Consider the following 57,671-nt stretch of genomic DNA (forward strand, 5'->3'; position numbering starts at 1 on the left):
TCTCCAGGCACTACCGCGCCTCCTGCTTTGAGCTTGGTGCGCCAAGCATACAGCGTCGCTTCGGGGACACCTTCTTGGCGAGCGAGCTCAGCTACGGAGTGGTTGAGTGGCGGGAGTAACTTGTTCAGCAGGGCAGCTTTACGCTCAGGTGAATAGCTCGACATTACAGCTCTCTTTGACGCCCCCGATCTATCGTTTTGATAAATCAGCTCAGGCGACAACTAGCCTGACACCGGGGGGTGCCAACAAAGAGCCGTTTGGCAGGTTTTTAAAAACCTTGGATTGCTCATCGAGTGCTTTTGCAAAGGAAGGGCTGATGTAGTGTTTGCCTTTGCTTACGACGCGCACGGCCTGTACTAACTCGGACAAATCATTGTGTTTGTCAAAAAGGCCTGCGACGCCCAGCTTCGACAGCGCTTTCAAAGCAGAGGGATTATTGAGCATGGTCATAACGATAATCTTCACCGATTCGAAATGCCGACGGATGTAGCTGATGAGTGCCAGCCCGTCCGGTTGGTCTCCACGGGGCATAGAGTAATCGGTGATGAGAAGTTGACATGAATGCTGCCCAAGCTTCTCGATCAGCTCATCTGTGCCGAACGCATAGCCTGTGATGGTGTAGGTGGAGTCTAGGTGTTCGGATAACGTCATCATTGCCCCTCGCACAACCACTGGGTGGTCATCCGCCACAATGATGCTCAACATTGCCGGGCTCCAGAATGGCTCAACGTCATTAAAAAAAACTGACCAGCCCCAGTTGCACAGCCTTGAGAGCTGCACTGTGACGCGACGATACCCCGAATTTTTTTCGCAGGTTGGAAAAGTGAAAATTCACACCCGCCTCTGTGCAGCCTACGATGCGGGATATATCCCATGAAGATTTTCCAAGCAAACACCACAGTAAAACCTCCTTTTCCCTTGGGGTTAATCTGACATCCTCCGCAGCCTTTTTATTGTCGTAAGAATGAACAGGCAGAATGCGTTGCTCTGAATCGAGCGGACGTTGACGGATCATGTGGTTCTCTCCCTCGTACCTGGATGCGGAATCGTCATCCCCGCGCTGCCGGGCTGTATTTGGCAGGAGTGGAGAGTGTCGATGTGAGGGATTTATAACGCGCTCATTTGAACCTTGTAACCTGTCAGAAATTACAGTTCGCCAAGGTTACTCGGCTTTGCGGGACGTTTCCTTCTGACTTCTGGATAGATGTTGTAGGAGATATCAATAAGATAGAAGGGAATTTAAAAGTGTTACTGAGGTAATGTTTTTTGAAGCTTCGTAAGCTGCTTCAGCGAATAGTCATTGAGTCTCAAAATCCGCATGCAAAAGTCCCGTCTTAATCCAATTCGTAGCGGATAAGACATACCGAAATGCAACAGCGGTCGGGTGCCGCATCAGGCTGATCCATAGGGCTATAGCCGGACTGAACAGCCTGCACCACACGGTGGCGCAGGCCTGACTCACCGATACCTGAGGGCTTACGGCTGTGAGGGAAGGTGCCGCCTAAAAACCACTCAGCACGGCCATCATTGCAGGAAGTCACGTGTTCAGGGCATATGTTTCACTGAAGAGCGCATGCCACACCCGGCCATGCTCCCCTGTTGCCACATCAGTCACAGGCCGTTCACTGAACGTGGTTCAAATCCCTGAGCGCGTCATAGGACTGATCAAGCGGCTGCCCAGGCTCAATGCCTCTGTCACCAGGCCGCGCAGGCGTTCGGTATTTTCTTCTTTGATGCTCTGCATCATCTTCTCGCCCAGGGTGCAGCTTTCATCGGCCGACAGCGGCGCTGCTCGCAAGATCAGTAAGCCGTGGTTGGTCAGGATGACTTCGAAAAATGACACCCCGGTCATACCGTCGAAGTGGATGTAACCGACGTCGGCCAACCACTTGATGGTGGCAAGGAAAAGGCTTTCTTCCTTCTCAAGTGCCTCACGGGTGCCGGCGCGCAACGTTGTGTAGTCGATGAAGTCTTCTGCGCTGATACTCACGGGCAAAGGAAAGCTGCGGTACAACTTGCCAAGAACCATTCCGGTGTACCAATCGAACAGTTCAATGTTGTTTGATGGCAGGGCATTGAATGAATGGACGTTTTTATCTTTCAAGTGACTGGCGAGTACGTTGAACATGCGAACCTCTGTCAGTGAAGTCGTTGACTGCTGCAAATGCGTACTCATGGGTATAGCACAGGGTTGCGTACGGCGTTTTTTAACGTTGAATCAGGGGCGGGTTCTGTTCTTTGCGTGGCATGAATGGATGACTGGATGTTTAAAAATACCCACACAATCAGGCGCCTGGCTGGCTATTTAAAGCAGTGCTGCTTAACTAGTCGCGTTAGCCCCGCGGCCACTTATTTTTGGAGGACGAATGTCCAAACCTGCATGGATGCGCGCAACATGGATCACCGTTGCCATGCTGGGTGTACTGGCTACGCCTGTGTACTCAGCGACTGAACGGACGTTGAAACTGGCCATCGGTGATGAGCCCACTGAAGGGTTTGATCCCATGCTGGGGTGGAGTCATGGCAGTTATTTGCTATTGCATAGCCCCTTGCTGAAACAGAATGAAGACCTGTCCTGGAGCAGCTTCCTGCTCAGCGGTTATCAAACTGACGAGGACGGTAAAACCTGGACCCTGACGCTCAAACCGGGATTGAATTTTTCCGACGGCTCAGCGCTGGAGGCCAAAGACGTTGCCTACACGTACAACAATGCGGCTGCCAGCGGCGGCAAAGTCGATATGGGCAACTTTCTGAAGGCAGAAGCGGTTGATCCATTGACGGTGCGGATGACTCTCAAGGCCCCGCAAAGCACCTTCATCAATGTGCTGGGTTCCTTGGGCATCGTGTCTGCAGACCAGTACGACGCTAAAACCTATGCACAAAAACCGATTGGTGCCGGGCCTTATCGTTTGGTCAGCTATCAACCGGGTCAGCAACTGATTGTTGAAGCTAACCCTTATTACGCTGGGCACAAGAATGATTTCGCAAGGCTGGTGTTTGTGTTTCTCGATGAAGACAGCGCCTTTGCAGCAGCACAAAGCAAACAACTGGGCATTGTGCGGATTGCCCCCGCACTGGCGGTCACACCTGCACAAGGCATGAAGCTCTGGATACGCCCCAGTGTCGAAAACCGCGGCATTGTTTTGCCAACGGTGCCTTCTGGTAAAAAAGACGCGCAAGGCTACCCCATCGGCAACGATGTAACTGCCGATGTGGCCATTCGTAAAGCGATCAACTACGCGATCAACCGCCAGTTGCTGGCCGATCAGGTGCTGGAGGGGCATGCGACCCCGGCCTTTACAGGGGTTGAAGGGCTGCCATGGAATCACCCGGAGGCTGCCTTCAAAGATGGCGACAGCGCCAAAGCCCGGCAGATCCTCGAAGACGCCGGGTGGGTAGAAACCCCCAGTGGTGTGCGCGAAAAAAACGGTCTGCCCGCCAAAGTGACCCTCTGGTACGCCAGCGGTGATGCCACGCGGCGTGACCTGGCTCAGGCCGTACGCGCCATGCTCAAGCCGGTCGGCATTGATGTGGACTTGCAGTCCGGCAGTTGGGAAACCGTCGAACGCAATATGCACGCCAATCCGACACTCTTCGGCTGGGGCAGCCTTGACCCGATGGAGCTTTACCACCACTACAGCAGCAAGGCGGCGGGCGTGGAGTATTACAATCCCGGCTATTACCGCAATCCGGTGGTGGATCAACACTTGCAGCAAGCTTTGGATGCGCCGAACTGGCAACAGGCTGTACCGTTCTGGCAGCAGGTGGAGTGGGACGGCAAGACCGGCGTCGGGGTCAAAGGGGATGCCGCGTGGGCGTGGTTGCTTAACGTGCAACATACGTACCTGACCGATGAATGCATCGACTTGGGTAAGGGCGCGCCCGAAATTCACGGTTCATGGTCATTGCTCAATAGCCTTGATGGCTGGAAATGGACTTGCCAGTGATCCGGGAGGTCGTGTTTTTCGTGGTGCGCTTACTGGGGGTGTTGCTGGTGACGGCCGCAGGCACGTTCACATTGCTCAGCTTTTCTCCGGTTGACCCCATACGCGCTTATATCGGTAACGATTTGTTGCATGTCCCGCCCGAACAATACCCGTTGATTGCAGCGAGATGGGGCTTGGACCTGCCGTTGTGGGAGCGTTTCTGGCATTGGTTCACGCAAATGCTGCACGGCGATTTCGGCTATTCCATGCTGTACAACGCTCCGGTCTCACAGGTGATTGGCGAACGCTTTTCGACCTCGTTCGCGCTGCTGTTTTCGGCGTGGCTGTTCTCGGGAATCGTCGGGTTGGCGATGGGCCTCACGGCTGGCCGTTATTTGAATCGCTGGCCAGATCGGCTGCTCTCGACCGTGTCCTACGTCTTGTCATCTTTGCCGACGTTTTGGATCGGTTTGTTACTGCTGTCGCTGTTTGCCGTGACCCTCAACTGGGCGCCGATTTGTTGTGCATGGACGCCCGGCAGCGACGCCGAAACTGCGACCTGGCGCGACAAGCTGCATCACCTGATCCTGCCCATGCTGGCGCTGGGATTATTGGGGGTTGGCAACATTGCGCTGCACACTCGCTCGCGAGTGGCTGAAGTCATGGGCAGTGAGTTCATTCGTTATGCCCATGCTCAAGGGGACAAAGGTTGGCCTCTGGTCACGTTCCATGTGCTGCGTCACGCGTTGACGCCTGCCGTGTGCCTGCAATTTGCGTCGGTGGGCGAATTGATTGGCGGATCGTTGCTGGCCGAAAAAGTCTTTGCGTATCCGGGCTTGGGTCAGGCCACGATTGATGCGGGTTTGCGCGGTGATATCCCGCTGCTGATGGGCATCGTGATGTTTTGCGCGGTGCTGGTCTTTACCGGCAACAGCATTGCCAACGCGCTATTGCTGCGCCTCAATCGCGGGGCGGCGCGCCAGTCATGACTTTTAACCCTCAACGCGCCCTGTTACGCCTCAGTGCCTCGCTGTTACTGCTGATCCTGCTGATTGCCTACGGTATTTCGGTGTCGGGCGAGGATGTCTCCATGGACTTGCTGGCGCGACGCCAAGCGCCCTCGATGCAGTTCTGGTTCGGGACCGACAGGCTTGGCCGTGATCTGTGGTTGCGTTGCTTTCAGGGCATGACCACCAGCCTGCACATCGGCCTCATTGCTGCGTTCAGCAGCGGCTTGCTGGCCATGCTTGCCGCGAGCCTGTGTGCAGTGAATAAAACCCTGGATTTCCTGATTCGTGGGCTGATCGACAGCGTCCTGTCCTTGCCTCATTTGTTGTTGCTGGTATTGATCTGCTTCACGCTCGGTGGCGGCAAACAAGGCGTGATCCTGGCAGTGGCACTTACCCACTGGCCACGTCTGGCGCTCATTCTGCGCGGGGAGCTGTTGCGAATCCGCGAGAGTGACTTCGTCATGTTGTCGCACAGGCTGGGCAACAGCAGTTTTTATCGCTGGCGCCACCATTTGCTACCGTTATTGCTGCCGCAATGGATCGTAGGCACCTTGCTGATGTTTCCCCATGCGGTTTTGCACTCGGCGGCCCTGAGTTTTCTGGGTTTTGGGCTGGCGCCCCATGACCCGTCGTTGGGTTTATTACTGGCCGACGCCCTGCGTTACCTGAGCAGTGGCGCGTGGTGGTTGGCGTTTTTTCCGGGTTTGATTCTGGTGAGTCTGGTGCTGGTGTTCGACCAGTTTGCGCGGGCTTTGCAGCAGTTATGGATAAGGGTCACCTGATGCTGACATTCAACCGGTTCGCCATCGATATTGCCCACTACCATTGGTTTGGCCGTCCATCCTGGCATCCGCTGCTTAACAATATTTCCCTTGAGGTTCACCCCGGTGAATTGGTGGCGCTGGTGGGTTCAAGTGGTGAAGGCAAAAGCCTGCTGCTGCAAAGCACACTGGGCTTGCTGCCCGACAACATGCGTTGCAGGGGTGAGATCTGGCTGGACGGGCAATGCCTGAGTGACGCAGACAAAATCGATCAGCGGGGCAAAGACCTGTGCTATGTCCCTCAAGGCGTAAGTGCCCTCAATCCCTTGATCAAAGTAGGGCCGCAGTTACAAAGGGCTGGGCAATTAAGTGGCAGCGCCCTGGGCCTTGAGGATGTCGCCCGACAGCTGCAGCATTACAACTTGCAACCTGAACTGGTGGACGCGTATCCGCGCAGGTTGTCCGGCGGAATGGCCAAGCGGGTGCTGGCCAGTGGTGCTGCGTTGTCCCATGCCCGTTACATTCTTGCCGATGAAATCACCTCGTGGCTTGATGATGAACACGCCTGCCAACTGTTGGATCACTTTAAAAGCCTTTGCCTGCAAGGACGTGGAGTTTTATGGGTGACCCATGATCTGGCGCTGGCCGCACGGTTTGCCGACACCATTGCGGTGTTGCACCACGGTGAGCTGCACGAAACCGTGAGTGCGCAGGCGCTGCGCGACAACCGTGGCAGCCCCTGGTTGCAGTCGCTGTGGGCGGCACTGCCCGAGCAGCAATTCATTCACCGGCAAGTGCCGCAGCCGGAGTGCTCGCCCCATGCTTGATGTTCAGCAACTGACCATCGTGCAAAACGGCCAGCGGTTGTGGGACTCGGTATCGTTTCAAGTCAGCGCCGGGCAACGCCAAGGTATTTCGGCCCCCAGCGGCTATGGCAAAACCACCTTGGGCCGGGTGCTGGCGCAATGGCAAGGCGCGACGTCGGGGCGCATTACCGTGGACGCGAAACCGCTGGCGAAAAAGGGTTATTGCCCGATCCAGTTGGTGCCCCAACACCCCGAGCTGACCTTCAATCCGTATCGCAGCACGGGCGATAGCGTACGCGATGCGTGGTCTCCAACGGCCGCATGGCTAGAGAAGCTGGCGATCAGTCCGGCCTGGCTGAGTCGACGTCCTGACGAATTATCCGGTGGCGAACTGGCGCGTATTGCGTTGCTCAGGGCGCTGGACCCGCGCACGCGTTTTCTCATCGCCGATGAAGTGACCGCTCAGTTGGATGCGCATGTTCAGGCGCAGGTGTGGCAGGTGTTGCTTGAAGAAGTCGAGCGCCGTGAATTGGGGTTGATTGTGTTTAGCCACAACCAGGCGCTGCTGGACAAAGTCTGTTCAAACATCTGGTACCCGCAGGCTGAGGCCAATCAGTCCGGGTTGGCAACGATGCCATACAGCTCACAATAATCGGCCCACGCCATGCCTGCCATCTGCGCCACTTCACGGTGCACTTCCAGCCGTTGAGCGTCGAAGGCCTGATCGCTGTCAGAGGTCAGCTTCAGGGTCAATTCCCAGGCAAAAAATCCCAGCCGCTCAGCCTCGGCTTCAAACGCTTCGTTCAGGCGCTCCTGACGGTATTCTTGCTGCGACTGCCCAATGGCGCGGGCCTCAAGCGGGTTGAGCCGATCGAGTTGCTCCTTAAGCTCGGGGTGTGCTGCAAGAAAACGATCCAGGGCTTGTTGATGGATAGGGCCGGGTTCGGTCACGGGTGTCTCCTGGGGGTAAACGAATAGGGATTAACGGCGTTCATGTTGTTTGCGATAGGCGCCCGGTTGCACGCCAATGGCCTTGGTGAACGCACGGGTGAACGCTGCAATGGATTGATAACCAACTGCCGCGCAGGCTTGTTCGACGGTATTGTCCTTCTGCAGCAACTGGCAAGCATGGCGCATGCGCAAGGCCAGCAACACGTGCCCGGGCGATTGCCCGGCATGTTCGCTGAAGCGCTTGAAAAATGCCGAACGCGACAGACCCGTACAAGCGGCCATGCTTTCAAGGGTCCACGGCTGCTCCGGGTGTTCGATCAATTGTTGCAACAGGTTGGAGAATGCCGGTTGGCGCGCCAGTGCCACCAGCCCCCCGAGGTCGGGGTTGTGGTTGACTTGCTGACGCAGCACGTACAGAAACAACAAATGACTCAAGCGCTCCAGCAAGGTGGCAGAAGGGGCCGGAACACGCTCGCACTCGTCCAGGATCAACTGGAACACGCTGCGCGCGGCGCTGGAGGACGGGTCGTTGGCACGCAGGATCAGCCAGGCGGGCAGGGCTTCGAGGATCAGGTCAGAAAGGCCCGGCTGAAAGTGAAAAAATCCACACACCAAGCCGACGCCTTCTTCTGCGCGTGGATCGAGTGTTTGCATGGTCTGACGCGGCAACTGTGCGGCCACCTCAGCGTCACTCGCGCTGGAAAGCCGGTAGTTGACGTCTTGCAGCAAAAACAGCGCGTCCCCGGCATCCAGTTGCACACCGTGAGCCTGCCCCTCCACGTGTAGCCAGCAATGCCCTTGCACGACCACGTGAAAACTGGCGCGGGCCAGTCCTTGGGTGCTGCTGTGCCAGCCACCGCAATAGCGCCCGACATGGAACAGGCTGGCGTCTAGCTCAAGGCTTTCTAATAACCAATCGATCAGTGGACTGGACGAATTCATCTAATGGAAACACTCAGAAGCAAGTAATCGCTACTTTAGAATATGGAATCAAATTTTTATAACCAACAGACTGTTCAGACACCTTTTGCAGGAGTCACTTCATGTCTCGCGTCACGCTTCATACCCTCGATTCTGCCCCCGAAGCGGCTAAGCCCTTTCTAGACGCCGCGCAGAAAAATGCCGGGTTCATTCCAAACCTGTTGGGGATTCTAGCCAATGCGCCGGCTGCGCTGGAGACTTATGTCACGGTTTCGGGCATCAATGGCAAGGCCGAGCTCACCCTGCCAGAAAGGGAAGTGGTGCAATTGATCGCGGCAACGCGCCATGGTTGCGACTTCTGTGTCGCAGGTCATACCGCCGTAGCGCAGAACAAGGCCAAACTGCCCGACGACGTCGTCAGTGCACTGCGTGGGCAAACCGAACTGCCTGTAGAACGCCTCGAAGCATTGGCCGCTTTCACCCGCGAAGTAATTGCCAAACGCGGGGACGTCAGCGACGCCACTTACAACGAATTCAAGGCCGCCGGTTTTACTGAAGGCCAGGCGCTGGAAGTCATTCTCGGCGTAAGTTTGGCGACCCTGTGCAATTTTGCCAACGTGTTCGCCCGCACCCCGTTGAACCCTGAACTGGCGCGCTATAGCTGGACACGTCCCGAGTAATCCGGCGGTCCCGATTTAAAGGAGAAATCGACATGCTAGACCCTGTACTGAGTCATTGGCTGGATGCCGAAGCCGAGGCGCTTGATCTCGGCCACAGTGACCCGCAACACGTCCTGTCGCAACTGGCATCGGCCAATGTGCTACGGGTCGGCATCAGCCCGCAGCTGGGTGGCACCGGCGGCAATCTGGCGGACGCACTGGAAGTGATGGCCAGTGTTGCCAGCCATTCGTTGGCCTCGGCGTTTGTGTTTTGGGGCCAGCGCGCATTTATCGAATACCTGTTGCACAGCCCGAACACCGGGCTGCGCGACCGGTTGCTGCCTGATTTGCTGAGTGGCCAATTGGCGGGCGCAACCGGGCTGTCCAACGCGATGAAATTTTTGTCCGGGATCGAATCCCTCCAAGTGCGCGCCCGTGCCGAGACCAACGGCTGGGCGCTGGACGGTCGCTTGCACTGGGTCACCAATTTGCGCAAAAGCGGGTTTGTGGTCGCTGCGGCCGTTGAGCGTGAAGAGGGCGGCGCGCCTTTTGTGCTGGCAATCCCGGATGGTCTGCCGGGCGTGAAGCGTTCCGATGACCTTGAGCTGATGGGGTTGCAGTCAAGTAACACGGCCGCGCTGGATTTCCAGGCGGTGCAGGTCGCACAAGAGTGGCTGTTGCACGACAACGCCAGCGTCTTTCTGCCTGCCGTGCGCCCGGCGTTTTTAGGCCTGCAATGCGGGCTGTCGATCGGCTTGGCACGGCGCTCGTTGCAGGAGGCCGAAGCACACTTGCAAGGCCCGCGCTCCGGGTTGCTTGAGCTGTTGAATGAACAAAAAACGCACTTGGAAGCGCAGGTGGATGCCTTGAAAAGCGGCCTGCTGGAAGGTCGCTTCCTGGCAAACCCTGCAGCATTGTTCAACATCCGCATTGCCTTGGCCCACGCCACGGCCAGCGCGGTCCAGTTCGAGCTGCAAGCCAGTGGCGGCAAAGCGTACCTCTGCGCCCATGGCAGCGCGTTTGCCCGACGCTGGCGCGAGTCGGCGTTTGTGCCGATCGTCACCCCGAGTCTGGTGCAACTGCGGGCCGAGTTGCTGCGTCAGGCCAAGGTCAGCGCGTGATGAACCCGGTCGTGCTGGAGGCGCGTGATATCACCCTCGGGTATGCCCTGGGGCAGGGGTGGCAATCGGTATTGGAGGGTTTCGACCTGCAACTGGCGCCGGGGGAGATTGTGTCGGTGCTGGGGCCCAGCGGGGTGGGGAAATCCAGCCTGTTGCGGGTGTTGGCGGGGTTGCAATCCCCGTATTCAGGCACGGTCAAGCTGCTGGGCGAGGCGGTCACTGCGCCCCACCCTCGAGTTGCGGTGGCATTTCAGGACCCAAGCCTGTTGCCCTGGCTGAACCTTGAAAGCAACGTCGCTTTTGGTCTGGATTTCGAGCGCCAGCCTAACGTGCCCGCCGCGACGCGCAAGGCGCGGGTCGAGCAGGCCATTGCTGAGGTGGGCTTGCAGCACGCGTTGGGCCAGTACCCGGCCCAGTTGTCGGGCGGTATGGCGCAGCGTGTGGCGCTGGCCCGTTGCCTGGCGCGTCAGCCTCAAGTGTTGCTGCTCGACGAGCCGTTTGGCGCGCTGGATGAAGTCACCCGCGCCGACATGCAGCAGTTGTTGCTCCGTGTGATTGCGCGGCATAACACGGCGGCGCTGTTGATTACTCACGATATTGACGAAGCCCTGCTGCTCAGCGACCGGATTCTGCTACTGGGCCACAGCCCGGCGCGGACCGTCGGCGAGTGGCGCATCGACCTCGCGCAGCCGCGTGAAGACCGCATCGATGAGCTGGGTGCATTGCGTATCGATATTCTCAAAACCCTTCGGCGGGCGAGCCGCACCTCTGCCACTGAACCTTTACCCGACTCGCTGGAGCTAGCACATGTGCCTGGACGACTTCACTCACACACGGCGTGACATTTTAAAACTCAGCGCGATGCTTACCGCGGCAGGCGCCTTGCCGATGCTCAGCAGCTTACAGGCGCGTGCGGCGGCTGAACCCGATGCGCCGGTGCGCATCGGTTACCTGCCGATCACCGATGCCACCCCTCTGTTAGTCGCGCACAACAACGGCTTGTTCGAGGCCGAAGGCATCAAGGCCGAGCGTCCGGTGTTGCTGCGCAGTTGGGCGCAGGTGATCGAAGCGTTTATCTCCGGGCAGGTCAATGTGATTCACTTGCTCTCGCCGATGACAGTGTGGGCGCGCTACGGCAGCAAAGTGCCCGCCAAAGTCGTGGCCTGGAACCATGTCGGCGGTTCCGGGCTGACCGTGGCTCCCAACATCACGGCGGTCAGTCAACTGGGCGGGCAATCCATTGCGATTCCGTTCTGGTACTCGATTCACAACGTTGTGGTGCAACAACTGTTTCGCGACAACGGCCTGCAACCTGTGACGCGTCCGGTGGGCAGCGCACTGGCCGCCAATGAAGTGAACCTGGTGGTGATGCCACCTTCCGATATGCCACCCGCCCTGGCCACAAAACGTATTGCCGGTTACATCGTGGCCGAGCCGTTCAACGCATTGGCTGAAGACTTGAACGTCGGCCGCGTGCAGCGCTTTACCGGCGACCTGTGGCGCAATCACGCGTGCTGCGTGGTGTTTATGCATGAGCACGACCTGAACAACCGCCCCGACTGGTCGCAAAAAGTGGTTAACGCCATCGTCAAGGCGCAACTCTGGACCCGCGATAACCGGCAGGCGGCAGCTCAATTGCTGGCCAAGGACGGTGATAACCGCTATACGCCGCACAGCAGCGCTGTGCTGCAAAAAGTACTGGCCCCCGCAGCCAGTGATCGTGCGCGCTATGAGGCCGAGGGTGCGATCCACCACAGCGAGTGGGATGAGCAGCGCATTGATTTCCAGCCTTATCCGTTTGCCAGCTACACCGAAGCGCTGGTCACGCGTCTTAAACACACGCTGATTCAGGGCGACAATCAATTTCTGGCGGGCCTTGACCCCCAGCACGTGGCCACCGATCTGGTAGACGACCGCTTCGTCAAAAACAGCATCGCCGCCGTGGGGGGGCTCAAGGCGTTCGGTTTGCCCGACAGCTTTGAGCGCAGCGAGGAGTTTGGCTTTTGAACAAGACAGCGCCTTCTGCGAAACGCCAGTGGCTCCTGGGTAGCGCAGGACTGTTAAGCCTGTTGCTGGTTTGGTGGCTGGGCATCGAACTGTTGGGCAGCGAGCAAGGCTTGGCCGCCCGGTTTTCGCCGCAGGCAACATGTGCCAGCCTGTATGAGTTACTGGGCAGCGCTCAGCTCTATGAAAACGTTGGCGTGAGCCTCAAGCGTATCGTCGTCAGTCTGGTGATGGCGTTATTGATCGGTGTGCCATTGGGGCTGCTGATTGGCGGTTCGCGCAATCTGGAAGCTGCCACTACGCCAGCTTTTCAGTTCTTGCGCATGATTTCGCCCCTGTCGTGGATGCCGGTGGTGGTGATGCTGATGGGCGTAGGCGATCAGCCCATTTACTTCTTGCTGACCTTTGCAGCGGTATGGCCGATCTTGCTCAACACCATCGCCGGGGTGCGCCAACTGGACCCGCGTTGGCTGCAACTGAGCCGCAGCTTGAGCGCTACACGCCGGGAAACCTTGCGTCGGGTGATCCTGCCCGGCGTAGTGGGGCATGTGCTGACCGGCGTGCGGCTTTCAATCGGCATTTTGTGGATCGTACTGGTGCCCTGCGAAATGCTCGGGGTGAGTGCGGGGTTGGGGTATTTCATCCTCGACACGCGTGATCGGCTGGCCTATTCGGAACTGATGGCCATGGTGTTGCTGATTGGCGTATTGGGGTTTGCGCTCGATGCAATTGCTCGCGGCGTGCATCGACGCTGGGTGCATGCAGCCTGACAACACTCAACGTTCGCTGAGCAGTCTGTTGCCCGGTGGGGGGCTGTGAGGCGCTGCGTGACGGCCAGTCAGGATGTACAACACGTCGACGCCGACCAGGGTGATAGCCGCCAGATAAGGCGCGCGCGGCAGGCTCATGTCGCGTTCATACAGGCTTTGCGCGTGACGACCGACGCCCCCGGCCGCGGCCAATTGCTTTTGCGTGAGGTGAAGGCGCAGGCGCTCCTGTAGCAATCGTTTTCCGTATGTACTCATTTTGTCGCCTGTTCCAGGCACCGGTGGGATGTAAAAAGAGTAATGGAAGTGGGGAAAGAGGAAAAGGGTTGAAACATGGCCTGTAGCCATCGTGCCGAGGGTGTTCCAGGAAGGGGCAGGATCGCGGTGAGCGATCCTGCCCGTCGCCCGTGTTTACACGCGGTGTTTTTTCTCGGCCTCTGGCAGGAACCAGTTGAGCAGCAGGGCGCAAATACCGCCCGTCGCCACACCGGATTCCAGCACGTCGCGCAAGGCGGCTGGCATGTGCGCCAGGAACTCGGGCACTTGCGATACACCCAGGCCCAGCGCCAGCGACACGGAGATGATCAGCAGGGCTCGCCGGTCCAGCGTGGTACTGGCCAAAATATTGATCCCCGACGCGGCCACTGCACCAAACATCACCATGGCGGCACCGCCCAGCACAGGCTCGGGGACTGCTTGAATTGCCCCGGCAACGCTCGGGAACAGGCCGAGCAGAATCAGCATGGCGGCGATCCACACACCGATGTGACGGCTGGCAATGCCGGTCAGCTGAATCACGCCGTTGTTCTGGGCAAAGATCGAGCTGGGGAACGTATTGAAAATACCGGCCAGCAGCGAGTTGGCCCCGTTGACCAGTACGCCGCCCTTGATGCGCTGCATCCACAGCGGGCCTTCAACCGGCTGGCGCGACACTTTGCTGGTGGCCGTCACATCGCCAATCGCTTCCAGCGAGGTGACGAGGTAAATCACCAGCATCGGAATGAACAGCGCCCACGAGAACCCAAGGCCAAAATGCAACGGCACCGGCACTTGAAACAGCTCGGCCTGATGCATGCCGGTAAAGTCCAGACGCCCCAGATAGCCTGCCAGCGCATAGCCCACGGCCAGTGCGATGACAATCGCGCAACTGCGCATCCACACCAGCGGGATGCGGTTGAGGATCACGATGATCGCCAGCACCACGCCCGAGAGCATGAGGTTTTCGCCATTGGCAAAAGTGCCATTGCCCATCGCGGTAAAGCCGCCGCCCATGCTGATCAGGCCGACCTTGATCAACGTCAGGCCGATCATCAGCACCACGATGCCAGTCACCAGCGGGGTGATCATCCGTTTGACGAAGGGCAGGACCCGCGAAATGCCCATTTCAACGAAGGAACCGGCAATCACCACGCCAAAAATTGCAGCCATTACGCTTTCCACGGGCGTGCCTTGTTTGACCATCAACGCGCCGCCCGCAATCAGCGGGCCGACGAAGTTGAAACTGGTGCCTTGCACAATCAGCAAACCGGCGCCGAACGGGCCGAAGCGTTTGCACTGCACAAACGTGGCGATCCCCGAGATCACCAGTGACATGGAGACGATCAAGTTGGTGTCACGGCTGGACACACCCAGTGCCTGACAGATCAGCAGGCCGGGGGTGACGATCGGAACGATGATGGCAAGCAAGTGTTGCAGGGCCGCCAGAAAGCCGATCCACGGCTTGGGGCGGTCCTCAAGGCCAAAGACCAGATCGCTGTTCTGGGACTCGGCTTCAAGCGGCGTTTTGGGAGAGGTCATGGCGAGCGCCCTTGGAAAAAAGAGCGCGATTCTACTGGTCTTGTGCCATCACGCCCAGCGTTTGCGTGCATAAGCGTTGCATTGAATCCGTCGCGGGCTTTAATCAGTCGAATGTTTAGGCCCGCCGACGGTCCGAAAGAATGCCGCCCCGGCTGTCAGTCCCCCTGAAACAAGGACCCGTGCCCATGCTTGAACCCACCTGGACCGCCCTCAAACACCACCGCCGCCTTCATCAGATCATTGCCACGCTGGTGCGTTTTGGCGCGCAGGACGTGGTGGTGCGACTGGGGCTCGGGCGTTTGCTCACCCAGGTCAGCGCAGAACCGGGCGAGTCGCTGCCTGCTAGCACCGCGCAGCGGGTGCGCATGGCGTTGGAGACCTTGGGCCCGACCTTTATCAAGTGCGGGCAGATTCTGGCCAGCCGCAGCGACATCCTGCCCCCGGCGTGGGTTACGGAGCTGCAAGCGCTGCACAGTCAGGTCGCGACCTTGCCATGGGAGGCACTGCAAGCGCAGGTGCTTGAGGATTTGGGCGGCGCGCTGGAGGAGGTGTTTGCGGCGTTCGACACTCATCCGCTGGCGGCGGCCTCAATGGCGCAGGTGTACCGCGCGCGCTTGCACAATGGCGAGGAGGTGGTGGTCAAGGTTCAGCGTCCCGGGTTGAGGTGCAAAATAACGGCGGACCTGCAACTGCTGGAAAGCGTCGCTCAGTTAATTGAACAAAATGAGGCACTGGCGGTGTATCAGCCACGCCAAATGGTGCGCCAACTGGCGCGGGCGATGCTTGAGGAACTCGATTTCACGCAGGAGGGTCAGCATTGCGACAGCGTCGCCCAGCATTTTGAACACGATCCTGCCATCGTGATCCCGCGTATTCATTGGGCCTATAGCAGTCAGCGCCTGCTGGTGCAGGAATTTCTCCCCAGCTTTACGCCGCTGGAGCGCGAGGCGTTGATTGCCCAAGGCCTGGACCCCGGTTTGTTGGCCCAACGCGGGGCCAAAGCGTTCATCAAAATGTTGCTGGAGGATGGTCTGTTCCATGGTGACCCGCACCCCGGCAACCTGCGGGCCATGAGCGACAATCGTGTCGGGTTTATCGACTTCGGCATGGTCGGGCGCCTGGATGAGCGGCGGCGGCTGGAGGTCATGACCTTTATGCGTGCCCTGACCCAGGGCAGCACCGAAACCCTGATCTCGGTCTTGATCGACTGGAATGGCGAGCGGGTGGAGGACGTGACGCTGATCGAACGCGCGGCGCGCCAATACATGGCACGGCACACCCGGCCACCTTTGAAGATGAGCGCGCTGATTACCGATTTTCTGGATGTGATGCGCGAATACCGCTTGCTGTTGCCCCCGGACCTGCTGGTGTTGTTCAAAGCGTTGATCACAGCGGATGGCGTGCTGACCCGGCTGGATCCGGAGCTGGACCTGGTGGCGACGGCCAAGCCTGCGGTGCAGAAGATGCTCCGTGAGCAACTCAGCTGGAAAGTCGCCCGGCGCCTGGGAATAGAAGGGCTGGAGTTAGGGCGGGGGGTGTTGGGTGACTTGCCGCAACTGACTCGCTTGATGGTGCATCGCCTCAAGCACGGGGTGCTGGACTTGAAAGTCGATGTGCCAGGTGTCGAAAAGCTGGAACGGTCGCTGCGCCTGGCTTCGACGCGTTTGTCACTGGCGCTGTTGATCAGTGCGTTGTTGATCGCCTTTGGCCCTCAGATCGCGGCGGCGGGCCCCGTGTGGCAAGGGCTTTCGGCCATTGGCTGGCTGGCGGGGATTGCTACGCTGGGCGGGTTGCTGGCGTTTTTGTGGAGCTTATTCAAAGGCTCTTGACGCCACACGAGGCCGCGCCGTTGACGCCGGACGCAGCCTCGTGCAGCCAAAGTGTTACACGTGCAGCGCATGCCCCAAGGCGCGCAGGGCCGCTTCTTGCACCGCCTCGCCCAAGGTCGGGTGCGCATGAATGGTGCCGGCAATGTCTTCCAGGCACGCGCCCATTTCCAGGGATTGGCCAAAGGCCGTCGACAGCTCCGACACCCCGGCGCCGACGGCCTGCCAGCCGACAATCAAGTGGTTGTCACGCCGTGCCACGACGCGCACGAAACCGGTTTTGGATTCCAGGGTCATGGCCCGTCCATTGGCCGCGAACGGGAAGCTGGCGCTGAGGCAGTCCAGCCCTGCCGCCTCAGCCTCGGCCGGGGTTTTACCGACCACGACGATTTCCGGATCGGTGAAACACACCGCGGCAATCGCCGCTGGGCTGAATTCACGTTGCTTGCCAGCGATGAGCTCGGCCACCATTTCCCCCTGCGCCATGGCGCGGTGGGCCAGCATCGGTTCGCCGGTCAGGTCGCCAATCGCCCACACGTTGCGCATGCTGGTCTGGCAACGGTTGTCGACACGGATCGCCGGGCCGTTCATGGCCAATGCCAGGGTTTCCAGGTTGAAGCCCTGGGTGCGCGGGCGACGCCCAACGGCCACCAGTACCTGATCGGTCTCCAACGTCTGGCTTTCACCCATGCGATTGCGCATGGACAACGTGCGGGTGCTGGCCTGGAAACCTTCCACGCTGTGCTCCAGATACAACGTGATCCCCAATGCTTTGAGGGATTCAGCGACAGGTTGGGTCAGCTCCATGTCATAGGTAGGCAGGATGCGCTCGCGGGCCTCCACCACCGTGACCTCGGCGCCCAGCTTGCGGTAGGCAATCCCCAATTCGAGGCCGATGTAGCCGGCCCCCACGATGGTCAGGCGCTTCGGAATACTGGCCGGGTTCAGGGCCTCGGTGGACGAAATAATGGCACCGCCAATCGGCAGTATCGGCAGATCAACCGTCTGCGACCCGGTGGCCAGCAGCAAGTGTTCGCACTCCAGGCGCTGGCCGTCCACCTCAACGGCCTTGCCATCCAGAATACGCGCCCAGCCGTGGATGACCTTGACGCCATTTTTTTTCAGCAACGCGCCGACGCCTGTGGTCAGGCGATCAACGATGCCGTTCTTCCATTGCACGCTTTGATCGATGTCGAGGGTCGGGGCTGTGGTCTTGATACCCAACGGCGAACTGCCCGTACTGTAGCGTTGCGAGGTATGGAACTGCTCGGCCACGTGAATCAAGGCTTTGGACGGAATGCAGCCGACATTCAGGCACGTTCCGCCCAACGACTGGCCTTCGATAAGGACCGTTGGAATGCCCAGTTGGCCAGCGCGGATGGCAGCGACGTAACCGCCGGGGCCGCCGCCGATAATCAGCAGCGTGGTGTGTTGAGTTGGCTGCATGTTCACTCCACAAACAGGGTGGCAGGTTGTTCGAGCAAGCCACGCATGGCCTGGATAAAGAGCGCCGCGTCCATGCCGTCCACCACGCGGTGGTCGAACGAGCTGGAGAGGTTCATCATTTTGCGCACCACGATCTGGCCTTTGACCACCACCGGGCGTTCGACGATGCGGTTGACGCCAATGATCGCCACTTCCGGCAGGTTGACCACCGGGGTACTGACGATTCCGCCCAGCGCGCCGAGGCTGGTCAGGGTAATGGTCGATCCCGACAGGTCGTCGCGGGCGGCCTTGCCAGTGCGCACGGCAGTGGCCAGTCGCGTGATCTCATCCGAAGCGCCCCACAGCGTCAGGGTTTCGGCGTGCTTGACCACGGGGACCATGAGGCCGTTGTCACTTTGCGCCGCCACCCCGACGTGCACCGCGCCAAAGCGGGTAATGACCTGTGCCTGATCGTCATAACGCACGTTGATCTGCGGGAAATCACGCAGTGCAACCACCATGGCCCGCACGAGAAAGGGCAGCAGGGTCAGTTTGCCGCGGCTGTCACCCCATTTCTGGTTGAGCTGGGCGCGCAGTTCTTCGAGGGCCGTCACGTCCACTTCTTCGACGTAGCTGAAATGCGCGGCACGGCGCTTGGCATCTTGCATGCGCTCAGCGATTTTGCGGCGCAGGCCGATGACCGGAATCTGTTGCTCGTCGGTGCGTTTGGCGTAACCGGCCATGGGCGCAGGGCTGGTCTGTGTGTCCTGAGCCAAGTAGGCGTCCAGGTCATCGTGCAGCACGCGGCCAGCGGGGCCGGTGCCGATTACGAAGCGCAATTCGATACCGGCGTCCCACGCGCGTTTACGCACTGCCGGCGAGGCCAGCGGACGCTCATTGGCCTCACGGGCGACCGGTGCCGGGCGCGCCGCAGGTTGGGCAGGCGGGGCGGACACGGCGGCCACTTCGACCCGGGCCTGGGGTGCAGCTTTTGCCGCTGCTGGTGCTGGTGCTGGTGCTGCGGCGGGTTCGACGGGGGCGGCGGCACTTTCGCGCAGGTTGCCAGCCCCTTCGACTTCGATGCGAATCAGTTCGCTGCCCACGGCCATCACTTCACCGGGCTGGCCGCCCAGTGCCAACACCTTGCCCGCCACAGGCGAAGGAATATCCACCGTGGCTTTGTCGGTCATCACGTCGGCAACCACTTGATCTTCGCTGACCATGTCACCGACTTTGACAAACCATTCCACCAGTTCCACTTGCGCAATGCCTTCGCCAATGTCCGGCATCTTAATAACGTGCGTACCCATTCAGACCTCCATAACCCGTTGCAAAGCTGCTCCCACTCGCGCCGGGCCGGGGAAATAAGCCCACTCCTGTGCATGCGGGTAGGGCGTGTCCCAGCCCGTAACACGCTCGATTGGCGCTTCCAGGTAATGGAAACAATGCTCTTGAACCAGTGCGATCAGTTCGGCGCCAAAGCCGCACGTGCGGGTGGCCTCGTGCACGACAACGCAACGGCGGGTCTTTTTCACGGAATTGACGATGGCATCCAGGTCCAGTGGCCACAGGCTGCGCAGGTCAATGACTTCGGCGTCAATGCCGGTTTCTTCAGCTGCGACTTGCGCCACATACACGGTGGTGCCGTAGGTGAGGATGGTGACTTCAGTGCCGGGGCGCACGATGGCTGCGCAGTCCAGCGGAACGGTGTAATAGCCGTCCGGTACCAGGCTGGCGGCGTGTTTGGACCATGGGGTCACGGGGCGTTCGTGGTGACCGTCAAACGGGCCGTTGTACAGGCGCTTGGGTTCGAGAAAAATCACCGGGTCATCGTTTTCGATGGCGGCGATCAGCAGGCCTTTGGCGTCGTAGGGGTTGGACGGCATCACCGTGCGCAGGCCGCAGACCTGGGTGAACATCGCTTCAGGGCTCTGGCTGTGGGTCTGGCCGCCGTAAATTCCCCCGCCGCAGGGCATGCGCAGGGTCATCGGCGCAATGAATTCGCCAGCCGAGCGGTAACGCAAACGGGCAGCTTCGGAGACGATTTGATCAGACGCCGGGTAGAAGTAGTCGGCAAACTGGATCTCGGCCACCGGGCGCAGGCCGTACGCCCCCATACCGACCGCTGCGCCGACGATGCCGCTTTCGGAGATCGGCGCGTCGAATACCCGCGATTTGCCATATTTGGCCTGCAGGCCTTCGGTGCAGCGGAATACACCGCCGAAGTAGCCCACGTCCTGACCAAACACCACCACGTTATCGTCGCGCTCAAGCATCACGTCCATGGCCGAGCGCAAGGCCTGGATCATCGTCATGGTGCTGGTGCTCACGGCGTTCTCCATCTGAATTTTATTGTTGTCGTTCATCTGGTTATAACCCCAATTGCTGACGTTGCCGACGCAGGTGCTCGGGCATGTCCTTGTACACGTCCTCAAAAATCGTCGCCGCGCTCGGCATCTGCCCGCCCGCCAGGGTGCCGAAACGTTCGGCTTCCTTTTGTGCGCCGATGATTTCGGCTTCGAGCTCGGCGCTGACTGCCGCGTGTTCTTCTTCGGACCAATTGCCCGTGGCGATCAGGTGCTGTTTAAGGCGAATGATCGGATCACCCAGCGGGAAGTGGCTCCAGTCATCCGCAGGGCGGTACTTGGAAGGGTCATCAGAGGTTGAATGCGGGCCTGCGCGATAGGTGACCCATTCGATCAGCGTCGGGCCCAGATTGCGGCGGGCACGTTCAGCAGCCCATACCGAGGCCGCGTAGACGGCGATGAAGTCGTTGCCGTCGACCCGCAGGGAAGCGATGCCGCACCCCACGCCACGCCCGGCGAAGGTCGTGGATTCGCCCCCGGCGATGGCCTGGAACGTGGAAATGGCCCATTGGTTATTCACCACGTTGAGGATTACCGGAGCGCGGTACACGTGGGCGAAGGTAAGGGCGGTGTGGAAATCGGATTCGGCGGTAGCGCCGTCGCCGATCCAGGCGGAAGCAATTTTGGTATCACCCTTGATGGCCGACGCCATGCCCCAGCCCACCGCCTGTACGAATTGGGTGGCGAGGTTCCCGGAAATACTGAAGAAACCGTAGTCGCGTACCGAATACATGATTGGCAACTGGCGGCCCTTGAGTGGGTCGCGCTCGTTGGACAGCAACTGGTAGATCAGGTCCACCAACGGCACGTCGCGGGCCATCAGGATGCTTTGCTGGCGATAGGTGGGGAAGCACATGTCGTCAAGGTTCAGTGCCAGCGCCTGAGCACTGCCGATGGCTTCTTCGCCCAGGCTTTGCATGTAAAACGACATTTTTTTCTGCCGCTGGGCGACCACCATGCGGGCGTCAAAGATGCGGGTTTTGAGCATGGCGCGCATGCCGGCGCGCAGCACGTGCATCGGAACGCCTTCGGCCCACGGACCAAGGGCCTGGCCTTGATCATCGAGCACGCGAATCAGGCCCTTGGCCAAGTCGGCGGTGTCTGCCGGTTCTACATCGATGGGCGGCTTGCGTACCAGGCCGGCGTCGGTCAAACGCAGGTAGCTGAAATCGGTCTTGCAGCCCGGACGGCCGGAAGGTTCAGGAACGTGCAGGCGCAGTGGTGCATATTCTTCATTCATGGCTTTCTCTACGCTCGATCTTGTCGTGTTTTATTAGGGCGCGGGAGCTAAGTACTGCATGCAAGAAATGTCAGGTGAACCGCCAGATCTTGTCCTACAACAATCATATTCCGGACAGTGAAGAATATTTATCTGTAGTTCGTTGTGCTTTACAGCGAATAAGGATAAGAATTCTGCATAAACATAAAAAACAGGTGGTTTTGTCTCATGCGCAAGCTGGATCGAACGGATATCGGGATTCTCAACAGCCTTCAGGAGAACGCGCGCATCACCAATGCGGACCTTGCGCGCTCGGTAAACCTGTCGCCCACCCCGTGTTTCAACCGGGTCAAAGCGATGGAGGAGCAGGGGTTGATTCGCGAGCAAGTGACTTTGCTCGACGCCGACATGCTGGGCCTGCACGTCAACGTGTTCATTCACGTCAGCCTGGAGAAACAGGTGGAAGAGGCCCTGCAACATTTCGAAGCTGCCATTTCGGACCGGCCTGAAGTGATGGAGTGCTATTTGATGGCGGGGGACCCCGACTATCTGATTCGCGTACTGGTGCCGAGCATTCAGGCGCTTGAGCGCTTCATGATGGACTTCCTGACCAAGGTGCCGGGTGTTGCCAACATCCGCTCCAGCTTTGCCCTCAAGCAAGTGCGTTACAAAACCGCGCTGCCGTTGCCGCCGGGCGGGTTGGTGCTTGAAGAACGCTGAGTCGGGCGGGGGCCTGCCCGCCGCGATGTATCTCAACTCAGAACCGCAGGCGCCAGCGTTCGTTAAAACGCAAATCCACGATGGCTAATGGTTCTATGTCAATGAGGTTGAACGAGTCGGTGCTGGCAGCCAAGGCGTGCAAAATGGCGGCACGGATCACGAACGGATGTGTGACCACGGCAAAATGGCCTTCCTCACGGAACCCCTCTAGCCAAGTGCCGACCCGCAAGCAGAGGTCCTGCACCGACTCGCCATGGTGCGGCGCGGCATAGGGAGTGCTGAGCCAGTTGGCCACTGCTTGCGGGCAGCTTTCTTGCAGCTCTGACAGGCTTTGGCCTCGCCAGTCGCCAAAATCGTAGTCTTCAAGCGCAGGCACGATCTCAATGTCGCTGCCCAAGGCATGGGCAGTTTGCAGGGTTCGGATCTCAGGGGCGCAGAGAATCCGCACCGGCTTTTTCAGCACTGTGGCCAACTGCCCTGCCTTTTCCAGGCTTTTGCTTTCTGCCGGTTCATCTTCCGGGAACCGGCCCAGGCGCTGGGCCTCGGTACGGGCATGGCAAATAAGACTGAGACGAGTGGGCATGGTGCAGACCTCCAGCGTTCTGTCACACAATCGCCTGCAACGGCGGTTCTTCAATCGGATGCAGGTGAGTATATGGGCGCGCCCTGGCAACTCAAGGCGCATTGCCATGATGGCTGATTAGCGCAAGGTTCGGAGCAAGACTGGATGCGTGCGTCATGAGGGGTCAGCGCCGCGTAGCCGCCAGGGAGATGAGCGACTACGCGTTTTGGGGCATCGGTTAGCGGGTCAGATAAGCAGGAACAATGCCAGCAGCCCCCCGAAAATGGCCCATTTCTCCAGGTAATAGCGGGTGCGGTTGCGTTTTTTCAGTTCCTTGCCGCGCAGTCGGATCTTGTACAGCTTGGTAAATGCACGGTTGAGGCCGCCGACCTTGTCATTGGCGTCGTTTGGCGAGCTGGCGGAGGCCATGACCGTGCGGCTGAACCATTGGTTGAACGCAGCCGCCCAGCGGTACTTCATCGGGCGCTCAACGTCGCAGAACAGAATGATGCGGTTTTTGTCGGTTTTGTTTTCGGCGTAGTGGATAAAGGTTTCATCAAACATCACGCCTTCACCGTCCCGCCACGCATAATTCTGGCCGTCGACATTGATGTAGCAATCCGGATCGTTAGGCGTGTCCAGGCCCAAGTGGTAACGCAACGAACCCGCATAAGGGTCGCGGTGACGCACCAGTTTCGAGCCGGGCGGTAACTCAGCAAACATGGCGGCCTTGATCGTGCCAATGCCATTAAGCAGTTCGATGGTGCGCGGGCACAGCTCGACCGCCGACGGGTGATTGTCGCCGTACCATTTGAGGTAGAAGCGCTTCCAGCCGGTTTTGAAAAACGAGTTGAACCCCACGTCATTCGGTTGCTCAGAGCGTTTGATTTCGCCTGCCTGCATCAGCTTGCGCGCTTCTTCGCGTATTTCTTCCCAGTGATCTTGCAAAGGCTGCAGTTCTGGAAAGTCCGCAGGCTTGAGATAAGGCTGAGCGGGCACTTTGGAGAACAAATACAGAAAGCAGTTGATCGGCGCCAGGAAGGTGGAGTGGTCGCTTAATTGACGGCTCAGCTTATGCCGAACCTTGCCCCGCAAGTGGACATATGCGATGGACAAAACGTAGACAGCAATAATGATGAGTTTCAAGAGTATCGTCACAAGTCGAGAGAAAACGCCGCCCTGTTAGCACGCAAATGGCTCGGGAAACGTAAGCGTTTTCCGAAGGTTGGTGCTGTAGGAGGGAAGTCAAAGGGCAAGGTTAAAACAGCCCTTTGGGCATTTTCCAGCTTTTATGCAGGTTTTATACACTTCTGGTTACAGTCTTTGGTCGGGTTGATTGTAAGAAATACCCTTAAAGCTGTGCAGAAATGGAATTTGACTTGGACCGCTCAGGTGCGTTGATCGGCCAGGAACGCATCGATCTGCGCCCTGGTCGGTGCCGTGGCCGGCCCTCTGCGTGTGACCGCGATGGCCGCCGCTGCGTTGGCCCGGCGTGCGGCTTCACACGGGGCAACCCCGGTTGCCAGCGCGGCCAGCATCACCCCGGTATGAGCATCACCTGCGCCATTGGTGTCCAGCGCCTGCACTGTGAACCCGGCAATCGGGTGATGGCCCTGAGCATCGCTGACCCGGCAGCCATGCGGGCCATCTCGGACCACCTTCAGGCAGGTACCGGGCAAACGTGCATCCAGGGCCCTCAAGGCTTCGTCCAGCGTGCGGGTACCTGTCAGGGCCTGGGCTTCATGACGATTGCTGGTCCACAGGTTCAGGCGCGGCAAGAGCGCGTCCAGTAGGGCTGGCGCTATGTCGAGGAGCAACGGGCCGGGGTCAAAACTCAGGTGGATGTCGTTCGGCAACGCCAGCAGCCACGCGATTAACGGTTGCGCTTTGCCAGGCTCAAGCAGGCTATAACCGCTGACATACACATAGTCATCTTGCGCCACCCGTACCTGTTGCAGGTCATCAGCGGTCAACACGCCCTCGACGCCGATGTACGAAATGAAAGTACGTTCGGCGCTGGCTTCGGTCAGGGCGACGCATAACCCGGTGTCTTGGTGCGGGTCGGGCGGCAGGGTCGCGGTGATGCCTTCGCTGAACATGGCCTGACGCGCCAGTTCACCCATCTGGCCCTGACCGTGTCGCCCCAGGTACGCGGTGTCCAGGCCGCTGCGCCGCGCAGCAGCCATGACATTAAAGCCGCCCCCGGCCTGAAAGCTGGCACTGCTGGCCAGCGCATCACCGCCCGAGGGCGGCAGGGTGTCGAGGGCCATGACCAGATCGATGATGATTTGGCCTGTGTGCAGCAACCTAGGCATGGGCAGGCTCCGTGACACTCAGACGCCGATCCCGGGCGCCGCCCAGCAGGGCATACAACCCGCCAGCCACCACAAATGTCACCACCCAGCCCATCCCGTTATGCCCCAGCCAGGAATCTGCCAGCGGGCCGACAAACCAGTCCGCTTCGCTGCTGCCCACTCGGGTAAAGCAAAACCCCAGGATCAGCGCCACGGCCCAGGCGCTCAAGGCGCGCCATTCAATGCCGCCGCTATACCAATAGGCACTGCGAGGGCTGGCGTCCATCAAGTCCCGGGGGCTGTAGTAATGACGATGGATCAGGTCCACAACAAAGATGGCGACCCACGCGGTAATCGGAATGGCCGTCAGGGAGATAAAGGTAATGAAGGGTCCATAAAATCCGTCTGCGTACAACATGAAGTAAATCGAACCACTCAGGATGGCGACGATATCCACGACCACCGCCTGAACCCGTTTGAGTTTTACCCCGAGGGTTAACGTGGTCAGGCCCGCCGAGTACACCGACAGGTGGTTGGACAGCAACAGACCGCCGAAGGCGCTGAGTAGATAGGGCACGGCCATCCAGGCGGGTAACAGGTTGCGGATGGCGGCAACCGGGTCGGTGGCCGAGGCCAATTCATGATTGCCCACGGTCAGCAAACCGCCGAGCGTAATGAGCAGCACCAGCGGTATGCCGGCGCCCAAGGCGGCAGACGCTACCAGTTGCGGACCACTGACGCTGTGTTTCTGATAGCGCGACATGTCGGCCCCGGCATTCGCCCAGCCGATGCCCGTGCCTGCGGCCATGATGCCGATACCAATAATCACCGCACTCATGGGGGCGGAAGGCGCTGCAAACACGCCTTGCCAGTCGATAGTTGCGCACAGGAATCCGCCGACCAGCACGTTGAGGGCGCCAAACACGTACGTGGCCCATTTTTGGATGACCAGCAAGGTGGCGTGACCCAGCCCGGAAACCGACAACGTGAGCAGGGCAAAAATGGCGATGAACAGCAGGGTCAGGAGCGGGGCGCTTTTGGCGTCGGTCGGGGTGCCAAAGAGGATGGCACTCAGGGCCAGCAACACAAACGCCGCAGTGATGGTATTCACGGTTTCCCAGCCCACCCTCGACATCAGCGACACCAGTGTCGGACCGATATTGCCGCGCACGCCGAAAATGGCCCGCGACAAGGTCAGGCTCGGTGCCCGGCCACGTCGGCCCGCAATGGAAATGACCCCGACCACGGCGAATGAGCCTGCGGCGCCGATCAACGCGACGAGCATCACTTGCCAGATCGCCAACTGGTGAAAGGCCACCAGCGTGGCGCCCAAGGGCAGGCCCAAAATACTGATGTTTGCAGCGAACCAAACCCAGAACAATTGCAGCGGATTGCCATTGCACTCAATGTCCGGGACGGGCTCGATACCCCGGGTTTCCAATTGTCCGGCGCTGTGGCCGACGTGAGGGTGGCTCATGGGTGTCGCTCCTGATGCTTTTTTATCGTTTTTAAACAGCGTGCCACGCCGGTTTCGGGCAGCAAGCCGGAGTGCAGTCCATTGCGAGGGGGTGAGCTAAGCGTTGCGAAGGGCCAATAGCGCCTGTACCAGCGGTTCAAGTTGTAAATGATTGACGTCTTGCACGTGCCTGATCAGTGGCGTGGGCCAGGCGCCAAGACCCTCACAGGCGCCCAGCATAGCCCCGAGCACGGCGGCGATGGTGTCCGTGTCGCCGCCAATGCTGGCGGCCATGCACACGGCATCAAAGCTGCTCATGTAGCCACTGGCCACCCGCTGTGCCAACGCGAAGGCGGCGACCACCGATTCTTGCGAAGCGACCGAGGTGCCTATGACGTCGTACAACAGGTCCCCGACGTTATCGTTGTTGCAATGCGCGCTGGCGTCCCGGGCCCAACGTAGGCGTGGCCCGATACGTGCACCCGCCACCCAGTGGCCGTAATGCTCGGCCATGTAGGCGATTTCAGTGGCGGCATTCAAGGCGTGTTCGAGTGGTTTGCCATTAATCCCGCTGGACACCACGGCTGCCACGGCGGCAGCGCTGGCGATGCCCAGGCTGGTGTTGTGGGTGACTTGGCAGGCTTGAACCACCGCGGTGATAAACCGTTCTTGCTGCGCCACATCGCTGACGATGCCCACAGGCGTAATGCGCATGGCCGCACCGTTGGTGGTGCCATAACGGCCCGCTTCATCGGGGCTGTGGCCCGCCAGGATCAGGCTGATGGCCCGCTTGGTGGATGGCCCCAGCAAGTCTTGCGAGCCTTTGGCCTGCATTCCGGCCTCCCAGTCGATCAGCCGTTGTGCCAATTGGTCGGGAGGGATGCAGGCCTGGTTTTCGATAAGTAGCTGACCGACGAGCAGGGCTTGCTCGGTGTCGTCGGTGATTGAGCCCTTGGGCATGTTCGGCGCAATGGGCTGGTCGGCGGGCGCGTCTTCCAGCGTGGTGATGTGACCGAAGCGGGCAACGATGTCGGCACGGCTGAACGACTGCGTGGGCATGCCAAGCGCGTCCCCCAGGGCCAGCCCGTAAAACGCGCCCAGCGCCCGATCACGTTGTGTCATGTGGGTGTTCCGAATGACTGGTGCATGCGGAAGTGCTGCGGATCGAGCCAGCTTTCGACCTGCTCCATGAAACGGCCTTGCCGGTCATAGGTGGTGCGCAAAGCGCTGAGGAATACAGTGCCGGCGGGACGCCCGAGTAACAGCGCGTCTTCTTCGCCCAACGGCTCGGCACCGATCCATTGATCGCCACGCTCACCCACAAAGCCATAGGCGGCGAGGGTGATCGTGAGTGAATCGTCGATTAGTCCGACCCGTGGCAAGCTTTCAAGGCCGTTGGTGGCCGGCATCAATGAGCGCTCCAGTGACACCGCAGTGCCATCGGCGCGACGGCGTCGACGGTCCAGGGTAATGAACTGGCTGACACCAAACTGAGGGAGCAATTCTGGGCGCTCAATGGCTTCGAAACGCAACAGTTCGGTATGGATGCGCGCGCCGGTATCGGCCAGCGCCTGGGTCCAGCCATTGTGTTGGTCCAAGGTGATGCCGTCGTAGGTCACGACAGATCCGCCACCCGTGCGGGTCGCGATGTAACGGCGGCGTTCGAGTTCGCTCAAGGCCTGACGCAACGTATTGCGGCTGACACCCAGTTCTTGCGCCAACTTGTCTTCTTCCGGCAGGGGTAAACCATCAACTAAAAGCCCGTTTTCTATTCGGTGAACAAGTTCTTCTACCACGTGTTGTTTCTTATTGAATCGAGCTTGTCTAATCATGTGCAGAGTAATAGCTCAATAATGGCACTTCGGCAATAAATGGGCCTCTGGATCGAGGGCAAATTCCATGACGCGACGTCTGGGCGACGACGAGAAAAACCCTTGAACCTGGCGCAGATGCGGGATTCAAGGGTGTGTAAAAACGCGCGTAGATCTAGCCGCAGGCCTTGAGATTGACGGGCCCGACGAAGTCGTTACCCCGGCCCATGACACAGGCGACGGCCTGGTTACGCTGACGCTCCCAGGCTTGCACCGGGTACGTCTTGTTCCACGCTTCGTATAACTGGCGATCCTGTTTGGACAAGCGCAAATTGTAGCGCTTGCTCATGTAGAAATAGGTGCGTGCAATCATCCCCCGGATGGAAGGTCGGGGCATGACTTTTTTGGCCTTGAAGTCCACTTGGGTCAGGCACGAACCGTATTGCCCCGGCTGCTGCGGTAGCCAGCCAAAACTGAAATTGTTGCGATCGCCGTTGACCTCTCCAATGCTCGGCACCAGGTTATGCAAATCGGCTTCTGCCACTTTGTACACCGGGTCATTGCGGGTGCAGTTTTTACGTCCTCCTTTTTGCCAGCACTGGCGTTGATGGCCAATCTGCCAGGCGGGCACGATGTGTTCCCATTCGATGCGTGCCGCGCGGTTGGCATTCTTGCGCGGCACATAACCACAGGCTTGCAGGTTGACGCGGTTACCTGTGTATTTGCAGCCACAGTAAAACTCGGTGGATTGAGGTGCGTAGAGTTTCCAGGCAACCTTTTTCGCTTCACTAAAGGTTTGCGGCGCAGCCGCTTGAACGCTTAAAACAGTGAAGAGGCTGGCAAATGCCAGTAAACAAACCCTCATTGACTCAGTCTTCCTCAAGCACAGTCCAGAAAACATTCACACCACCATCATCGCGGTGTGCAACGGTGACGTTGTCGTTTTCGGAGATTTCTTCCAGCAGGCGCTCCCAGAACTCCGGGTTATCGCCTTCCTGAGGCAAAAGGACCGCCATTTTGGCTTTTTGTGCCTTGGGAGAGCTAATTTCTTTTTGTATGCGAAGTCCGAACAATTCGTAGGGGGACGGTGGAGTAGGTGCTTTCGCTGCTTTTTTAGCCATGATGCGGTCCTTGGTTAGCTGTATGTGCATACAGTATTTAACTGCGCGGCATTTCGCAACCTTTTGGTGCGTCGTCATGGCGGGTCATGCGCAGTCAACGCGTCTTGGGGCGCGGCGCCAACCCGGTTGTGCACGCGGTACATACACCCTCGGCAGGGTATTACCTGTGGCTGAGCGCCGTGATGAGGGTCTCAATAGTCGCTTGCAACTGCGCCACCGGGTCAGCCCCGTCGGCGCGGATCACCACCAGCTCACTGCCGCTTTGTGCCACGGCGGTTTTCAGCGCTTCGCTGGGTGCGCGATGGTCCAGGACCAGCGCCACGTCGTTGTCTTTAAGGGTTTGCGTCAGGGTTTTGAGGGCTTCGGGGGGCCAGGGCTGGTCTGCTGGATGATCGATCGTCACCGGTTCCAGATTCAACCCTGCCACCAGGTAATCGAGTCGGTCGGACAGGTTGACGACGCTCAGGTTGTCGACGTGGGCCAACTGCTGTTCGCTGTCGGCGCTGAGTTTCAACAGGCGTTGCTTGAGGGTGGCCAGATTGGCTTCGATCTGCGGCTTGGCGTCAGGGGCCAGCCGCGCCAGATCGGCTGCCATGACGTCCGCCATGCGCCCCATGTTATTGCTGACCAGCCACGGTTGGCTGTTCAGGCCATCGCGCTCGGCGCCCGGTTGCAAGGCGATACCCGGCAGGCTGCCATCCACCGGGCGTGCGGCGTCGATTTCGACGATGCGTATATTGCTGCGACGTGCCATGGGGTAGAGCGGGTCGTCGCGCCATACCGAGCGCAGACCAATCACGGCGTCGGCGTGTTCGGCCAGTTGGTGCAGCGCACCCGCGCCGCGCCCGCTGAAGTAAGCGCTTTGGCGGCTGCCCGGCAAATTGGCAGCTGCAGCGCGCTCCAGAATCACGCCTGTGTCCTTGAGCAGCAACTGGCCCAGGCCCACGGTGATCGGCACGCTGGCCAGAATGTGCACCGGTTGGGCAGGCAGATCGGCGGCCATGAGTGGGGTGCTGAGCAAGCCGGTCAGGGCCAGTGTGAGGGTGAGTGTGCGCAGAGTTGGCATTTATCCAATATTCCCTTTCAGGCTGGGGAGCACGCCGCGGGCGATAGCGGCGAGGGCGAAGGCGATACCGGCCACCAGAATGATTGCGGCGCCGGAGGGGATTGGCAGGTCGAATACGATGGGCACCATAATTCCGCACAACGTACTGCACGTGGCGATCAATACCGAAATCCAGAAGAAGCCCTTCAGCGACTGGCTTAACAGCCGCGCAGCCGCTGCCGGGATCACCAGCAGGGCGCCGACCAGAATGGCGCCGATGACCTTGACCGCCGCGACCGTGATCAGCGTCACCAGAATCACGAACAGGTAATCCAGCGCTTTGACGGCCACACCGCGCACGGCGGCCAGTTGCGGGTTGAAACTGGCGAGCATGATGCGGTTGTACAGCGGCAGGCTCAGCCCCAGCACCAGTGCGCCAACAATCGCCAGTACCAGCAAATCGTTGCCGTTGACGGTGAGCACGGAACCAAACAGCACGTTTTCGAGAATATGAACGTTAATCTTGCCAGCCAGAATCAGCAGCAAGCTGGCACCCAGCGCCAGTGACACCGAGAGGAAAACGCCAATCAGGGTGTCGGGCGCCAAGCCGGTGCGGTTGCGCAAATAATTGAGTGACACGCCAAACAGCAGGCAATAGCCGAACAGGCTGCCGTATGGCCCGGTGTAGGGTTCGCCGAGCAAAATACCGATGGCCACTCCTGTGAGTGCCGCGTGGCCCACCGCTTCGGAGAAAAACGCGAAGCGCTTGACCACCACCAGCGTACCCAGCCCGCCAAGTACCGGGCCGATCAACAAACCCGCCAGCAACGCGTTGACCACGAACCCGTAGGCCAGCACCTCAGGCAAATAGCCTGCCGAAGCCCAGCCTTGAACCATCAGGCGAAACGCTTCGTAACTCATACGTTAGTGCTCCCGTTACCGGTGGGGTGTGTCGCAAACAGGTCCAGCAGGCGTTCCGGGCTCAGGGTCTGTCCGGGTGGGCCGTCGAACAATACGCGCCGGTTGAGCCCCGTCACGCGTTCGGCCAATCGCTTGACGGCGGCCAGGTCGTGTTCGATCCACACCACGGTTACACCCGCCTGCTGCCAATCCGTGAGTAAGCGTTCAAACACGCGGGCGCCAGCTTCGTCCAGTGCGGACATGGGTTCGTCCAGTACCAAGAGCTGCGGGGCCGGGATCAGGCCCTGAGCCAGCAGTACACGCTGGCGTTCACCGCCGGACAACGCGCCCATGCGGCGCTTGCGTTTGTCCTGCATGCCGACCCGCGCCAGTGCTTCACCAATGGCGGGCGCCACCTTGCGCGACAGGCCCAGAAAGGCTGGGCGACGCTGGCACATGGCGGCCATGAAATCGTCCACGGTCATGGGCAGGCCACGGTCGAATTCCAGTGCTTGCGGCACGTAGCCGATCGGGCCCGTTGCGCCCGGCCAGTTCAGGCACAGCCGACCTTGGTGAGGCATTTGCCCCAGCAGGGTTTTGATGAGCGAACTTTTACCGCCGCCATTGGGGCCAACCAGCGCATGGACGCTGCCGGGGCGGATGGTGAAACTGACGTGATCGAGAATGGGGGTCTGTCCCAGGGTCAGCGAGACCTGATCGAACTCAACCCCCGGGCCGGTGGCGAGGGTGACCAGAGGTTGGGCAGCACTCATGCTCCGGCCTCCTGTATGGCGGTGACCACGGTGTTGAGGTTGCCGGTCATTTCTTTTTCGTATTTGTCGGCGCTGTAGTCGCCATAGGAAATGTGCGACAGCGGGTAGAGCTTGACCCCTGACTCACGCTGGATGGTGTCGACGTAGGTGGAGGGGAAGTCCATCTCCGAGAAAATCACCTTCACATCCAGTGCGCGCAGTTGGTCGATGGTCTTTTTCAACTGGCTCGGGCTGGGTTCGATGCCGTGGGCAGGTTCGACCACGGCCGTGACTTCAAGGCCAAACTCGCGCAATAGATAGTCATAGGCGGCATGCACGGTGGCCACCCGTAAATCTGCATTGGGGGCCCGGGTCAGTTTGGCCAGCGCATCTGCCCGCATCTGGCGCAGGCGTTTGCCATAAGTCCGGGCATTGGCGGTGTAGGTTTTGGCATTGGCCGGGTCCAGCTTGCCCAGCTCGCGGGCGATATTGTTGACCTGGGCAATCGATGCGCTGATGGACAGGAAGGTATGAGGGTTGACCACTTTGCCTGCACCGCGCGCGGCATTGCCGGTGGCGGCCAGCAACGGCACGTTCTGATTGGCCTCTATCACCGGGATGCCGGGCGTTTCGCTGGCTTCGATCATGCGGTCAGCGAAGTCGTCATGGCCCACGCCGTTGAGCACGATCACATCCAGCGTGCCGATGCGTTTGATGTCTTCAGCCCGCGGTTCGTAGGCGTGAGGGTTAAAACCGGCGGGGATCAGCGGCACCACCTCGGCCTTGTCGCCGACGATGTTGCTCACGTAGCTGTAATAGGGGTGCAAAGTGATGCCGATGCGCAAGGGCTTGGCCAGCGGTGTCGGGGTGTCGGCCCAGGCGAGCGGGGCAAGGCACATGGCAAACAGGCCGGCCAGCAACAGGGTGCGGCGACGCAGAACAGATGAAATGGACATGGCGAGCAGTCTTCTCTGAGGTCAAGCGGTGGGTTCAGTGCCGATGCTGGCGAGTGACCCCGGCATCGAAGTGCGCGGTCACTTGCTGCCAGCCGCTCTGGATCAGGGTAGCGTCGCTGAGGTCGGCAGGTACGCTGAGCGTGCTGTTGCGGTTGAGCCATACATCCGGTTGGGTGCCAATGCGCAACAAAAACGAACCCGCGACCTCGGGGTGGGGGCTCACGCCCAGGTACGCCTGGTCGCCCAGCAATTGCCACACGTGGCCCCCACGGCTGACTGAGCTGGCATCGACAGCAAAAGGGGCAAACCCGTCAGCGGCGAGTTCGGACGGCTCGGGCAGCGCATTGGCGTCTTCGCGCAGCAGCCGGATTTCGTCGAGAGTGACCCGCAGGTCGGCGTAGATTCCTTGCTCGGCGGCGTTCATGTCCCGGCGTGCATCCACTTGATGGGCCACTACCGGGGTCTCGGTCAGCGATTCGTGGCGCCACGCCACCACCGCACCGGCAATGCTCAGGATTAACAGGCATAACAGCAGGACGTACAGCGTTTCATGCCCGGCTCCGGCGGGGCGTACCACGTGAGTATTCATGGGGCCTCGATGTCGGCTTGGTCGATTTCGACGATGTGCCCGGGGCCGGCGTCAAACAGCACGTAAAACTCGCCATCGGGTTTTTTGAACGTCAGGCTTGAGTCCTGCCCCAGCTTGCCCGGCATCAGAATGGTTTCGTCGTAACCGATGACGTCGAGGGTGACGCCGGGCGCGCCACTGCCGTCCGAAAACCCGCCCGTACAGCGGATCTGCTCGCCGTCGAGTGCTTTGCATTCGCACATCGGGTTGTGCGCAAACGCCTGATTGCTCATGGCCATGCATGCTGCAAAGCCCGCAGCCATCAGGCGTCGCACAGGGAGTCGGGACAGTTGCACGTTCATTGCTTGCCTCCTTGTTGTTTTAACCAGGCCACGGTGGCCGGTGATGCCGTTTTGAGGGGGATGGATGCTTGATGCACCGAACCGTCCCAGCCTTCGAGGGTGACCCACAGCTCGGCATCCTCTTTAGTACGCAGCGGCACGGGAACGGTGGCGCCCAGGCGATACGGCGTGCCGAAGAAAATCACCCCGGCGGTGCGCAGGCTGCGGGGTTTGCCGATGCGCAGATAGACCGCCTTGACCGGTTCGATGCAGGCGTCGCACAAGGCCGCATTAAAGTTTTTCATGTAGCCCGCCGGCCCGTCCGGACGTGGCGCTTCGTCGCGCAGCTCGGCCAGTTGCAGGCTCCAGGGCCCGACCTGCAGGGTGCCGATGTCACGCTCGCCCAAGCCGCTGTCGCCGCGAAACAGCGACGCATCAGCGAAGTACTTGGGCATGAACCCCAGCGGCACTAGTAACAGCAGTATGTTCAGGTGGAAGCGCCATTTGTGCCACCAGCGGCTCAAGGGCGAGGCGGGCTGTGTGATCACGGCCTTGCTCATGCGTGGGTCTCCGAGGGCGCGTCGGTTCGCGCTTGGGCGGTGTGAGTGGCGTGCGTGCGGGCCGGTTTGTGGCTGCGTTTGAGGGCGTGGGCGGTGGCCAGCGCAGTGCGTTTGGTCCAGATCAGCAACCCGCTCAGCACCATCAGGCTCAGGATCAGGCCGAAGAAGAACCAGATCAACTTGACCCAAATGCCACCAAAGTCGCCGGTGTGCAGGGGGCGCATCGACTCGGTGACCAGCTCCAGCCCGGAGCGGTCGGCAATCATGCGCGAGCCTTCAATCAGACCGTTGTACGGGTTGATCTCGGCGGTCTGGAACAACAGCGGGTACCAGCCCGGGCCGCCGACTTCGATATGGCCGTAAGCATTGCTGGGCAGGCTGATGAAACTGGCTTCGAGCCCGGGGATCTTCTCGGCGGCAATCGACACGGCCTTGTCCAGACTGATCTGCGGCGCCGGGGTGCCGTCGGGCATGATCGGTACATCCTGACGCGCCACCACCGGCGGGTTGCCAGCCGTTGAAATGGAAATCTGGTTATCGAACATGAACGCCTGAATCAGAAACCACAGGCCGGTGATGGAAATCACCGCGATAAACCAGATCGACCAGATGCCGCACAGGCGATGGAAATCGCCCCAAAAAATCCGCGCGCCGTGCTTGAAGCGCAAGTTGGGTTTGAAAAAGCCTTTCCAGAATTTCTTGTAGACCACTAGCCCGGTAATCAACGAGCCCAGCAACGGCAGGCCGAGGAACGATACCAAATACCAGCCCCAGCTGTACCCATTGGTGAACGGCACCAGCCACCAGCCGTGCAGGGCGCGAGTGAAAGCCTTGAAGTTGAAACTCGGGCTCTCGCCCTGAATGGCGCCGGTGTAGGGGTTGATATACAGCGAAGGTGAGCGCCCGTCGGGGTACACCACATCGGCCACCAGCGCGAAGTGGGCCTCGTCCGGGCGGCTGATCGACTGCACTGCCAGGGTGGGCTCGGCCTGATGAAGGGCAGTGAGCACCTGTTCATAGCTGAGCAACGGCGCATCGTCCGAGGGCTGGCTGGCACGGGCTTCAGGGGTCGCCAGCCACACAATTTCCTGGCTGACCACCGCCAGGGTGCCGGTCACGCACACGATCAGCACGAAGAACCAGATCGGCAACGTGAGCCAGCTGTGCACCAGAAACCAGAGCTTGGAACGGGATTTTTTGGACATGGGTAACGGCAAACTCGCGGTTGAGCGGGTGTTAATCGCCATGAGAAGCGATTGCTTATCCATGTAGGACGGATGAGCAGGCCGAAACCCGAACCTTGAGATGTAAAGAATTATTACAGCGCGTTTTCGTAGGGCATTTCAGAGAGGGTATTCAGTTTTGTTGATAGTCACATACATGGAAAAAAATATAGGCATTGCGACCTGTTAATTTATAGATTTATTCATGTGCATCCGTTAAAAACCAGATAAAAAGAAGAGGCAAGGAGTTGCAATGAACGTCAGTCGCCATAAAGAAATACAGGGATATGTTTTGGTGGTGTGTATGTCGCTGATGTCCGGATGTGGGACGTTGATGAGTGAGCGGTCAGGAGGGTTTAGCGGGGTTCGAGAAGATATGAAAATGGCCAAAGAGCCCTTTCTCTGGATAGGTACACTCGGGTTGCTCCCGATGATGGGAATCGCCTCCATGCCGGTGGATTTGGCAGTGGATATTGTTTTGTATCCGATTGATGTTTGGCTAAAGAAGAGGTTGCAGGTCAAAGATCCACCCCGTCCCGTGGGTTATTCGGCCCCGCTTTACAGTATTAATTTAACCGGTGGTGATGACTTCGATTATGCAATTTGGCCGCGTTATGATGCACCTCGAAACAACACTGATTTCATTGGCACGACTGCGACCCTGAAGGAGGATAGCTATACGGCTCGTGCCGTGTCAGCGCCCCGCTCCGCAGGGGGTATCAAACCCGTTGCAGGCGTCATCAACCCGCCACGGTTGTTTTCACGTTATCCCTACGATTCAGGCACAACATACAGTTTTCACAAAGTGGGTCCGGTGTATCAGGCGGCGAATGGTGAGCATTATCGAAATACAATAAAAATAAAAGAAGCACTTCTGGCCCCCGTCGACGAGGTCGCAGACAATTCCATCATCCTTTTTTTCATGCCGTGTAATGAAGTTGTGTTCTTTCGTTCCAGTCGGGCCGACTACGACGCGGGTGCGTTATACCGGCCTGATGTGCAGGCCTTATATAAAACATTGAAAAATCAATCCGCGCTCGCTAAATGCCCTGTCCCTGATGTGAATGACAAAGCAATTGTTATTCAGGGTGAAAAGTATCGAAAGTCCGAAGTTGATGTGTGATTAATTACCTGTTGTTGTCGAACGCGCTGACGGGTCAAGCGACTCAAGTGTGCGCGGTTGAACAGGGTTATGCTCAATCGCGACACACTTTAGGTGTTATTCCAGCGACCGCCCCTGTTTCCAATACCCCATTAACGTCAGTTGCTGACGTGCCAGCCCTTGTTCGTTGATCAAGAATTGTCGTATGGCCATCACGGCTGCGGACTCGCCCGCAATCCATGCATAAAAGTCGCCCTGTTTGGCGCTGGCGCGCTCCCATGGGCGCTGCGTGTTTAAATCCAATGCTTCTACAGGCGTTGCAATGTGCAGTGCTGCACGCATCGGCGGCAAGCTCGCCAGTTCCCGGGCCGCCAGGATCATGCCTTCGCCGTGGCGTTTGCCCAGGCTGGCGCGGGGCAGCCAATGCACCTTGGCATTGAGGCCGCAGAGCAGGGGCAGGCAGTCCGCCTCTTCGGGGACCTCGATAAAGGCTTGAACGTGCGGCGCATCGGGATGGTCGGCCAGTTGTTCCAGAATTCCGGCCATCGCCGGCAGTGCGGTTTCGTCGCCGATCAATAACACGTGGCGCACCCCGTCAGGCGGCTGCCATTCATAGCCACCGGGGTCGCCCCGGTACGCCGCATGAGGCGCGACGATCTGCAAGCGGTCACCCGGCTGGCAGTGCATGGCCCAGCGCGAGGCCGGGCCTGTTTCCCCATGCAAGACGAAGTCGATGTCCAGCTCGTGGGCATCGGGCTGCAGGTTGCGCAGGGTGTAGGTGCGCATGGGCGGTGTTTTCTCGGCGCTCAAGGCTCGTCGCGCCGCTTGCCAGTCACCGCTCTTGGGCAGGCAGGGCGAGGTGCCATCGGTGCTCGGAAAGAACAGCTTGACCCGCTGATCCGGCGCCAGTATTTGCATCAGCCCCACCTCATCGCCGGTAAAAACGAAACGCATCAGCGAAGGGCTCAAGGCGATGCGCTGTTTGAGGCGGATGTCGAACAGTTCATAACCGCCGGGTTTGCTCAGGCGTTTGCGCAGAGCGTGCACCAGCGTCGCGGCGACAGACATAAACAGCACCTTGGTCAGTGGATGTCATGCTTGATAACGAGTGAGTGCTGCCGGTATTTACCCGCAGCGGCCACCTTGAAAAACCTCCAATACCCGCCTGCCAGGCGGGTGCGCATGCAGGTTAATTTTCCGCCGCGTTCATCCGTTCCGTAGGGATAGCCGAGCCAACGCTCGATAGCCAATACGTACGGAAGAAGCCAGATGAATGCTGAGAAGTCCCTCAAACTTGCCCGCCGGTTCATCGAATTACCGCTGGAAAAACGCCGGTTATTCCTCGACGGCTTGCGCGGGGAAGGGATCGACTTTTCTCAGTTCCCGATTCCGAAAGACGTGGCGCAAGACGATCGCCATGCGCTGTCCTATGCACAGCGGCGCATGTGGTTTTTGTGGCAACTGGACCCGCACAGTGGCGCGTACAACCTGCCAGGGGCGGTGCGCCTCAAGGGTCAATTGAACGTCGCGGCCCTGGAACAGGCGTTTGCGCATGTGGTACAGCGCCACGAAACCCTGCGCACGGTGTTTCGCCAGCACGCCGATTACAGCCTCGAGCAAGTGGCTTTGAGCCAGCCGCTTGCGGTTGAAGCAATGGATTTCACCCTGTTGCCTGCCGTGGAGCGCGATGGGGCGGTGGCGGCCGAGGCGCAGCGCCAATCGCTGTTGCCTTTCGATCTGGCCAATGGCCCCTTGTTGCGCATCAAATTGCTGAAACTGGCCGAGGACGAACACGTACTGCTGTTGACCCTGCACCACATTGTGTCTGACGGCTGGTCGATGAATGTGCTGATCGACGAGTTTATTCGCGGTTATGACGCCTTTGAACGCGGTCAGTCGCCGCAACTGCCCCAATTGCCGATTCAATACAGCGACTATGCGCTGTGGCAACGCCGCTGGCTGGAAGCTGGAGAGCAGGCGCGGCAGCTCACGTACTGGCACGCCACGCTTGGCGAAGAGCACCCGGTCATCGCGTTACCCACCGACTACCCGCGCCCGGCGATGCCGAGCTATCGTGGCACCCGCTATGAATTCGCGCTCGACCCCGCACGGGTGGAGCAGTTGCGCACGTTGGCCCAACGGCACAATGTCACGCTGTTCATGCTGCTGCTGGCGGCGTTCAATATTGTGTTGCACCGCTACAGCGGCCAGACCGACGTGCGTGTTGGTGTACCGATTGCCAACCGCAACCGGCGTGAAGTCGAAGGGCTGATCGGCTTGTTCGTGAACACTCAGGTGTTGCGCTGTGAACTGAATGCCCAGACCCCGGTGGCCGACCTGCTGCGCGCCGTCAAGGAAACCGCCCTCGGTGCTCAGGCCCATCAGGAACTGCCGTTCGAGCAGTTGGTCGAGGCGTTCAAGCTGGAACGTAACCTGAGCCATAACCCGTTGTTTCAAGTGATGTACAACCACCAGCCGCAGGTGGCGGACATTGAAACGGTCAAGACGGCCTCGGGCCTTGAACTGGGGCTGGTCGAATGGGAAGGGCGCACCACCCAGTTCGACCTGAGCCTCGACACCTGGGAAAAAGGCGGGCACCTGAATGCGGCGCTGACCTATGCCAACGATCTGTTCGATGCTGCGACCATCACCCGCATGGCGCGCCACTGGAGCAACCTGCTGCGGGCGCTGGTGGCAGATACCGAATGCCGGGTGGGCGAGTTGCCGATGCTCGATGACAGCGAGTGGCACACGCAGGTACACGAGTGGAACAACACGGCAGCCGCCTACCCGTCCCATCGCAGCCTGCATCATTTGCTCGAAGCGCAGGTCGCGCGTACCCCGCAATCCTGCGCGCTGGTGTTCGGGGACCAGACGCTCAGTTATGCGCAACTCAATGCCCGCGCCAACCAGTTGGCACGTCACCTGCGCGCGCAGGGCGTGGGCCCGGATGTGCTGGTGGGCATTGCGCTTGAACGTTCGATGGACATGGTGATCGGCCTGCTGGCCATCCTCAAGGCGGGGGGTGCCTATGTGCCGCTGGACCCTGACTACCCGCAAGAACGTCTGGCCTACATGATCGAAGACAGCGGCATCGGCCTGTTGCTGACGCAGCAAGCGCTCGTGGCCGGTCTGCCCACGGCCGACATTCGGGTTATTGCCCTCGATGACGGCGCCCAAGCGCTGCAAGGCTATGACGACAGCAACCTGAACCTCGCCCATGACGCGCAGCACCTGGCTTATGTGATTTATACCTCGGGCTCGACCGGGCGCCCGAAAGGCGCGGGCAACACCCATGCGGCGCTGGTCAATCGTTTGTGCTGGATGCAGCAGGCGTATGGCCTGCGTGCGCACGACACGGTCCTGCAAAAAACCCCGTTCAGCTTTGACGTGTCAGTGTGGGAATTTTTCTGGCCGCTGCTCACGGGGGCGCGGCTGGTGGTGGCGCAGCCGGGAGAACACCGCGAGCCGCTGCGCCTGATCGACACTATCCGCCAGCATCAGGTCACCACCCTGCATTTCGTGCCATCAATGCTGCAAGCCTTTATCCACGAGACCGGCGTGGAGCACTGCATCAGCTTGCAGCGCATTGTGTGCAGCGGTGAAGCGCTGTCGGTGGACGCTCAACAACAGGTGTTTACCAAGCTGCCGGGCGCCGAGCTGTACAATTTGTACGGCCCGACCGAGGCCGCCATCGACGTCACGCACTGGACCTGTGTCGATGAAGGCGCAGCCAGCGTGCCGATTGGCCTTCCGATTGCCAACCTGCGCACCTGGGTGCTCGATGCTGACCTGTCGCCGGTGGCGCTGGGGGTGGCGGGCGAGCTGTATGTAGGGGGCGCCGGTCTGGCCCGTAACTACCATCGACGTCCGGGCTTGACCGCCGAACGCTTCGTGCCGTGCCCGTTCAATGATGGCGAACGCCTGTACCGCACGGGCGACCTGGTGCGCCAGCGCGTGGACGGGGTGATTGAGTACCTGGGGCGTCTCGACCATCAGGTCAAGCTGCGCGGGTTGCGCATTGAGCTGGGGGAAATCGAGGCGCGCCTGGCAGAGCATGCTGGCGTGCGTGAAGCCGTGGTGCTGGTGCTCGACGGCAAACAACTGGTGGCGTACGTGGTCCTGCAAGACCCGGCCACGGCTGGCGATTGGCAAGCTGCGTTGACGGCCCATCTGCTGCGCAGCGTACCGGACTACATGGTGCCCGGCCACTGGATCAGCCTAGAGCGCCTGCCGCTGTCGCCCAACGGCAAGCTGGAGCGAAAAGCCTTGCCGCGTCCCGACCCGGCGTCGACGCAGCAGGTGTACACCGCGCCTGCCAATGAACTGGAACAGCGTCTGGCCGCCATCTGGCAGGCCGTGCTGGGCGTGGCGCACATTGGCGTTGACGACAATTTCTTTGCGCTGGGCGGCGACTCGATCATCTCCATTCAGGTGGTCAGTCGGGCGCGTCAGGCGGGCATCGCCTTCAGCCCTCGTGACTTGTTTCAGCACCAGACTATCCGCAGCCTGGCACGGGTTGCCGGGCTGAGCACGCACACGTCGATCGATCAGGGCCTGGCCCAGGGCCCGGTGGCATTGGCACCGGTGCAGCATTGGTTCTTCGAACAGGCGATGCCGTCACGCCATCACTGGAACCAGTCCTTACTGTTGCACCCGCGTCAGCCGGTCAAGGCCGCGCCGCTGGAGCACGCGCTGCGGCAACTGCTGACCCATCACGATGCCTTGCGCCTGCGTTTCGAGCAGCGCGATGGCCAATGGCAACAAGCTTATGGCGAGCTGTCGGCCGAGCCGTTGCTGTGGCATCAACACGCTGCTTCGCTGGACGAACTCAACAGCCTGTGCGAACACGCGCAGCGCAGCCTTGATCTGCAAGCAGGGCCTTTGTTGCGTGCAGTTATGGTGGAAATGCCCGACCACAGCCAGCGGGTGCTGTTGGTGGTGCACCATTTGGCTGTGGATGGCGTGTCGTGGCGGGTGCTGCTGGAGGACTTACAACAGTTCTACGAACACCCTGCACAGGCGCCACAGGCCAAAACCAGTAGCTATCAGGCCTGGACAGCGCAATTACAGGCGGCTGCGCAGGCGCGTTTGCCGGAAATTGCGCAATGGCACGCTCAACTGAGCGGGGCCAGCAGTGCGTTGCCATGCGACCGTGCCGGGGGCGGGTTGCAGAACCGTCATGGGCAAACACGTGCGTTCAGCCTCGACGCCGAACGTACCCGGCAGTTGCTGCACGTGGCGCCAGCGACCTACCGCACCCAGGTTAATGATCTGTTGTTGACGGCGCTGGCACGGGTGATTTGCCGCTGGAGCGGGCACAGCAGCAGTCTGATTCAACTCGAAGGCCATGGTCGCGAAGACCTGTTCGACGGTCTTGACCTGTCGCGCACCGTGGGCTGGTTCACCAGCCTGTTCCCGGTGCAACTGACGCCAACCGACGGCATGGGCGAGTCGATCAAAGCCATCAAGGAACAATTGCGCAGTGTCCCGGACAAGGGCGTCGGCTATGGTTTGCTGCGCTACCTGGCGGGCAGCGACGCGGGGGCGCAACTGGCCGCGCTGGCCACACCGCGCATCACCTTCAACTACCTGGGGCAGTTCGATCGCCAGTTCGATGCGCAGGCGATGTTCGTCCCGGCCGCGCAAAGCGCCGGTCAGGCGCAGGATGAACAGGCGCCGCTGGCCAACTGGCTGAGCATCGAAAGCCAGGTCTATGGTGGCGAGCTGAACCTGCAATGGACCTTCAGCACAGCGATGTTTGAAGAGGCGACCATTGGCGCATTGATGGACGACTACCAGCGCGAACTGTCGGCGCTGATCGAGCACTGCGTGACCCACAAGACCGGCGGCATGACGCCGTCGGACTTCCCGCTGGCACGCCTCACTCAGCAGCAACTGGATAACCTCACGGTGGCGCCCGCCACCATTGAAGACATTTATCCGCTGTCGCCGATGCAGCAGGGCTTGCTGGTCCACACCCTGCTCGAACCGGGTTCGGGCATCTATTTCATGCAAGACCGCTACACCATCGACAGCGAAATCGACCTGCCGCGCTTCACCGCGGCCTGGCACGCCGTGGCCCAGCGTCACGATGCGTTGCGCGCGTCGTTCAGCGTCGACGATGACGGCAACATGCTGCAAATCATCCACCGCGACGCAGCGCCGAACGTGCAGGTGCATGACTGGACCGATCGGCCCGAGTCCGAACACGAAGCGGCGTTGCACGCGTTGCTGGCGCAAGAGCGTGCAGAAGGCTTTGACCTGCTCAACACGCCGCCCTTCAGCCTGCGCCTGATTCGACGCAGCGCCGGGCATTACTGGTTCATTCTCAGTAACCACCACATCCTGATCGATGCTTGGTGCCGCTCGCTGCTGCTGCAAGACTTCTTCACGCTCTACAGCGGCCAACGCAGCTTGCCCCCCGCAGGCCGTTACCGCGACTTCATTCAGTGGCTGCAAGCGCAGGGCGAACGGGAGGCACTACAGGCCTGGACACAAGAGCTGGCGGGCTTTGAACAACCGACCCCATTGCCGTTTGACCGGCCCATGCGGCGTCAGGGTGGTTTCTCGCAGATCGGCGATGTGTACGCCGATCTGCAGGTCAGTCAGGGCCGAGCCCTGCGTGCGTTGGCCCAGCGTTATCAGCTCACCGTCAACACCCTGACCCAGGCGGCCTGGGCATTGGTATTGCAGCGCTACAGTGGCCTCGATGAAGTGTTGTTTGGCGTGACCGTGGCCGGTCGACCGGTCAATCGCCCCGAGATGCAGGACACCGTGGGCCTGTTCATCAACAGCATTGCGCTGCGCATACAACTGCCGCGTGCCGGGCAGGACGTCAGCGTGCAGGCGTGGCTGCAAGGCCTGTTTGAACACAACCTGGCGCTGCGTGAGCACGAGCATTTGCCGCTGTTGCAGATTCAGGCGTGCAGTGGGCTGGACAAAGGCCAGTCGATATTCGACAGCTTGTTTGTCTATGAAAACGCGCCGGTGGAAAGTGCCGTGGTCACAGGCGCCGAGCAAATCAGCGCCAAGTCCGACAGTGCCCGCACCCACACCAACTACCCGATGACCGTGGTGGTGTACCCCGGCGATGCGCTGGGCCTGCACCTGTCTTACGACAAGCGTTTCTTCGACGACGCCACGGCCGAGCGTTTGCTGGCCGATTTCAAACGCCTGCTGCTGGCCATTGGCGAGCATGCAGACGGGCAATTTGCCGATCTGCCGGTAGTCGACGCCGCCGAGCGTGAGCACCTGTTGCAGGCGGGCAATCACACCGACCGCGACTACCCGCTGGCCGAAGGTTATGTGCGCCTGTTTGAAGCGCAGCACGACGCGCACCCGCAACAGGTGGTGGCGACGTGCCTCGATCAGCACTGGACGTACCGCGAGCTGGAAACCCGTGCCAACCGACTCGGCCATGCCTTGATGGCGGCGGGGGTGGGCGTCGATCAGCCGGTGGCGCTGCTGGCCGAACGCAGCCTTGAGCTGCTGGGCATGATGCTGGGCAGCTTCAAGGCTGGCGCTGCTTACCTGCCGCTGGACCCGCAACTGCCTGCCGGGCGTTTGCTCGACTTGCTGCAACTGGGGCACGTGCCGGTGCTGGTGGCCACTGCGGCCTGTGGCGATCAGGCGCGGGCATTGCTGGCGCAATTAGCCCCGGCGCACCCCCCGCGATTGGTGGTGTGGGATGACGTGCAGGCGCAGGGGTTCTCCAGCGCGCGGCCGGGTGTCTACACCGGGCCAGATCATTTGGCGTACGTGATCTTCACCTCAGGTTCTACCGGCACCCCGAAAGGGGTCATGGTCGAGCAGGCAGGGATGCTCAACAACCAGTTGAGCAAACGCCCCTACCTCGACCTGGGCCGTGACGCTGTCATTGCCCAGACCGCGTCCCAGAGTTTTGATATTTCGGTGTGGCAATTCCTCGCTGCGCCGCTGTTGGGGGCGCAGGTGGACATCGTGCCGAACACCATCGCCCATGACCCGGCCGCGCTGCTGGACCATGTGGCGGCACGCGGTATCAGCGTGCTGGAGAGCGTGCCGTCGCTGATCCAGAGCCTGTTGGACGAACCTGATCGCCCCTTGACGGGTTTGCGCTGGATGCTGCCCACCGGCGAGGCCATGCCGCCTGAACTGGCGCGCCGCTGGCTGCAGCGTTACCCCGGAATCGGTCTAGTCAACGCCTACGGCCCGGCAGAGTGCTCGGACGACGTGGCGCTGTTCCGGGTGGATGCAGCTTCGGCCGAAAGCGCGTACCTGCCGATTGGCCTGGCCACCGACAACAATCGCCTGTACGTGCTCGATGGCGGGTTGCAGCCGGTGCCGACCGGGGTGGTGGGCGAACTGTATGTGGCTGGCACCGGTGTAGGACGCGGTTACGTTGGCGATCCGTTGCGCACTGCCTGCGTGTTCTTGCCCAATCCTTACGCCCGGCAGCCGGGTGAACGGCTGTACCGCACCGGCGATTTGGCGCGCCGTCGAACAGACGGCCAACTGGAGTACGTGGGCCGTATCGACCAACAGGTAAAAGTGCGCGGGTTCCGCATTGAGCTGGGTGAAATTGAATCGCGCCTGCGCGACCTGAACGGCGTGCGTGAAGCGGCCGTGGTGGTGCAGGACAGCCCGACCGGCAAAGCGCTGGTGGCGTTTGTCGTGGCGCACGACTCGGCGCCGCAGTGGTCAACGCTGCGTGAGCAACTGAAAGCTGCGCTCAAGGCGCAGTTGCCCGATTACATGGTGCCGTTGCAATGGCTGCCTCTGGACCACTTGCCGCTCAATGCCAACGGCAAGGTGGATCGCAAGGCCTTGGTCCAGGTGCACGCGGCCGACTGGCAGCGGGAGGTGGTGGCCCCCCACGCGGGGATTGAGTCGCGTATTGCCGCGATCTGGCAGGAAGTCCTCAAGCTGGACGCCGTCAGCCGCGACGACAATTTCTTCGAACTGGGCGGCCATTCGCTGTTGGTGGCGCAAGTGGTGTCCCGCGTGCGTCAGCAATTGATGATTGAACTGCCCCTCAGCAGCTTGTTTGAAACCAGCGTGCTCAGCGAGTTTGCGGCCCGTTGCCAGGCGCAACCGCAAATGCAAAGTGCACCGGCCTTGCGGCCGATGGCGCACGGTCAGGCGGGTGTGCTGTCGTACGCACAACAACGGCAGTGGATTCTCTGGCAACTGGACCCGGCCAGCGCCGCTTACAACATCCCGGTCGCGCTGCGGCTCAAAGGCGCGCTGAATCGCGACGCCTTGCTGCGTAGCTTCAATGACCTGCAAGCGCGGCACGCCACCTTGCGCACCACCTTTATTCAGGATGGCGAACACGCACGAGGCGTCGAGCATGCCAGCCTGCCGTTGGCCCTGCGCGAGCTGACCCTGGCGGCCCCGGCCGAGGCCGAGGTTCAGGCGCGGGTCGCTGAAGAGATGCGTCAACCCTTCGACCTGCGCAACGGCCCGCTGCTGCGCGTGTTGCTGCTCACGGTCGGGGCCGAGGAACAGGTGCTGGTGCTGACGGTGCACCACATCGCGGCCGATGGCTGGTCCATGCAAGTGATGGTCGATGAGTTCAGCGCCTTGTATCAGGCCCACGTTCAGGGGCAAGCACCCGAACTGCCTGCCCTGGCGGTGAGCTACGCCGATTATGCAGTCTGGCAACGGGACGGGTTGCAGGCCGGGGAGGGCGAGCGTCAGTTGAGTGCCTGGACGGCCCATCTGGGTCACCAGCACCCGCCCCTTGAGTTGCCCAGCGAACTGACCCGACCGGCGATTCGCAGCGAACGCGGGGCGCGCCTGGAACTGGCCGTTGAGCCTGAACTGGCGGCCGGTTTGCGGCAGTTGGCGCAGCAACACAACGTGACCCTGTTCATGTTGCTGCTGGCCAGTTACCAGGCCGTGCTGCATCGCTACAGTGGCCAGTCGGCGATCAACGTCGGCGTGCCCACGGCCGGGCGCAACCACCTTGAGACCGAAGGCCTGATCGGTTTTTTCATCAACACCCAGGTGCTGCGCGCCGACATCGACGGCCAACAGACGTTTGCCAGCCTGCTGCAACAGGTCAAGAAAACCGCGTTGTGGGCGCAGGCCCATCAAGAGCTGCCGTTCGAGCAACTGGTGGATGCGCTGCAACCCGAGCGCAGCCTGAGCCACAGCCCGTTGTTCCAGGTGCTGTTCAATCACCAGCGGCAGATCGGTGAGAGCGTCGAGCGCAGCGTGCCGGGGCTGGTCATCCAGCGCATGGTGTGGCAACAGCACACGGCGCAGTTCGACCTGGCGCTGGACACCGAAGAACAGGGCGAGCAATTGCACGCCAGCCTGACCTACGCCAGCGATGTGTACGACGCCGCCACCATCGAACGCTTGGCCGGGCACTGGCTGAACCTGTTACGTGCTGTGGTGCGCGAGCCCCAGCAACGGATTGCGGCGCTTGAGCTGTTGGCACCCGGCGAGCAACAGGCGCTGCTCCGGCACTGGAACCCGCAGGTTGAAGTTCAGCCCGTGGCGCCAGCCTTGCATCAGCTGTTTGAGGCGCAGGCGGCTGCCCAGCCGCACGCTGTGGCGTTGCGCTGTGGCGAACAGTCGCTCGATTACGGCGACCTTAACGCACGTTCCAATCAACTGGCGCGCAAGCTGCGCGAACGGGGTGTCGGCCCGGAGGTGCGGGTGGGCATTGCCACGGAGCGTGCGATACCGCTGGTGGTGGGCGTACTGGCCATCCTCAAAGCTGGTGGCGCTTACGTGCCTTTGGATCCGCACTACCCGGCCGAACGCTTGAGCTACATGATCGAGGACAGCGGCATCCGCTTGCTGCTGACTCAGGAGCACCTGTTGGAGAACCTGCCGCCGCACGTCGGGGTTCAGACCCTGTGCCTGGAGCAGATGGCGCTGGACACGTTCAGTGCCGACAACCTGCCGAACCTGACCCAATCGGACAACCTGGCTTACGTGATTTACACCTCGGGTTCCACCGGGCGGCCTAAAGGCGCCTTGCTCAGCCATGGCAACGTCACCCGTTTGCTGAGCGCCACCGAGCAGGTGTTTGGTTTTAACCCGAACGACGTGTGGACGCTGTTCCATTCCTACGCTTTTGACTTCTCGGTGTGGGAGCTGTTTGGCGCCCTGTGCAGCGGGGGGCGACTGGTGATCGTGCCATATTTCATCAGCCGCGAGCCGCAAGCGTTTCATCAGTTGTTGTGTGACGAAGGCGTCACCGTGCTCAACCAGACCCCGACCGCGTTCCGGCAACTGATACCGGTGGCGTGCCAGAGCCCGCAAGCGCTGGCTTTGCGCTGGGTGATTTTTGGCGGGGAAGTGCTGGAGCTGTCGAGCCTGCGACCGTGGTATGAGCGCTTTGGCGAGCGCGCCACAACGCTGGTCAATATGTACGGCATTACCGAAACCACAGTGCACGTGACGTTCCGTGCGCTGAGTCCGGCCGATCTAGAGGCCAACGTCCAGAGCCCGATCGGTCGCCCGCTCAGCGACTTAAGCTGGTACTTGCTCGACAGCCAGTTGCACCCCGTGCCACCGGGGTGCGCGGGGGAGCTGTACATCGCTGGCCAAGGGCTAGCGCGGGGCTATCACGGCCGCGCCGGGCTCAGCGCTGAACGCTTTGTGCCCAGTCCGTTTGCGCCGGGCGAACGCCTATACCGCAGCGGCGACCTGGCCCGCCAGCGCGCGGACGGCAACATCGACTACCTGGGCCGCATCGACCAGCAAGTGAAGATTCGCGGTTTCCGCATCGAACTGGGGGAAATCGAGACCTGCCTCAAGCAGCAACCCGGGGTCGCTGAGGCGGTGTTGACGGTGCATGCGAGCGCCCAAGGCCCCCAACTCTGCGCCTACGTGGTAGCCATCGACACGCCAGCCGATCCGCTGGCCTGGCGCGAACACTTGCGTGCAGCGCTCAAGGTCGACCTGCCGGACTACATGGTGCCTAGCCACTGGAGGCTGCTGGACGCGCTGCCCTTGACCGGCAACGGCAAGCTCGACCGCAAGGCCTTGCCGCCACCCGAGGCCGAAGACGGGCAGCGGCCTTACAGCGCCCCGGTCGGGGAGCTTGAAACCCGGCTTGCGGCAATCTGGGGCAGCGTGTTGCACGTGGAGCGGGTGGGTCGTCATGACAATTTCTTTGAATTGGGCGGGCACTCGTTGCTCGCAGCCCAGGCCAATGCCCGGGTTGAACTGGAACTGGGCATCGAGCTGGCGCTGCGTGCGCTGTTCGAAGCTGCCGACCTGCAAGCCTATGCCGCAGTGGCACAGGCACAAACGCCTGCGGATAACGATGCACGTTTGAGCGCGCTTGAATCGCTGCTCGACGAGATGGAGATCAACTGATGGAAAACGCTACCGCGTGGCGCATAGCCAACCGTTTCGCCGCCCTGGCGCCGCACCAGCGCCGTGACTTTCTGCAGAAAATGCAGGAGCAGGGCGTCAGCTTCGGCCAGTTGCCGATCCCGGCCACAGCCTCCACCGATGCGCCCTGCGAGCTGTCGTACGCGCAACAGCGGCAATGGTTTTTGTGGCAACTGGACCCGCAAGGCGCGGCGTATCACATACCGACGGCTTTGCGGCTGCGCGGTGCGCTGAATGTCGAGGCGTTGCAACGCAGCTTCGACGCCTTGCTGGAGCGCCATCACAGTTTGCGCAGTGTCTTTGTCGAGCCAGACCCGGTGGTCGCAGGCGCAAACGACGAAGCCGCGCCCCAGGCCTTCAAGGTCGCCGCGTCAGTGCAACCTGCCGTCGCCAGCGGCCCTTCTGTGAAGCTCGTGCGCCACGACCTGCGGGATCAGCCCGACGCCAAACGCATGAGCCAGGCGCTGGCCTGGGTGGAGCAGGACATTGCCCGCCCGTTCGACCTGCTACACGGCCCCTTGCTGCGGGTCAGCCTGTTGCAACTGGACACGGACGATCACGTGTTGGTCGTGACCCTGCACCACATCGTGGCAGATGGCTGGTCGATGGGGGTGCTGGTCGATGAGTTTTCGCAGCTGTATGCCGCGCATGCCCGGGGCCAATCCGTGACCTTGCCTGAATTGTCGATCCAGTACGCCGACTACGCGCTGTGGCAACGGCGCTGGATGGAGGCTGGCGAACTGGAGCGTCAACTGGACTGGTGGCGGGCGCAACTGGGTGACGAGCAACCGGTGCTGGAGTTGCCCGCTGATCGCCCGCGCCCGGCCCATCCGACCCGGCAGGGGGCGCGTCTGGACTTCACCCTTGAACCGCAGCTGGCGAAAAACCTGATGGCATTGGCCCGGCAGCAGGGCGTGACCCCATTCATGCTGCTGCTGGCCAGTTTTCAGACGCTGCTGCACCGCTACAGCGGCCAGCGTGACCTGCGCATCGGTGTGCCGGTGGCCAATCGCACGCGCGCCGAGACCCGTGGGTTGATCGGTTTTTTCGTCAACACCCAGGTAGTGCGCGCCGAACTGGAGGGGCGCCTGCCATTTTCTCGCCTGCTGGAGCAGACCCGCGACCGAGCGCTGGATGCGCAGGCCTATCAGGACTTGCCGTTTGAGCGTCTGGTGCAGGCGTTGCAGGGCGAGCGCAGCCTGAGCCACAGCCCGTTGTTTCAAGTGATGTTCAACCACCAGCAAAGCCGACCCGGCGCGCTGAGCGCGATGCTGGCCGGGTTGCAAGTTGAGCAGGTGGAGTGGCAGGGCCGCACCACGCAATTTGATCTGCAACTGGACACCCATGAGGAAGGCGAGTGCCTGATGGCCAGCCTGACCTACGCCACCGATCTGTTTGATGCGCCGCGTATCGAGCGGTTGGCGGCACATTGGCGCAACCTGCTGGCGGCGATTGTGGCCGATCCCGATTGCGCGGTAGGTGAATTGCCGATGCTGTCGGCAGCCGAAGTTGAATCCACCTGCTACCGGCTCAATGCCACCGAACACCGCTATCCCGGCCCCGCGTGCGTGCAGTTGCACTTCGAAGCGAACGCCGCCGCCACGCCTGACGCCTGTGCACTGGTGTTTGGCGCGCAAAGCCTGACCTACGCCGCGCTGAACCGGCGTGCCAATCGTCTGGCCCGGCGTTTGCGCGAAGCGGGGGTGGGGCCTGAAGTGCGGGTCGGTGTGGCGTGCGAACGCTCGCTGGAGCTGGTCATCGGGCTGCTGGCAATTCTCAAGGCAGGGGGCGCTTATGTGCCGTTGGACCCGGAATACCCGGCTGAGCGTCTGGCCTATCTGTTTGAAGACAGTGCGATCAGCCTGTTGCTGACCCAAGCGCATGTGCAGGCCCACTTGCCGCTGCCTGAAGGGTTGCCCGTTGTGTGCGTGCAAGCGGACGAAGCCTGGCTGGCCGGTGACGAGGACGGCAATCTGCCTAACCTCGCCTGTGCGCAGAACCTCGCCTATGTCATCTACACCTCAGGCTCCACCGGGCGTCCGAAAGGCGCGGGCAACAGCCACGGCGCGCTGTACAACCGCCTGGCGTGGATGCAAGCCGCCTATGACCTGAAGGCAACGGATCGGGTGTTGCAGAAGACGCCGTTCAGCTTTGACGTGTCGGTATGGGAGTTTTTCTGGCCCCTGATGCACGGCGCCACGCTGGTGGTGGCAGCGCCCGGCGCACACCGCGACCCGCAACAGCTGGCGGCGCTGATCGTGGAGCAGGCGATCACTACGCTGCACTTTGTGCCGTCGATGTTGCAAGCGTTCATCAGCGTCGATCAGGCTCGCCAGTGCACGTCGTTGCAACGCATCGTGTGCAGCGGTGAAGCGTTGCCGATCGAATTACAGCGCCAGACCCTGCGCAGCTTGCCGAGCGCGGCGTTGTACAACCTGTACGGGCCGACCGAAGCCGCGATCGACGTCACCCACTGGACGTGCGTGGAAGAAGGCCGCGACAGCGTGCCCATCGGCCGCCCGATTGCCAACCTGCGCACATACATCCTGAGCCCCGAATTGCACGCGTTGCCAGGGGGCGCAATCGGTGAGCTGTACCTGGCCGGCAGTGGTTTGGCCCGGGGTTACCACGCCCGTCCGGGGCTGACGGCCGAACGCTTTGTGGTCGACCCGTTTGGCACCGGCGAGCGTTTGTACCGCACCGGCGATCTGGCCCGATATCGCGACGATGGCGCCATTGAATACTGCGGCCGCATCGACCATCAGGTAAAAATTCGCGGCTTGCGCATTGAGTTGGGGGAGGTCGAAGCGCGCCTGCAAGAACTCCCGCAGGTACAGGAAGCCGTGGTGCTGGCGCTGGACAATCAGTTGGTGGCGTACCTGGTGCCGACCGATGCGCCATTGGCACACGACGTTCAAGCGCAAGGTCCTTGGTGCGACGTCTTGAGGGAGCGCTTGCTCAAGAGCCTGCCTGACTACATGGTGCCTACCCACCTGCTGCTGATTGAGCGGATGCCGTTAAGCCCTAACGGCAAGTTGGATCGCACGTTGCTGCCTGCGCCTCAGGTGAGCGTCAGTCAGCGCATTTTTGAAGCGCCGCGCAGTGACAACGAGCGCCAACTGGCTGCGATCTGGCAGCAGGTGCTGGGGGTCGAACAGGTCGGCCGCCAGGACAACTTCTTTGCGTTGGGCGGCGACTCGATCATCTCGATTCAGGTTGTGAGCCGGGCCCGACGTGCCGGGCTGCGTTTGCAGCCGCGCGACCTGTTCCAACAGCCGACCTTGCAGGCGTTGGCGGCGGTGGTCAGTGAGCAGGTGGTGGTGCACTGTGCCCAAGGGCCGGTTGTGGGCACGCAAACCTTGACCCCGGTGCAACACTGGTTTTTCGAGAACCAGACCGTTCAGCCACAGCACTGGAACCAGTCGGTGTTGCTGGAGGTGCGCGAGCCCCTGGACCTGCTGCGTTTGCAGACCGCTGTGCAGCGGGTGTTGGCGCATCACGATGCGCTGCGCCTGCAATTTCGTCAGACCGATGGGCAATGGACGGCACGTTATGTGCCGCTCGACAGCGCGGCCGCCACCGATCTGCTGTGGACCGCGCAGGTGCAGAGCGAGGAGGCGTTGCAAGGGTTGTGCGACGAAGCCCAGCGCAGTTTGTCGTTGCATGACGGCCCGCTGTTGCGTGCGGTGTTGATCGACCATGAAGGCGGCGGGCAACGTTTGCTGTTGGTGATTCATCACCTGGTGGTGGACGGTGTGTCGTGGCGGATTTTGCTTGAAGACCTGCAAGCGGCGTATGCCGATCAGCCGTTGCCTGAGAAAACCGGCGCTTTGCAAGACTGGGCGAACCAGCTCGGCGCCTACGCCACAAGCGAGGCGTTGACGGCTGAATGCAACGGGTGGCAACAGCACTTGCAAGATGCCTGCGCTGTGTTGCCCAACGCCCGCCCGCAGGCCAGCCAGGCCGTACGTCACCGGCAGGTGGTCAGCCTGGGGCTGGACCGCGAACGCACGCGCCAATTGCTGCAACAGGCGCCGGCGGCGTACCGCACGCAGGTCAATGACCTGTTGCTCACCGCGCTGGCTCGCGCCCTGTGCGACTGGACCGGCGACGCCAATGCGTTGATTCAACTGGAAGGCCATGGTCGTGAGGACTTGTTTGACGCCATCGACCTGACCCGCACCGTGGGCTGGTTCACCAGCCTGTTCCCGGTCAAGTTGACCCCGACCCCGGACCTGGCGACGTCGATCAAAGCCATCAAGCAACAACTGCGCGAGATTCCCGGCAAAGGGCTGGGGTTTGGCCTGTTGCGCTACCAGGGGCCAGCCGAGGTGCAGGCTCGCCTTGCGGCCCTGCCGACCCCACGGGTCACGTTCAACTACCTGGGGCAGTTCGACCAGAGCTTCAGCGACGACGCCCTGTTCGTGCCCGCCCGTCAGGCCAGCGGCGCGGCGCAGAGCCCGGACTCGCCCTTGGCCAACTGGTTGTCGGTGGACGGTCAGGTGTTTGGCGGGGTGCTGAAGCTGGACCTGAGCTTCAGTCAAGAATGCTTCGACAAGGCGGATATTCAGGCGCTGGCAGAGGCCATCGAGGCGAACCTGCACGCGCTGGTGGCACACTGCATCGACCCGCTCCACAGTGGCGTGACCCCGGCCGATTTCCCGCTGGCTGACCTGAACCAGGCACAACTGGATCAATTGCCGGTGGCCGCGCGGCAGATCGAGGATGTTTATCCGCTGTCGCCCATGCAGCGCGGGTTGCTGTTTCACAGTGTGTACGAGCCGCTGGCGGGCGCGTATGTCAACCAGCTCAGCGTCGAGGTTACGGGGCTGGACGCGGCGCGTCTGGGTCAGGCGTGGCAGGCGACGCTGGATGCACACCCGATTCTGCGCAGCGGCTTCCATTGGCCGCCGGGTGCGGCACAACCGGTGCAAGTGGTGCAGCGCACGCTGGAGCTGCCCTTGACCGTGCTGGACTGGCGCGAGCGCGCCGATCAGGCTGCCGAGTTGCACCTGCTGGCACGCAGCGAGCGTTTGCAGTTCGACCCGGCGCAGCCGCCGTTGCTGCGGCTGGCGTTGGTGCGGCTCGATGAGCAACGTCAGCAACTGATTTACACCCATCACCACCTGCTGCTCGATGGCTGGAGCAATGCGCTGTTGTTGGGCGAGGTCTTGCAGCGCTACGCCGGGCAAGCAGTGGCGAGCCATCACGGGCGTTTTGCGGATTACATCGGTTGGTTGCAAGGGCAGGATGCGGTGGCCGATGAGGCGTTCTGGCGCACTCAACTGGCCGGTCTGGAAAGCCCGACGTTGCTGGCTCAGAGCGTGGCGTACACGGCCTCGGAACCGGCAGGTGAATACGCGGACCATCGCCAGGTCTTCGACGCGACGAGCAGTACAGCGTTTACCGCGTTTGCCCGCCACCATGCCATTACCCTCAACACGCTGGTTCAGGGGGCGTGGGCGTTGTTGCTACAGCGTTATAGCGGCCAGCAGACTGTTGCGTTCGGCGCCACGGTCGCGGGGCGCCCGGTGGACCTGCCGGGTGCCGAACAGCAACTGGGGTTGTTCATCAATACCTTGCCGGTGATCAGCCAGCCGCAGGCCGCCGAAAGCGTGGCGCAATGGCTGGGCCGCTTGCAGGCGCACAACCTTGAATTGCGTGAGCACGAATTCACCGCGCTGAGTGATGTGCAGCGCTGGGCCGGACGTGCGGGCGAGCCGCTGTTCGACAGCTTGCTGGTGTTCGAAAACTTCCCGATCGCCGAGGCTCTTCAACAGGGCGCCCCGGATGGATTGCGCTTCTCGCTGCCGGACAACCATGAGCGCACCAATTACCCGCTGACGCTGGCGGCGGTGAGTGAAGGGCACTTGAGCCTGACCTGGAGTTACCTGCTCAGCCACTTTTCGCCCTCGGTGATTGCGCGCATGAGCCAGCATTTGGCCTGCCTGTTGAACGCCATGGTGGCCGCCCCGCAGGCCCGCCTGGGTGAATTGCCATTGTTGAGCGAGGGGGAGCACCAGCAGTTGCTGCATGACTGGAACCCGGCACCGGAGCCGCAGACCGGGCACTGTGTGCACCAGTTGATCGAAGCGCAGGCTGCGATTCGCCCCGAGGCCACGGCGCTGATAGCTGCCGACACCACCTTCAGCTATTACGACCTCAATCAACGTGCCAACCGCTTGGCCCATCGCTTGCGCGAGCGGGGCGTCGGCCCGGAAGTGCGCGTAGGGCTGGCTGTCGAGCGGTCGCCACAGATGATTATCGGCCTGCTGGCGATTCTCAAGGCCGGGGGCGCTTACGTGCCGCTGGACCCGGCGTACCCGGCCGAGCGCCTGGGCTATTTGATGCAGGACAGCGGCATTGCGCTGCTGTTGACCCAGTCGTGGCTGCGCCAGCAAATGCCGCAGGTCGAAGGGTTGCCGGTGCTGGAACTGGACCGTGAGGCCGTGGCGCATTTGCCGGGCACTGACCTGCGCAACCTGACCGACGCGCAGAACCTTGCGTACCTGATTTACACCTCGGGTTCCACCGGGCGCCCGAAGGGTGTCAGTGTCGCCCATGGCCCGCTGGCCATGCATTGCCTGTCGATCGGCGCGCTGTACGGCATGACCCCGCAAGACCGCGAGTTGCAATTTGCTTCCATCAGCTTCGACGGTGCTCACGAGCGCTGGCTGACCCCGCTGGTCTTCGGCTCGGCGTTGATGCCCCGTGACGATGAGCTGTGGAGTGTGCAGCGCACCTGCGAGGAGATTGAGCGGCACGGCATCACCATTGCCTGCTTCACCCCAAGCTACTTGCTGCAAATGGCCGACTACATGGGCGAAGCCGGGCGCGCCTTACCAATCCGCTCCTACACCGTGGGCGGTGAAGGCATGCCCAAACACGCCTTCGATGAAGTGCAGCGGGTGTTGCAACCGCCACGCATCATCAACGGCTATGGCCCGACAGAAACTGTGATCACGCCGCTGATCTGGTGCGCGTACCCCGGCACGCAGTTTGACTCTGCGTTCCTGCCCATCGGCCGTCCGGTGGGGCAGCGCAGTGCTTACGTGCTCGACAGTCAATTGCAGCCACTGCCCGTGGGCGTGGCGGGCGAGCTGTACCTGGGCGGCGAGGGCATTGCTCGCGGCTACCACCAGCGGCCTGACCTGACGGCGGAACGGTTTGTGCCTGACCCGTTCGTGGCAGGCGCGCGCCTGTACCGCAGTGGTGATCTGGCGCGGCTGCGCGAAGACGGGGTGGTCGAGTACCTGGGCCGTATCGACCAGCAGGTGAAAATCCGGGGTTTCCGCATTGAGTTGGGAGAGATCGAAGCGTGCCTGCTGGAGCACGACGGTGTGCGCGAAGCCTTTGTGGTGGACCGCGAAGGCCCGCTCAGCCGTCAGTTGGCCGGTTATATCGTGGCCCGCGACCCGCTGGCCGATGAAGCCGGGTTGCGCGAGGCGCTGATGACGCACCTGCGCAGCCGCTTACCGGCGCACATGATGCCGGTGCATTTGATGTGCCTGGCCGCGTTGCCTTTGACCCCTAACGGTAAGCTTGACCGTCAGGCGCTACCGGCGCCCGAGGCCTGCCGTCAGGTTGCGGATCGGGTCTTGCCAGCCACCCCGGCAGAGTCGCTGCTGGCAGTTGTCTGGCAAGACGTGCTGGGGCTGGACGCCGTGGGTGTGACTGAAAACTTTTTCGAACTGGGGGGCGACTCGATCATCTCGCTGCAGGCCGTGAGCCGCGCGGGCGCGCTGGGGTTGGCATTCACCCCGAAACACTTGTTCGAGGCGCAAACCATTCGTGCGCTGGCACAACGGGCCGTGGCGGCAACACCGCGGGTCACGCAGGCCCTGGACACGGTGCCCTTTGCTCAAGTCCCGCCCACCGTGCCGGTGGCCCGCAACGGGCTGGACGACCTGTATCCGCTGTCACCGATGCAGCAGGGCATGTTGTTCCACTGCATCGAATCGCCCGAGCTGAACCTGTACGTCAATCAGCTCAGCGTGGCGGTCGAAGGGTTGCAGGTCGACCGCTTTCGCGCCGCCTGGGGCACCTTGCTGGAGCGCCATGAGGTGTTGCGTGCGGCGTTCCTCTGGCGCGACGGCCTGGCGGACCCGCTGCAAGCGGTGTATCAGGACGTGCAGGTGCCAATTGCGGAACTTGACTGGCGTGAACACACCGCCCCCGAGGCGGCATTGCAGGGCTTGGCAGCGGACGATCAGGCCCGCGGGTTCGACCTCAGCAGCCCACCGTTGATGCGTTTCACCCTGGTGCGTCTGGGCGATAACCGTCACCAGATGATCTGGACCTACCACCACTTGCTGCTGGACGGCTGGAGCGCGTCACGCCTGCTCGGCGAGATGCT

The 57,671-nt window shown here is 61.0% G+C and carries 44 protein-coding genes (1 of these 44 running past the window's edge); 15 read left to right on the forward strand and 29 right to left on the reverse strand.

What is annotated here, in order from left to right; all coding sequences use genetic code 11:
• The 4 genes from HBN61_RS13035 to HBN61_RS13050 all read right to left on the reverse strand — a co-directional run.
• Positions 1-164 (reverse strand): transposase (locus HBN61_RS13035; RefSeq protein ID WP_170046922.1); only part of this gene is annotated, 164 nt, incomplete at its 3' end.
• Positions 165-210: 46 nt separating this feature from the next.
• Positions 211-705, reverse strand: a complete 495-nt coding sequence (locus tag HBN61_RS13040; protein ID WP_170046923.1) for a response regulator — start codon at positions 703-705, stop codon at positions 211-213.
• 28 nt (positions 706-733) lie between these two features.
• Entirely contained in the window at positions 734-1,015 is a 282-nt protein-coding gene (locus tag HBN61_RS13045) for a helix-turn-helix transcriptional regulator (RefSeq protein WP_094994476.1), read from the reverse strand.
• Positions 1,016-1,636: 621 nt separating this feature from the next.
• On the reverse strand, positions 1,637-2,128 hold the full coding sequence (locus HBN61_RS13050; RefSeq protein WP_094994475.1) for a hypothetical protein: 492 nt from the start codon (positions 2,126-2,128) through the stop codon (positions 1,637-1,639).
• 238 nt (positions 2,129-2,366) lie between these two features.
• Here HBN61_RS13050 and HBN61_RS13055 point away from each other — a divergent pair, with 238 nt between their 5' ends.
• The 5 genes from HBN61_RS13055 to HBN61_RS13075 are packed head-to-tail and all read left to right on the forward strand — an operon-like array spanning position 2,367 to position 7,155.
• Positions 2,367-3,947: an ABC transporter substrate-binding protein gene (locus tag HBN61_RS13055; protein ID WP_170046924.1), complete on the forward strand. Its 1,581-nt coding sequence runs from the start codon at positions 2,367-2,369 to the stop codon at positions 3,945-3,947.
• Positions 3,932-4,915, forward strand: coding sequence for an ABC transporter permease (locus HBN61_RS13060; RefSeq protein WP_186347882.1), 984 nt, complete (start codon positions 3,932-3,934; stop codon positions 4,913-4,915). Before HBN61_RS13055 ends, HBN61_RS13060 begins: the two co-directional genes overlap by 16 nt.
• Complete coding sequence (locus HBN61_RS13065; protein WP_170046925.1) at positions 4,912-5,718, forward strand: ABC transporter permease; 807 nt, start codon at positions 4,912-4,914, stop codon at positions 5,716-5,718. The genes HBN61_RS13060 and HBN61_RS13065 overlap by 4 nt, the downstream gene beginning before the upstream one ends.
• Complete coding sequence (locus HBN61_RS13070) at positions 5,718-6,524, forward strand: ATP-binding cassette domain-containing protein (RefSeq protein WP_169963440.1); 807 nt, start codon at positions 5,718-5,720, stop codon at positions 6,522-6,524. Before HBN61_RS13065 ends, HBN61_RS13070 begins: the two co-directional genes overlap by 1 nt.
• Entirely contained in the window at positions 6,517-7,155 is a 639-nt protein-coding gene (locus HBN61_RS13075; RefSeq protein WP_169963438.1) for an ATP-binding cassette domain-containing protein, read from the forward strand. Before HBN61_RS13070 ends, HBN61_RS13075 begins: the two co-directional genes overlap by 8 nt.
• Here the strand turns inward: HBN61_RS13075 and HBN61_RS13080 are convergent.
• Both HBN61_RS13080 and HBN61_RS13085 read right to left on the reverse strand, forming a co-directional pair.
• A complete protein-coding gene (locus tag HBN61_RS13080) occupies positions 7,116-7,454 on the reverse strand; it encodes a DUF6388 family protein (protein WP_094994469.1) in 339 nt (112 codons plus the stop codon). The genes HBN61_RS13075 and HBN61_RS13080 overlap by 40 nt on opposite strands.
• A 30-nt stretch (positions 7,455-7,484) precedes the next feature.
• Positions 7,485-8,396, reverse strand: a complete 912-nt coding sequence (locus tag HBN61_RS13085) for an AraC family transcriptional regulator (RefSeq protein WP_170046926.1) — start codon at positions 8,394-8,396, stop codon at positions 7,485-7,487.
• Positions 8,397-8,497: 101 nt separating this feature from the next.
• Here HBN61_RS13085 and HBN61_RS13090 point away from each other — a divergent pair, with 101 nt between their 5' ends.
• The 5 genes from HBN61_RS13090 to HBN61_RS13110 are packed head-to-tail and all read left to right on the forward strand — an operon-like array spanning position 8,498 to position 12,929.
• Positions 8,498-9,055: a carboxymuconolactone decarboxylase family protein gene (locus HBN61_RS13090; protein WP_094994467.1), complete on the forward strand. Its 558-nt coding sequence runs from the start codon at positions 8,498-8,500 to the stop codon at positions 9,053-9,055.
• A gap of 32 nt (positions 9,056-9,087) precedes the next feature.
• Positions 9,088-10,155 carry an acyl-CoA dehydrogenase family protein gene (locus tag HBN61_RS13095; RefSeq protein WP_169963436.1) on the forward strand — a complete coding sequence of 356 codons (1,068 nt, stop codon included), beginning with the start codon at positions 9,088-9,090 and terminating at the stop codon, positions 10,153-10,155.
• Entirely contained in the window at positions 10,155-10,997 is an 843-nt protein-coding gene (locus HBN61_RS13100; RefSeq protein WP_170046927.1) for an ABC transporter ATP-binding protein, read from the forward strand. The genes HBN61_RS13095 and HBN61_RS13100 overlap by 1 nt, the downstream gene beginning before the upstream one ends.
• Positions 10,963-12,162, forward strand: coding sequence for an ABC transporter substrate-binding protein (locus HBN61_RS13105; RefSeq protein WP_170046928.1), 1,200 nt, complete (start codon positions 10,963-10,965; stop codon positions 12,160-12,162). The genes HBN61_RS13100 and HBN61_RS13105 overlap by 35 nt, the downstream gene beginning before the upstream one ends.
• Positions 12,159-12,929 carry an ABC transporter permease gene (locus tag HBN61_RS13110; protein ID WP_094994463.1) on the forward strand — a complete coding sequence of 257 codons (771 nt, stop codon included), beginning with the start codon at positions 12,159-12,161 and terminating at the stop codon, positions 12,927-12,929. Before HBN61_RS13105 ends, HBN61_RS13110 begins: the two co-directional genes overlap by 4 nt.
• A 6-nt stretch (positions 12,930-12,935) precedes the next feature.
• Here HBN61_RS13110 and HBN61_RS13115 read toward each other — a convergent pair whose 3' ends face one another.
• Together HBN61_RS13115 and HBN61_RS13120 are read right to left on the reverse strand one after the other, a co-directional pair.
• Positions 12,936-13,184 (reverse strand): helix-turn-helix domain-containing protein, encoded by a 249-nt coding sequence (locus HBN61_RS13115; protein WP_170046929.1) that lies wholly within the window; start codon positions 13,182-13,184, stop codon positions 12,936-12,938.
• Between the two features lie 153 nt (positions 13,185-13,337).
• Positions 13,338-14,723: a nucleobase:cation symporter-2 family protein gene (locus tag HBN61_RS13120; protein WP_170046930.1), complete on the reverse strand. Its 1,386-nt coding sequence runs from the start codon at positions 14,721-14,723 to the stop codon at positions 13,338-13,340.
• Positions 14,724-14,908: 185 nt separating this feature from the next.
• On the opposite strand from HBN61_RS13120, the gene HBN61_RS13125 reads away from it, so the two are divergent.
• Positions 14,909-16,552: an ABC1 kinase family protein gene (locus tag HBN61_RS13125; RefSeq protein ID WP_170046931.1), complete on the forward strand. Its 1,644-nt coding sequence runs from the start codon at positions 14,909-14,911 to the stop codon at positions 16,550-16,552.
• 54 nt (positions 16,553-16,606) lie between these two features.
• On the opposite strand, the gene lpdA is transcribed toward HBN61_RS13125, so the two are convergent.
• From lpdA to HBN61_RS13145, 4 genes are read right to left on the reverse strand one after another with little or no spacing between them, the layout of a single operon-like run.
• The gene (gene lpdA, locus HBN61_RS13130) at positions 16,607-17,995 is read right to left on the reverse strand and encodes a dihydrolipoyl dehydrogenase (RefSeq protein WP_169963425.1); all 1,389 of its coding nucleotides are present in this window, start codon (positions 17,993-17,995) and stop codon (positions 16,607-16,609) included.
• Between the two features lie 2 nt (positions 17,996-17,997).
• Positions 17,998-19,284, reverse strand: coding sequence for a dihydrolipoamide acetyltransferase family protein (locus HBN61_RS13135; protein WP_170046932.1), 1,287 nt, complete (start codon positions 19,282-19,284; stop codon positions 17,998-18,000).
• On the reverse strand, positions 19,285-20,340 hold the full coding sequence (locus HBN61_RS13140; RefSeq protein WP_094994457.1) for an alpha-ketoacid dehydrogenase subunit beta: 1,056 nt from the start codon (positions 20,338-20,340) through the stop codon (positions 19,285-19,287). It abuts the gene before it with no gap.
• Positions 20,341-20,344: 4 nt separating this feature from the next.
• Positions 20,345-21,580, reverse strand: a complete 1,236-nt coding sequence (locus HBN61_RS13145; protein ID WP_170046933.1) for a 3-methyl-2-oxobutanoate dehydrogenase (2-methylpropanoyl-transferring) subunit alpha — start codon at positions 21,578-21,580, stop codon at positions 20,345-20,347.
• A gap of 207 nt (positions 21,581-21,787) precedes the next feature.
• On the opposite strand from HBN61_RS13145, the gene bkdR reads away from it, so the two are divergent.
• Positions 21,788-22,279: a Bkd operon transcriptional regulator BkdR gene (bkdR, locus tag HBN61_RS13150; RefSeq protein WP_094994455.1), complete on the forward strand. Its 492-nt coding sequence runs from the start codon at positions 21,788-21,790 to the stop codon at positions 22,277-22,279.
• Positions 22,280-22,316: 37 nt separating this feature from the next.
• On the opposite strand, the gene HBN61_RS13155 is transcribed toward bkdR, so the two are convergent.
• The 16 genes from HBN61_RS13155 to HBN61_RS13230 form a co-directional block, all read right to left on the reverse strand.
• Positions 22,317-22,862, reverse strand: coding sequence for a histidine phosphatase family protein (locus tag HBN61_RS13155; RefSeq protein WP_170046934.1), 546 nt, complete (start codon positions 22,860-22,862; stop codon positions 22,317-22,319).
• 225 nt (positions 22,863-23,087) lie between these two features.
• Entirely contained in the window at positions 23,088-23,987 is a 900-nt protein-coding gene (gene lpxO / locus HBN61_RS13160; protein ID WP_094994453.1) for a lipid A hydroxylase LpxO, read from the reverse strand.
• A gap of 242 nt (positions 23,988-24,229) precedes the next feature.
• Positions 24,230-25,156: a PfkB family carbohydrate kinase gene (locus tag HBN61_RS13165; protein WP_170046935.1), complete on the reverse strand. Its 927-nt coding sequence runs from the start codon at positions 25,154-25,156 to the stop codon at positions 24,230-24,232.
• On the reverse strand, positions 25,149-26,612 hold the full coding sequence (locus HBN61_RS13170) for a purine-cytosine permease family protein (protein ID WP_170046936.1): 1,464 nt from the start codon (positions 26,610-26,612) through the stop codon (positions 25,149-25,151). Before HBN61_RS13170 ends, HBN61_RS13165 begins: the two co-directional genes overlap by 8 nt.
• Positions 26,613-26,708: 96 nt before the next feature.
• Complete coding sequence (locus HBN61_RS13175; RefSeq protein WP_170046937.1) at positions 26,709-27,713, reverse strand: ADP-ribosylglycohydrolase family protein; 1,005 nt, start codon at positions 27,711-27,713, stop codon at positions 26,709-26,711.
• The gene (locus HBN61_RS13180) at positions 27,710-28,423 is read right to left on the reverse strand and encodes a GntR family transcriptional regulator (protein ID WP_169963415.1); all 714 of its coding nucleotides are present in this window, start codon (positions 28,421-28,423) and stop codon (positions 27,710-27,712) included. The genes HBN61_RS13175 and HBN61_RS13180 overlap by 4 nt, the downstream gene beginning before the upstream one ends.
• Positions 28,424-28,577: 154 nt before the next feature.
• Positions 28,578-29,267 carry an endonuclease gene (locus HBN61_RS13185; protein ID WP_169963413.1) on the reverse strand — a complete coding sequence of 230 codons (690 nt, stop codon included), beginning with the start codon at positions 29,265-29,267 and terminating at the stop codon, positions 28,578-28,580.
• Positions 29,268-29,271: 4 nt separating this feature from the next.
• Positions 29,272-29,523, reverse strand: a complete 252-nt coding sequence (locus tag HBN61_RS13190) for a DUF1654 domain-containing protein (RefSeq protein WP_094994447.1) — start codon at positions 29,521-29,523, stop codon at positions 29,272-29,274.
• Positions 29,524-29,683: 160 nt separating this feature from the next.
• Positions 29,684-30,589, reverse strand: a complete 906-nt coding sequence (locus HBN61_RS13195) for a metal ABC transporter solute-binding protein, Zn/Mn family (protein WP_170046938.1) — start codon at positions 30,587-30,589, stop codon at positions 29,684-29,686.
• Positions 30,590-31,489, reverse strand: a complete 900-nt coding sequence (locus tag HBN61_RS13200; RefSeq protein ID WP_094994445.1) for a metal ABC transporter permease — start codon at positions 31,487-31,489, stop codon at positions 30,590-30,592.
• Positions 31,486-32,241, reverse strand: coding sequence for a metal ABC transporter ATP-binding protein (locus HBN61_RS13205; protein WP_170046939.1), 756 nt, complete (start codon positions 32,239-32,241; stop codon positions 31,486-31,488). The genes HBN61_RS13200 and HBN61_RS13205 overlap by 4 nt, the downstream gene beginning before the upstream one ends.
• A complete protein-coding gene (locus HBN61_RS13210; RefSeq protein ID WP_170046940.1) occupies positions 32,238-33,176 on the reverse strand; it encodes a metal ABC transporter substrate-binding protein in 939 nt (312 codons plus the stop codon). Before HBN61_RS13210 ends, HBN61_RS13205 begins: the two co-directional genes overlap by 4 nt.
• A 34-nt stretch (positions 33,177-33,210) precedes the next feature.
• Positions 33,211-33,765 (reverse strand): DUF6162 family protein, encoded by a 555-nt coding sequence (locus HBN61_RS13215; protein ID WP_170046941.1) that lies wholly within the window; start codon positions 33,763-33,765, stop codon positions 33,211-33,213.
• Entirely contained in the window at positions 33,762-34,067 is a 306-nt protein-coding gene (locus HBN61_RS13220; RefSeq protein ID WP_262498771.1) for a hypothetical protein, read from the reverse strand. Before HBN61_RS13220 ends, HBN61_RS13215 begins: the two co-directional genes overlap by 4 nt.
• Before the next feature lie 35 nt (positions 34,068-34,102).
• Complete coding sequence (locus HBN61_RS13225) at positions 34,103-34,645, reverse strand: PA2404 family protein (protein ID WP_170046943.1); 543 nt, start codon at positions 34,643-34,645, stop codon at positions 34,103-34,105.
• Entirely contained in the window at positions 34,642-35,850 is a 1,209-nt protein-coding gene (locus tag HBN61_RS13230) for a PepSY-associated TM helix domain-containing protein (RefSeq protein ID WP_170046962.1), read from the reverse strand. Before HBN61_RS13230 ends, HBN61_RS13225 begins: the two co-directional genes overlap by 4 nt.
• 271 nt (positions 35,851-36,121) lie before the next feature.
• On the opposite strand from HBN61_RS13230, the gene HBN61_RS13235 reads away from it, so the two are divergent.
• Positions 36,122-36,991 carry a hypothetical protein gene (locus tag HBN61_RS13235; protein ID WP_170046944.1) on the forward strand — a complete coding sequence of 290 codons (870 nt, stop codon included), beginning with the start codon at positions 36,122-36,124 and terminating at the stop codon, positions 36,989-36,991.
• A 96-nt stretch (positions 36,992-37,087) separates the two neighbouring features.
• Here HBN61_RS13235 and HBN61_RS13240 read toward each other — a convergent pair whose 3' ends face one another.
• Positions 37,088-38,038, reverse strand: a complete 951-nt coding sequence (locus tag HBN61_RS13240; protein ID WP_170046945.1) for a siderophore-interacting protein — start codon at positions 38,036-38,038, stop codon at positions 37,088-37,090.
• 201 nt (positions 38,039-38,239) lie between these two features.
• Between HBN61_RS13240 and HBN61_RS13245 the strand changes: the two genes are divergently transcribed.
• The gene (locus HBN61_RS13245; RefSeq protein WP_170046946.1) at positions 38,240-49,297 is read left to right on the forward strand and encodes a non-ribosomal peptide synthase/polyketide synthase; all 11,058 of its coding nucleotides are present in this window, start codon (positions 38,240-38,242) and stop codon (positions 49,295-49,297) included.
• Positions 49,297-57,671, forward strand: partial view of a non-ribosomal peptide synthase/polyketide synthase gene (locus HBN61_RS13250; RefSeq protein WP_170046947.1) — the 5' portion only. 3,409 nt of this gene lie beyond the right edge of the window; only the first 8,375 of its 11,784 coding nucleotides appear in the window; it begins with the start codon at positions 49,297-49,299; its stop codon lies beyond the right edge, outside the window. Before HBN61_RS13245 ends, HBN61_RS13250 begins: the two co-directional genes overlap by 1 nt.

Origin of the sequence: Pseudomonas sp. WS 5071, assembly GCF_012985765.1 — a bacterium.
Lineage (GTDB): Bacteria > Pseudomonadota > Gammaproteobacteria > Pseudomonadales > Pseudomonadaceae > Aquipseudomonas > Aquipseudomonas lundensis_A.

Excerpts from the sequence above, each read along its gene's own strand:
- HBN61_RS13195 (WP_170046938.1), bottom strand. The coding sequence starts at position 30,589 with ATGCCAACTCTGCGCACACTCACCCTCACACTGGCCCTGACCGGCTTG.
- HBN61_RS13045 (WP_094994476.1), bottom strand. The coding sequence starts at position 1,015 with ATGATCCGTCAACGTCCGCTCGATTCAGAGCAACGCATTCTGCCTGTT.
- HBN61_RS13185 (WP_169963413.1), bottom strand. The coding sequence starts at position 29,267 with ATGAGGGTTTGTTTACTGGCATTTGCCAGCCTCTTCACTGTTTTAAGC.
- HBN61_RS13100 (WP_170046927.1), top strand. The coding sequence starts at position 10,155 with ATGAACCCGGTCGTGCTGGAGGCGCGTGATATCACCCTCGGGTATGCC.
- HBN61_RS13215 (WP_170046941.1), bottom strand. The coding sequence starts at position 33,765 with ATGAATACTCACGTGGTACGCCCCGCCGGAGCCGGGCATGAAACGCTG.
- HBN61_RS13050 (WP_094994475.1), bottom strand. The coding sequence starts at position 2,128 with ATGTTCAACGTACTCGCCAGTCACTTGAAAGATAAAAACGTCCATTCA.
- HBN61_RS13065 (WP_170046925.1), top strand. The coding sequence starts at position 4,912 with ATGACTTTTAACCCTCAACGCGCCCTGTTACGCCTCAGTGCCTCGCTG.
- HBN61_RS13165 (WP_170046935.1), bottom strand. The coding sequence starts at position 25,156 with ATGCCTAGGTTGCTGCACACAGGCCAAATCATCATCGATCTGGTCATG.
- HBN61_RS13205 (WP_170046939.1), bottom strand. The coding sequence starts at position 32,241 with ATGAGTGCTGCCCAACCTCTGGTCACCCTCGCCACCGGCCCGGGGGTT.
- HBN61_RS13075 (WP_169963438.1), top strand. The coding sequence starts at position 6,517 with ATGCTTGATGTTCAGCAACTGACCATCGTGCAAAACGGCCAGCGGTTG.
- HBN61_RS13225 (WP_170046943.1), bottom strand. The coding sequence starts at position 34,645 with ATGAGCAAGGCCGTGATCACACAGCCCGCCTCGCCCTTGAGCCGCTGG.
- HBN61_RS13230 (WP_170046962.1), bottom strand. The coding sequence starts at position 35,850 with ATGTCCAAAAAATCCCGTTCCAAGCTCTGGTTTCTGGTGCACAGCTGG.
- HBN61_RS13190 (WP_094994447.1), bottom strand. The coding sequence starts at position 29,523 with ATGGCTAAAAAAGCAGCGAAAGCACCTACTCCACCGTCCCCCTACGAA.
- HBN61_RS13060 (WP_186347882.1), top strand. The coding sequence starts at position 3,932 with ATGGACTTGCCAGTGATCCGGGAGGTCGTGTTTTTCGTGGTGCGCTTA.
- HBN61_RS13175 (WP_170046937.1), bottom strand. The coding sequence starts at position 27,713 with ATGACACAACGTGATCGGGCGCTGGGCGCGTTTTACGGGCTGGCCCTG.
- HBN61_RS13210 (WP_170046940.1), bottom strand. The coding sequence starts at position 33,176 with ATGTCCATTTCATCTGTTCTGCGTCGCCGCACCCTGTTGCTGGCCGGC.
- HBN61_RS13120 (WP_170046930.1), bottom strand. The coding sequence starts at position 14,723 with ATGACCTCTCCCAAAACGCCGCTTGAAGCCGAGTCCCAGAACAGCGAT.
- HBN61_RS13085 (WP_170046926.1), bottom strand. The coding sequence starts at position 8,396 with ATGAATTCGTCCAGTCCACTGATCGATTGGTTATTAGAAAGCCTTGAG.
- HBN61_RS13200 (WP_094994445.1), bottom strand. The coding sequence starts at position 31,489 with ATGAGTTACGAAGCGTTTCGCCTGATGGTTCAAGGCTGGGCTTCGGCA.
- HBN61_RS13095 (WP_169963436.1), top strand. The coding sequence starts at position 9,088 with ATGCTAGACCCTGTACTGAGTCATTGGCTGGATGCCGAAGCCGAGGCG.
- HBN61_RS13145 (WP_170046933.1), bottom strand. The coding sequence starts at position 21,580 with ATGAATGAAGAATATGCACCACTGCGCCTGCACGTTCCTGAACCTTCC.
- HBN61_RS13220 (WP_262498771.1), bottom strand. The coding sequence starts at position 34,067 with ATGGCTGCGGGCTTTGCAGCATGCATGGCCATGAGCAATCAGGCGTTT.
- HBN61_RS13070 (WP_169963440.1), top strand. The coding sequence starts at position 5,718 with ATGCTGACATTCAACCGGTTCGCCATCGATATTGCCCACTACCATTGG.
- HBN61_RS13055 (WP_170046924.1), top strand. The coding sequence starts at position 2,367 with ATGTCCAAACCTGCATGGATGCGCGCAACATGGATCACCGTTGCCATG.
- HBN61_RS13125 (WP_170046931.1), top strand. The coding sequence starts at position 14,909 with ATGCTTGAACCCACCTGGACCGCCCTCAAACACCACCGCCGCCTTCAT.
- HBN61_RS13235 (WP_170046944.1), top strand. The coding sequence starts at position 36,122 with ATGAACGTCAGTCGCCATAAAGAAATACAGGGATATGTTTTGGTGGTG.
- HBN61_RS13090 (WP_094994467.1), top strand. The coding sequence starts at position 8,498 with ATGTCTCGCGTCACGCTTCATACCCTCGATTCTGCCCCCGAAGCGGCT.
- HBN61_RS13135 (WP_170046932.1), bottom strand. The coding sequence starts at position 19,284 with ATGGGTACGCACGTTATTAAGATGCCGGACATTGGCGAAGGCATTGCG.
- HBN61_RS13240 (WP_170046945.1), bottom strand. The coding sequence starts at position 38,038 with ATGTCTGTCGCCGCGACGCTGGTGCACGCTCTGCGCAAACGCCTGAGC.
- HBN61_RS13040 (WP_170046923.1), bottom strand. The coding sequence starts at position 705 with ATGTTGAGCATCATTGTGGCGGATGACCACCCAGTGGTTGTGCGAGGG.
- HBN61_RS13140 (WP_094994457.1), bottom strand. The coding sequence starts at position 20,340 with ATGAACGACAACAATAAAATTCAGATGGAGAACGCCGTGAGCACCAGC.
- HBN61_RS13155 (WP_170046934.1), bottom strand. The coding sequence starts at position 22,862 with ATGCCCACTCGTCTCAGTCTTATTTGCCATGCCCGTACCGAGGCCCAG.
- HBN61_RS13180 (WP_169963415.1), bottom strand. The coding sequence starts at position 28,423 with ATGATTAGACAAGCTCGATTCAATAAGAAACAACACGTGGTAGAAGAA.
- HBN61_RS13105 (WP_170046928.1), top strand. The coding sequence starts at position 10,963 with ATGTGCCTGGACGACTTCACTCACACACGGCGTGACATTTTAAAACTC.
- HBN61_RS13245 (WP_170046946.1), top strand. The coding sequence starts at position 38,240 with ATGAATGCTGAGAAGTCCCTCAAACTTGCCCGCCGGTTCATCGAATTA.
- bkdR (WP_094994455.1), top strand. The coding sequence starts at position 21,788 with ATGCGCAAGCTGGATCGAACGGATATCGGGATTCTCAACAGCCTTCAG.
- HBN61_RS13115 (WP_170046929.1), bottom strand. The coding sequence starts at position 13,184 with ATGAGTACATACGGAAAACGATTGCTACAGGAGCGCCTGCGCCTTCAC.
- lpdA (WP_169963425.1), bottom strand. The coding sequence starts at position 17,995 with ATGCAGCCAACTCAACACACCACGCTGCTGATTATCGGCGGCGGCCCC.
- HBN61_RS13170 (WP_170046936.1), bottom strand. The coding sequence starts at position 26,612 with ATGAGCCACCCTCACGTCGGCCACAGCGCCGGACAATTGGAAACCCGG.